Origin of the sequence: Neolewinella aurantiaca (assembly GCF_008014675.1) — a bacterium.
GTDB lineage: Bacteria > Bacteroidota > Bacteroidia > Chitinophagales > Saprospiraceae > Neolewinella > Neolewinella aurantiaca.
This window is the reverse complement of the sequence record NZ_VOXD01000039.1, coordinates 1-54073: the sequence shown is the minus strand read 5'-3', so window position 1 is coordinate 54073 and position 54073 is coordinate 1. Positions and strand designations below refer to the sequence as shown.

The 54073-nt window shown below is 54.1% G+C and carries 34 protein-coding genes; 16 read left to right on the top strand and 18 right to left on the bottom strand.

What is annotated here, in order from left to right; all coding sequences use genetic code 11:
* Window positions 1-318: 318 nt before the first annotated feature.
* The 4 genes from FUA23_RS19435 (at window position 319) to FUA23_RS19420 (ending at window position 8851) form a co-directional block, all read left to right on the top strand.
* The gene (locus FUA23_RS19435) at window positions 319-1533 is read left to right on the top strand and encodes a glycoside hydrolase family protein (protein WP_147932439.1); all 1215 of its coding nucleotides are present in this window, start codon (window positions 319-321) and stop codon (window positions 1531-1533) included.
* Window positions 1534-1626: 93 nt separating this feature from the next.
* A complete protein-coding gene (locus FUA23_RS19430) occupies window positions 1627-3084 on the top strand; it encodes an arylsulfatase (RefSeq protein WP_147932438.1) in 1458 nt (485 codons plus the stop codon).
* Window positions 3085-3218: 134 nt separating this feature from the next.
* On the top strand, window positions 3219-6284 hold the full coding sequence (locus FUA23_RS19425; RefSeq protein WP_147932437.1) for a T9SS type A sorting domain-containing protein: 3066 nt from the start codon (window positions 3219-3221) through the stop codon (window positions 6282-6284).
* A 38-nt stretch (window positions 6285-6322) separates the two neighbouring features.
* Window positions 6323-8851, top strand: a complete 2529-nt coding sequence (locus FUA23_RS19420) for a beta-galactosidase (RefSeq protein ID WP_147932436.1) — start codon at window positions 6323-6325, stop codon at window positions 8849-8851.
* A 294-nt stretch (window positions 8852-9145) separates the two neighbouring features.
* Here FUA23_RS19420 and FUA23_RS19415 read toward each other — a convergent pair whose 3' ends face one another.
* The 8 genes from FUA23_RS19415 to FUA23_RS19380 all read right to left on the bottom strand — a co-directional run bounded on the left by FUA23_RS19415 (window position 9146) and on the right by FUA23_RS19380 (window position 25501).
* Window positions 9146-11047 carry an alpha-1,3-galactosidase-related protein gene (locus FUA23_RS19415; protein WP_147932435.1) on the bottom strand — a complete coding sequence of 634 codons (1902 nt, stop codon included), beginning with the start codon at window positions 11045-11047 and terminating at the stop codon, window positions 9146-9148.
* Window positions 11048-11074: 27 nt separating this feature from the next.
* Window positions 11075-15178, bottom strand: a complete 4104-nt coding sequence (locus tag FUA23_RS19410; RefSeq protein ID WP_147932434.1) for a hybrid sensor histidine kinase/response regulator transcription factor — start codon at window positions 15176-15178, stop codon at window positions 11075-11077.
* A gap of 378 nt (window positions 15179-15556) precedes the next feature.
* Window positions 15557-17176: a SwmB domain-containing protein gene (locus FUA23_RS19405; protein WP_147932433.1), complete on the bottom strand. Its 1620-nt coding sequence runs from the start codon at window positions 17174-17176 to the stop codon at window positions 15557-15559.
* Window positions 17177-17273: 97 nt separating this feature from the next.
* The gene (locus tag FUA23_RS19400; RefSeq protein ID WP_147932432.1) at window positions 17274-19031 is read right to left on the bottom strand and encodes a RagB/SusD family nutrient uptake outer membrane protein; all 1758 of its coding nucleotides are present in this window, start codon (window positions 19029-19031) and stop codon (window positions 17274-17276) included.
* A gap of 20 nt (window positions 19032-19051) precedes the next feature.
* On the bottom strand, window positions 19052-22135 hold the full coding sequence (locus FUA23_RS19395; RefSeq protein ID WP_147932431.1) for a SusC/RagA family TonB-linked outer membrane protein: 3084 nt from the start codon (window positions 22133-22135) through the stop codon (window positions 19052-19054).
* Window positions 22136-22534: 399 nt separating this feature from the next.
* Window positions 22535-24748, bottom strand: coding sequence for a DUF4132 domain-containing protein (locus FUA23_RS19390; protein WP_147932430.1), 2214 nt, complete (start codon window positions 24746-24748; stop codon window positions 22535-22537).
* Between the two features lie 39 nt (window positions 24749-24787).
* Window positions 24788-25066 (bottom strand): hypothetical protein, encoded by a 279-nt coding sequence (locus tag FUA23_RS19385; RefSeq protein ID WP_147932429.1) that lies wholly within the window; start codon window positions 25064-25066, stop codon window positions 24788-24790.
* Window positions 25067-25102: 36 nt separating this feature from the next.
* Window positions 25103-25501, bottom strand: coding sequence for a hypothetical protein (locus FUA23_RS19380; protein WP_147932428.1), 399 nt, complete (start codon window positions 25499-25501; stop codon window positions 25103-25105).
* A 190-nt stretch (window positions 25502-25691) separates the two neighbouring features.
* Here FUA23_RS19380 and FUA23_RS19375 point away from each other — a divergent pair, with 190 nt between their 5' ends.
* Window positions 25692-26858 carry a DUF3095 family protein gene (locus FUA23_RS19375; protein WP_147932427.1) on the top strand — a complete coding sequence of 389 codons (1167 nt, stop codon included), beginning with the start codon at window positions 25692-25694 and terminating at the stop codon, window positions 26856-26858.
* Window positions 26859-26964: 106 nt separating this feature from the next.
* On the opposite strand, the gene FUA23_RS19370 is transcribed toward FUA23_RS19375, so the two are convergent.
* Both FUA23_RS19370 and FUA23_RS19365 read right to left on the bottom strand, forming a co-directional pair.
* The gene (locus tag FUA23_RS19370) at window positions 26965-28242 is read right to left on the bottom strand and encodes an APC family permease (protein ID WP_147932426.1); all 1278 of its coding nucleotides are present in this window, start codon (window positions 28240-28242) and stop codon (window positions 26965-26967) included.
* Between the two features lie 112 nt (window positions 28243-28354).
* The gene (locus tag FUA23_RS19365; protein WP_187271137.1) at window positions 28355-28909 is read right to left on the bottom strand and encodes a SixA phosphatase family protein; all 555 of its coding nucleotides are present in this window, start codon (window positions 28907-28909) and stop codon (window positions 28355-28357) included.
* Between the two features lie 229 nt (window positions 28910-29138).
* Between FUA23_RS19365 and FUA23_RS19360 the strand changes: the two genes are divergently transcribed.
* From FUA23_RS19360 to FUA23_RS19315, 10 genes are all read left to right on the top strand, one after another.
* A complete protein-coding gene (locus tag FUA23_RS19360; protein ID WP_147932424.1) occupies window positions 29139-30140 on the top strand; it encodes a Gfo/Idh/MocA family oxidoreductase in 1002 nt (333 codons plus the stop codon).
* Window positions 30141-30465: 325 nt separating this feature from the next.
* A complete protein-coding gene (locus FUA23_RS19355; RefSeq protein WP_147932423.1) occupies window positions 30466-31503 on the top strand; it encodes a hypothetical protein in 1038 nt (345 codons plus the stop codon).
* Window positions 31454-32926: a phage tail sheath family protein gene (locus tag FUA23_RS19350; protein WP_246144379.1), complete on the top strand. Its 1473-nt coding sequence runs from the start codon at window positions 31454-31456 to the stop codon at window positions 32924-32926. The genes FUA23_RS19355 and FUA23_RS19350 overlap by 50 nt, the downstream gene beginning before the upstream one ends.
* A 124-nt stretch (window positions 32927-33050) precedes the next feature.
* Complete coding sequence (locus FUA23_RS19345; RefSeq protein WP_147932422.1) at window positions 33051-33500, top strand: phage tail protein; 450 nt, start codon at window positions 33051-33053, stop codon at window positions 33498-33500.
* Between the two features lie 80 nt (window positions 33501-33580).
* Window positions 33581-35317, top strand: a complete 1737-nt coding sequence (vgrG, locus tag FUA23_RS19340) for a type VI secretion system tip protein VgrG (protein WP_187271136.1) — start codon at window positions 33581-33583, stop codon at window positions 35315-35317.
* A gap of 69 nt (window positions 35318-35386) precedes the next feature.
* Window positions 35387-35686, top strand: coding sequence for a PAAR domain-containing protein (locus tag FUA23_RS19335; RefSeq protein ID WP_147932420.1), 300 nt, complete (start codon window positions 35387-35389; stop codon window positions 35684-35686).
* 168 nt (window positions 35687-35854) lie between these two features.
* The gene (locus tag FUA23_RS19330; RefSeq protein ID WP_147932419.1) at window positions 35855-36106 is read left to right on the top strand and encodes a hypothetical protein; all 252 of its coding nucleotides are present in this window, start codon (window positions 35855-35857) and stop codon (window positions 36104-36106) included.
* A gap of 39 nt (window positions 36107-36145) precedes the next feature.
* Window positions 36146-37483: a glutamine synthetase family protein gene (locus FUA23_RS19325; protein WP_147932418.1), complete on the top strand. Its 1338-nt coding sequence runs from the start codon at window positions 36146-36148 to the stop codon at window positions 37481-37483.
* A 26-nt stretch (window positions 37484-37509) separates the two neighbouring features.
* A complete protein-coding gene (locus tag FUA23_RS19320; protein WP_147932417.1) occupies window positions 37510-38535 on the top strand; it encodes an aminoglycoside phosphotransferase/kinase family protein in 1026 nt (341 codons plus the stop codon).
* A gap of 159 nt (window positions 38536-38694) precedes the next feature.
* A complete protein-coding gene (locus tag FUA23_RS19315; RefSeq protein ID WP_147932416.1) occupies window positions 38695-39543 on the top strand; it encodes an HAD-IIA family hydrolase in 849 nt (282 codons plus the stop codon).
* 215 nt (window positions 39544-39758) lie between these two features.
* On the opposite strand, the gene FUA23_RS19310 is transcribed toward FUA23_RS19315, so the two are convergent.
* Both FUA23_RS19310 and FUA23_RS19305 read right to left on the bottom strand, forming a co-directional pair.
* A complete protein-coding gene (locus FUA23_RS19310; RefSeq protein ID WP_147932415.1) occupies window positions 39759-40103 on the bottom strand; it encodes a hypothetical protein in 345 nt (114 codons plus the stop codon).
* A gap of 134 nt (window positions 40104-40237) precedes the next feature.
* Complete coding sequence (locus FUA23_RS19305) at window positions 40238-40558, bottom strand: rhodanese-like domain-containing protein (RefSeq protein ID WP_147932414.1); 321 nt, start codon at window positions 40556-40558, stop codon at window positions 40238-40240.
* A gap of 130 nt (window positions 40559-40688) precedes the next feature.
* Between FUA23_RS19305 and FUA23_RS19300 the strand changes: the two genes are divergently transcribed.
* Window positions 40689-41783, top strand: a complete 1095-nt coding sequence (locus FUA23_RS19300) for a hypothetical protein (protein ID WP_147932413.1) — start codon at window positions 40689-40691, stop codon at window positions 41781-41783.
* 313 nt (window positions 41784-42096) lie between these two features.
* On the opposite strand, the gene FUA23_RS19295 is transcribed toward FUA23_RS19300, so the two are convergent.
* From FUA23_RS19295 to FUA23_RS19270, 6 genes are all read right to left on the bottom strand, one after another.
* A complete protein-coding gene (locus tag FUA23_RS19295; protein WP_147932412.1) occupies window positions 42097-43512 on the bottom strand; it encodes a purine-cytosine permease family protein in 1416 nt (471 codons plus the stop codon).
* Window positions 43513-43592: 80 nt separating this feature from the next.
* Window positions 43593-44738 carry an alpha-hydroxy acid oxidase gene (locus FUA23_RS19290; protein WP_147932411.1) on the bottom strand — a complete coding sequence of 382 codons (1146 nt, stop codon included), beginning with the start codon at window positions 44736-44738 and terminating at the stop codon, window positions 43593-43595.
* Window positions 44739-44837: 99 nt separating this feature from the next.
* Window positions 44838-46214 carry an FGGY-family carbohydrate kinase gene (locus FUA23_RS19285; RefSeq protein WP_147932410.1) on the bottom strand — a complete coding sequence of 459 codons (1377 nt, stop codon included), beginning with the start codon at window positions 46212-46214 and terminating at the stop codon, window positions 44838-44840.
* Between the two features lie 104 nt (window positions 46215-46318).
* Window positions 46319-47596 carry a sugar isomerase gene (locus FUA23_RS19280; protein ID WP_147932409.1) on the bottom strand — a complete coding sequence of 426 codons (1278 nt, stop codon included), beginning with the start codon at window positions 47594-47596 and terminating at the stop codon, window positions 46319-46321.
* 307 nt (window positions 47597-47903) lie between these two features.
* Window positions 47904-50009 carry a bifunctional aldolase/short-chain dehydrogenase gene (locus tag FUA23_RS19275; protein WP_147932408.1) on the bottom strand — a complete coding sequence of 702 codons (2106 nt, stop codon included), beginning with the start codon at window positions 50007-50009 and terminating at the stop codon, window positions 47904-47906.
* 383 nt (window positions 50010-50392) lie between these two features.
* The gene (locus tag FUA23_RS19270; protein ID WP_187271135.1) at window positions 50393-53131 is read right to left on the bottom strand and encodes a response regulator; all 2739 of its coding nucleotides are present in this window, start codon (window positions 53129-53131) and stop codon (window positions 50393-50395) included.
* Between the last annotated feature and the right edge of the window lie 942 nt (window positions 53132-54073).

Here is a 54073-nt window from a genome sequence, read left to right as displayed (position 1 = left end):
TTTACGAATGTGTAGCTTGATTGATGACCGCCATCCTCCTAACGGCGGCGGCTCATCAATTCAAGTTACACATTTTTGCTTTCTCTATGTATAGGCCGATTGCCTCAGCACAAACTTAAAGGGCCGCGCCCAAAAGTGAGAATGTACCCGCAAACACCACCTAAAAACTGGCAGACACCCTCGTTGCAGCGTATTTGCTCACTTTAGCGGATAGTTACGTTTTCGCGCCGCGAAAACACCTTTAATCGATCATGCCGTTTCCCCTGCCAGATTTTGTTGAGGATTAAGCCAGGGCGAGCGCCAGAAAAAACATTGCAAATGGCCAGGTCTTACTTTACCCTACTACTGATATTCGTCGCGTTAGGCCTATGCGCACAAACGGAAAGCGATTTTTACCAGGACAACAGCACTGAGCTGACCATCCACAAAAACCTGCAGGTCGATTATAGCGTCGACGGAAAAGGCAGCCCCTCGGACAGTAAAATGTTGCAGCGGGCAATTGATCAGGTCGCCGCCAAGGGAGGAGGCATCATCACCCTTACTGCGGGAACTTATCACCTCCATAATATTGAATTGCGCTCCAATGTCCACCTCCGGATCGATAAGGACGTCGTGATTGAGCACCTCACCCAAAACCCAAAAAAGTCGGAAGACGTATTCATTCTGGCCAAGAACGGTGCTCCGATCGAGAACGTCAGCATTACGGGAATTGACGGAGTTTACACCATCAACCTGGAGGCGCACCCCCGTGGGGTGCGGGCCTTCAACGTCGGCGCAGCCACTAACTTCATGATCGCTGACTTCCTGGTGAAAGACCAGCGGAGTATGTTCTCCTGCGTAACCCTGGGCATCTCCACCACGGATGATGTGAACTACGTGCGCCCCAAAAACGGGGTCATCAAAAACGGAAACTGCCTCAATACGCTCTACGGTTACGGTCTGGTTCAGATGCAGGCCGGAGAGAACATTCTCTATCAGAACCTGAAAGGACAGGGCGGCGTAACCCTGAGGGCAGAAACCGGCCTCACCAAAATGAACGACCTGCAGTTTGGCGGGGTCGATAAGATCGTTGCCCGCAATATCTCCTGCACCGACGGCAACGCCGCCGTCATGATCTCGCCCCACGCCATGAAGTGCGGCTCCATCGATGTAGACGGGGTTACGGCCATCAACTGCGGCTTCGGCGTCCGGATTGGCGGCGGCTTCGTTTCCAAAAAATACAAGAATCCCGACCTGGAACCCGGCTCGTTCGAAAAAGTGGACGTAAAAAACGTGACGGCCACCTTCGGAGAAACAGCCCAACTGAAAGGGAAGCACCTGAAGTACCTTCCTGTTTACCGGGAGAAAATGCTGGCGTCAGTTCCTCAAAAAGGTAGTGAAGTGGTGAGCGGTCCTTCCATCGCAGCAGTGCTCTACGAAGCCAGCCATTACCGGAAAAACGTAACGATCAGCAACGTACGGGGAATCGGATTCCTGTGCCAGAAAGACATTATCGAGCCTACGGACAAGCACTCCACAATGGACTGCGAGTAAACTTCCGCACCGTCCCATCTCCCTGACAACCGGAGGAGGAACCAGAGTAAATACGCTGTGTTCCCGGCCCGGAAACCGCCTTAAAAAAATCCAATGAGAACTTATCATCTCTTCTGTACCGCAGTTGTACTAATCTTCACATTACTGGTCAGTTGCAGTGCCCGGCCGGGGAAAGCCGTAGCCACCGTTAAACCAAACATCGTGTACATCCTGGCAGATGACCTCGGCTACGGAGACCTGGGCGTTTACGGACAGCAGAAGTTCCCGACGCCAAACATCGATGCGCTGGCGGCACAGGGGATGCTCTTCACGCAGCACTACAGCGGCTCGGCGGTATGCGCACCGGCGAGATCTTCATTAATGACCGGCCAGCACACCGGTCATACCCCGATAAGGGGCAATAAAGAGCTTCCCGACCGGGAGGGGCAGGTCCCGCTGCCCGGCGAAGCGATCACCATTGCCGAAGTGCTGAAGGGTGCTGGCTACACCACGGCCGCTTTCGGCAAGTGGGGCCTGGGATACATCGGGAGTGAAGGCGACGCGAATGCGCAGGGCTTTGATGAATTCTACGGTTACAACTGCCAGCGGATGGCGCATCGTTATTACCCTCCTCACCTTTGGGACAACCAGAACAAGGTGATTCTGCCCGGCAACGACTGGATCAATACCGGGACTTACGCTCCCGACGTCATTCAGGAAGAGACGCTGGCCTTTCTGGAGGCCAGTAAAGACCAACCCTTCTTTGCTTATGTCCCCCTGGTGTTGCCCCACGCGGAGCTCATTGAGCCGAACGAGGAAGTGATGGCGCGTTTCGCCGGGAAATTTGAAGAAACGGCCTGGACCGAAGACCAACGGTACACATCAGGCTACGGTCCGGATATGGTTCCGCACGAATACACCTCGCAGGCCATGCCACGTGCGGCTTACGCGGCGATGGTTGTACGGATGGATGAATACGTAGGGGAAATAATGGCTAAACTCGAAGAGCTCGGCCTTGCGGAGAACACCATCGTGATGTTCACCAGCGACAACGGTCCGCACGAAGAAGGTGGAGCGGACCCGGCCTTTTTCGATAGTGCCGGCGGGCTTCGGGGTTTGAAGCGCGACCTCTACGAGGGCGGCATCCGCGCTCCGTTCATCGTTCGGTGGCCGGCAAAGGTTGCGGCGGGGTCGCGGAGCGACCATGTATCTGCTTTCTGGGACGTAATGCCTACGGTAGCGGACATCGCGGGGGTTCCCACGCCGAAGGGCAGCGACGGGGTTTCTTTTCTCCCTACCCTGACGGGCGAAGGCCAGCAGCCTGAGCACGACTACCTCTACTGGGAATTTCCGGCCAAAGGAGGCCGAAAAGCTGTACGGACCGGAGACTGGAAAGGAGTTGTGTACGACCTCATCAAACATCCGGACGGAGCCATTGAGCTTTACAATCTCGCCAAAGACCCGACCGAGAGCAACAATGTGGCGGATCACCACCCTGATGTGGTGAAGAAAATCCGGGGGATAATGGCCGGGGCACACCAGCCCTCCGCTCTTTTCCCATTTGCCAAATAGCAAAACAAGCTCTTCAACTTTTTATGCACCTGCGTTCGCGCCGTCTTATTGCCTTTTGGTATGACCATCTGGCGCGGGCGCGGGTGCATTGAGAGTTTTTTTGAATCAGTCGATCATCCAAAAATTCGTATTTCATGCAGCCTTACTTTTTCCTTTCACTGCTTTATTTCCTCTGTATTACGCCTCTGTTCCCGCAGGGGGCAATCCGAAGTTTCGACACCGGATACACCGTAACCAAGGTACGAACCGCGGAAGACCACAACGGAACTTACCTGATCGCCAGCACCCACGAAGGCACCATTCTGGCGATGAGTTACGACGGAACGATCAGGTGGAAAAACGAACTCTCCGGCTTCGTCAACCACGACGTTTTCTGCCGCGACCTGGACGGTGACGGTAAGGACGAGGTGTTGGTCGCCAACGCCAACGGAACGCTCTACTGCCTCAACGAAGCAGGCGAAGAACGTTGGACATTCCGCCAAAACGATGCCCCGATGTACGCCGTCTGCGCCCTGAAGTACGGCGATGAAACAGTTGTTGCCTGCGGGGGCTACGACCAGAACCTCTACTACCTGTCAGCAGAAGGTGAATTGATGAAAACCCTCGCGGCGGCGGACTATTCCGTTACCCGGTCCTTTGGTAGTGCCGCACCAGCGGGAGCCCGGGAAAACCACATTACCAACTTCCTGCGGGTGTATCCCCAGGCAGACGGCACCGAGGACTTGCTCATGCACGGAGCCAACAACTCGCTACAGGTAAAAGGCGACCTCTACTTCTTCGAAGCGCTGGCCACTACGCCTTATAAAACAGTACAACTCGATAACGATAAACCGATCGGAGACCTCAGGGTCACCAAATACTTCGGCGCGGGGAACGAGGAGATACTACTGGGGAATTCCACCCTGGACAACAAACAACAGGCCCACCGCTTTAAACCGGCTACCGACGAACACGCTACCTGCGAACTTCAGAACCGAAGGAGAGACCTGGCTGGTTTCGGGTACCGGGTTACCCAAAACGCGCTCCTTCCTGTTGGAACCGGTTACCGGTACCTCGTGCTTACCGGTCCGAGCATTATGCTGCTCCATCCTGACTTCGACGTCGAACAGGGGGAAATCATTTCCTCCAGCTACTCCTACAACGACCTGCATCACGACCATAAAAACCGACTGATCATTCTGGCCAGCAGCCAGAGTGGAGGCAGCGCCGTTCACTTTATCGATTACTCCAACCCGGACTGGAAAACAGCCTACCGCGACCTTCAGCCTCCCGGAAAAATACAGGAATTGCTGGCCAATGCCAGGGCAATGCGCAGCGACCTTACCAACTTCACCGCTCCCGCCTGGGAGCGGGCTCCGAAACCGGTTTATTTCGTTTCTGATCTGGCGACCAATACCGACGCGGGAATTGCCGGAACCATAGAAGAGCTCGAGGAAAACTACGACTCGCCCAGGTTCACGGGCTATAAATCTATGAACCAGGCCCAGGCGCCGGAGGACTGGAGCCGTGACACCATGAGCAATGAGTTTTATCGTACCCGCCGGGACAGCCGGCGCAACTACAACCTGACGGCTCAGGGAGTAAAAGACATCCTGTTCCCCATTTACGACCGCTTCGGCAGTATGGGAACCTGGGGCGGACACGGCAACGATCCGTACTTCTTCAGTTTGCCGTTATTGAAAGAAATCATCGACTACGCCGACGGCAGGAAGACCATCCTTATTTTCCCGGAGCTGGAGAATAACACCTCCGATTTTTCGTACGTCCTCGACAATCATTTCTACCCGCTGGCCGAATACGGGCAAACCCGCAACCTTCAGATCCATCTTCGAAACAAGCACGTTTTTTGGTTCGGTCCGGCTTATGAACCGCATTGGTCGCGGCTAGCCTCCGGAGAGTTTGCCGACGTCTTTGTACCATCGATGGAAGAGACTTCCGGTAAAACGCAGGACATGAGTTTCAGCGGGCGGATGGGCTACTGGCTCGGCGGCTCCGTCAATCAGTGGGGAACGAGGGCAGTCCCTGACAATGCGTCCTATGATCGGTTACGCCAGTTTTCGGACCAGCGCTTGCCCAATCACTTTCTACGCCAACTCGTGTACACAATCTCGAGCGGAGCCACACACCTCAACAACTTCCCCGTTAACCGGGAATACCTCGGTTTGGTTTGGGAACTGATCGCCAAGGGAGCGCTCTACGTACCTGAAAGAGGGGAATTGCTCAGCCTCTCCCCCGTCCACCTGAGTATGAGCCCGCATCCGGACGAATACTTTGTAGCCAACGGTACGGAAGTGAAGTGGCTTACGAAGTACGATGAGGCGACGGAAGCGGACAATAAGCTGGTCTTCAGTCGGCTCAACGGTAGCTGGCCGGGCGCTCCGGTAACGGAGTGGGACTTCAGCCGTTACGCCGCCAACGAGACGGAACGGAGGCTCAACTTCATTCCGTCCTACAACAACGGCTTGGTGCTTATTACTCCGGTCCAGGAAGGGGCTTTGGCCGTGAATGATGTTCCCCGGGGCAAGCTGATCGATAAGCTTCACCCATTGTACCGGGGTATTATGCAGGAATTCATAACCGATGGCCGCGACTACCTCTCTGCTGACGGGACCGTTCGGTATCCCGCTGAAACCTACTTTTCTACAGTCGAGAAGGCCATCGAAGATGCAGCGCAGGAGCTCCCCCTGACCGTCGACGGCGATGTGGGCTGGGTGGTTGCTCAGACGGCCCCCAACCACCTTCGCCTCACCATCGTCGATGGCGGATACCTTAATCCAACAGCAAAAAAAGCAACCGTCCGGTTTCATACCGCCATTCCTGTTTCAATGACCGATCTGCTGGACGGAACGACCTACGACTTGAGCAATCCCGGCGCAGTAGAAGTGAATATTCCTACCGGAATGTTCCGCTTTATTGACATTGAAATCTCATCCCTCACGTCCACTTCAGCTGCCGTGAGCACACCATCTGGATCTAAACTCTACCCCAATCCCGGAGGTGAGTTCATAAGGCTTGCAAGCACTTTCCCTCAGGGCACTTACGAGGTAACGGACTTGAGCGGCCGGTCCCTCTCCAGCGGAGAGATCACACATGGAACTGCCAGTATCTCTTTGGCCGGTCTTCCGGCTGCTGTTTACATCATCCGCCTGCGCAACCAAAGTGGCAGCTTGGAGGAGACACTCAAATTCATCAAAAAATAGGACAGTGTCTCTGTTGATCATTCGCTAAAAACAATATTATGAGGTATTTAAGTATTCTTTTTATCATCCTTCCTTTCGTTTGCCAGGGGCAATCCCTTGAAGAGACCGCACGGAATAAGATTACCGTTGTTCAAAGCTTAATCGAAACCGCAGAATCAGCGGGATTGTCTGCGTACAAGGAGAAAATGACGGTTCGGACCGCAGAGATATTTCTGCGCTATGCCAACTGGGACGAAGCAAACACGGCAGAAAACACCGGCTATTTTGAGGATGTCGCCATTTACCGGGACAGTGCTGAGCAAATGGCCCTGTTGTTACCAGATTTTGAGCGACGGGAAGTTATCATCATCCTTGATGAAGCCATTGCTTATCTCGAAAGACTTATTGCGGGAGAAGTGCACCGCAAGCCTACCCCGATTATTGACTGGGCTGAGGTAGAACATACCGGTGATCAGCTGACCTTCGGCGGCAAGCCGGTCTTTCTCTCAGATTACACATGGAAACCCACCAGCACTGAGTTTACAGCGTACCACGGTAATCAGGATGGTTTTTTTCTGACTCCCGGCTTCGTTACCGACGAAACAGGCTCCATCAGGCAGAACGTCACGAACGAACTTGCCGCAAAGCCCGAAGGGACAATAGGTTTTATTTTCCTGAATAACAAGAACGTTCCCGCATGGTCTAAAGATAAATACGGGAACGAGTTTGAGTTGCGCCTGAACACCTACACCAATTACGACATCGACAGCCCGGGAGCACGGGAAATGATGGGGATGCTTTTGGCGGGAACAGTGCCCCGGATGGCGGGTAAAAAGTACTCCGAACTGGGCTACATGTTATGCAACGAGCCTCACTTTTTCGTAAAAGAGGGCGAATGGGCTTCCGGACCGGTAACGCATTACACCATCGATAAATTCAAAGCCTGGCTGCAGGAGAAACACGGAAATATAGACAGCCTCAACACCCTATGGAACACCAGCTTCAGCGACTTTGAAAGTATCGAGATTGCCGTTCCGATTGCTGGAGCGCTGCAAGGTTCGCCACAATGGTATGACTTCATCCTCTTCAACCAGGAGCGAGTAACAGAATGGTACCGCTGGCTAAAATCTGAAATCCGAACGCACGACCCCGCCGCTAAAATTCACCTGAAAATAATGCCCAACCTATGGTCCGAGGAGCGCCAGGACCACGGCATCGATTTTGAGGCACTGACCAGACTGAGTGAAATAAGCGGAAACGATGCCGGCGCACGCAACAACCACATGTGGGGGCCCCGGGAATGGTGGGAAGACGACTATGCTTACGATTGGCGGGAACTGGCGATGAGTCACGACTTTATGAGGTCCGTTGCTCCCAACCAAATCATCTACAATACTGAACTTCACTACCTATCCACCGTAAAATCCCGGGACCTGTACCAGGACCCCGCTTACGCACGTGCAACCTTCTGGTTAGCACATACCATGGGGATGACCGCCTCACAGACCTGGTTCTGGCCCCGCTACGAAGATGGCTCTTTGCGCCCGAATCCCGGAAACGGATATGCAGGTTCCAACAGCCAGCAACCACGTATCACAAATGAGGTGGGAGCTACGATGATCGACCTGAACGCCCACGGTGACATCATTATGGCCATGCAGCGGCAGCGTAAGCCAATCCGTCTCTTCTACTCTAAAACTTCCGCTATAAACGCGGAAGAATACATTGATCACGTCTTCGATCAGTACCAGTCACTCTTTTTCGAGGGTGTACCGTTAGGTTTTGCGACCAAAGACATTATTTCACTTCAGGACCACGAACAATGGGACGCCGTCATCATCCACGCCACCCCTCAGGTCACATCTGAAGAGTTGGCATCCCTGCAAGACTACCTGGATGGCGGAGGAACAATTCTTCTGGACGGAGAAAGTTTGCTGACTGATGAATACGGTCGCCCCCATGTACCACTTACCCCTACAAATGGTACAATTGTGAGAACGACATCGGTTAATGACACAAAACAAAAAGCGTTGAGCCTTCTCTCCAGCCTCAACCGGCTCTCCGTTGTAAACCTGACAGAAACAAACGGAACCGAAACCCGGGGTGTGAGCTGGAAAACGGTAATTGACGACGAAGGAAAGGTTTACCTCTCAGCTGTAAACCTGGGAAACAAACCAGCTTCTTTGGAAATTGAACTGAAAGGGGCAAACAATCCTACTCTTCTCAATGACTTACTCAACGGGATTCCTCTTTCTCCCAATCCCACATTGGGCCCTAACGAAGTTCTCTTTGTAGAAGTCTCTGAAGACCGTACAACACAAAGCATTGGCCATACAGCCAATAAGTCGGATAAACTGGTAAAGATGTACCCAAACCCATCCTCTGGTTCATTCATTCTGGACTTCTTCGAATTCCAGCAGGAGGCCACGCTGACCGTTTACGATTCATCTGGCAAAGTCGTGTTTAATAAGAAGTTCACGAATATCCGGAAGATCGAGCATACCCTTGCTGATGCAACGCCAGGAAGTTACCTGCTGGAAGTTAACGCAGGGGGAAAACGCCAGCAGCTCGTTCTCTTGAAGCAGTAGAGCCGCTGGCATATCTTTACATCCCCCGCTTGTTTCCTGCTGGCTGGTCTTGAATGTTTCTACTCATATATAGTTGCCTCGGCCACCCCAGGTGACCGAGGCAACTATAGACACCAGTCAGGCAAATCAGACAAGTAAAACGGAAGAACGATCCCTGACCATAAACCAAAAGCATTCAGTATTCAGGTTCTGCCCGGGAACGGCCTGAAAACTTAATGCTCTTTTTGTTAGTCAGAAAGTCACGCTCTCAATTAACTCCGCTGCTCCTGCGGAACCGGGATGACCCATTATGTTTTACCTGAACTTCAGCCCTGATTCCTTCGCTCCCTCGTCCAGCATTTCAGTAGCGGAGCCTCCATAGCTATTGTCTTCAAAGATGATGTTACTTGATGCCCTGACTTTCACTGCAGGATTTTCGGGAAACAAACGGGAATAGGTTCTGGAATCGGTAATCGTATTACCCGTAAACCGAAGGTCATCTACATTATTGATCTCCAGCAGTAAGTTGTCAAACTGGTTGAACTGGTTCTTCGAGATGTCAATACCTGAGAAAGCAATATTCTCGTTTTCATCATCCGGTATAAACCTGATTACCCCCCGGTCGTAGCCGCTGATATTACAATCCTGAAAGGTATTATTGGTGATTGTTAGGTCAGTAACACTACCGGCTTCATACCAGTGGCCACTCTCTACAGGAACAAGGATAGCCTCCATCTCAGTGCCGAAGAAGTTATTGTCTACTACAATTTTCCTGGGCGTGGACAGAAGGAGGCCTCTGGCCCGGTTGCGGCTGATGTTACAGTTCTGTACCAGAAGCTCAGGATACGCATCGGTATTCTCTATCAGTTGCCCTGCATTTACCCCCTCAGGAATTGCCTCGTTGAAGGTGATTACGTGGTACCGGCTGTTGATTTTTTCAACGCTTTTAATGGTTAGCTCCGCAAAACTGAAGAAAGATTCTTCAAGGTCAACGACACCAATCCTTTCACCAGGGTAGCCAATCTGAAAGCCTTGTTGCTGGTGGTGTCCCATTCTGACGCCCAGTTTATTTGCCCCCAGGACATCCTGCACGATCTGGTATGTGCCGTGAATATTCGCCGCGTCGTCAAGCTGGTTATTGAAAGTACAGTCCGTGATGGAAATCTTGCCGCGGCACCCTACGAAGTGAGTTGCATCCGCAGTGGTACTGACCATACGGCCCTGGGAAGGGGTAATATTGAAGTTCCTGAGCGTAAGGTCTGTTGTATTTTCCGCAATGAGCCCCATGCCTCCGGCATGGTGTATATCTACATTCTCTCCAACAAAGTTCTCGCTGTGCACGATGCGTACCGCAGGAGCAATTCGGTTTTCCCACTGGTGGCCTTTGGCCGTAAGGATCATACCTGCTTCGGGTAACTTCTTGGTGTGGTTGTAAATCCTGACCAGCCCTGGCTCCAGTTGCTCCGCACGAAGGCGCCGTTCCTTACCCACAATGGTGTTTACTGCATCTCGTGGATCAACAGGGTACTTGTATTTGATTTTATCAAAATTCTTATAGGTCGTTCTCGCTACGCTTGTGAGCGGAGTATACTCCTCCGTTCGGTAGGCAATACCATTCGTTTTGGGATCATAGAGAATCGTCTGCCCGAGCGGATGCTCGTAGTAAGGCTTAACGAAGATGAGCTGACCGTTTCGAATCTCGTAAGGATACTCTTCCGAGATTTTAAGATCAAAAGTTCCTTCTTCCGGATTGTTAGCGACGATTAGGCCCTCGCTGTGGAATGAATCCGCCCAGTCGATTGCCAGGTTCTTGAGCGTAATATTTTTGCTTTCCTCGATCACAAAAGGGATCATTCTCCCGTGAAAAATAAAGGTGGATCCCTGCCCGTCGATGACCAGGTCGTGCATACCCGTCAGGGGGAAAGCAGTTCGGATGCGGACATCCTTATGGTTCGAGATGTAGCAGAACATTTCCCTTCCTTTTTCGGGGTAGAAATGATACGTACCCTTTTCAAATTTCACCTCCCGGATATCTTCTTTCCGCTCTGTGTTGAATGCCGAGAGCACCTCCCAGGTAGCATCATCGCTTATGTCTGTGCCGAATGAAACGGTAACAGGAAGGGCACTACCCGACTGAGCGATGGCCTGGCTGCAGCCATAGAATAACCCGCATGCTGCCAGGACGGCAGCACAAAAAAATAGTAATCTGAAATGCATTGTTTAAATTTTTATTCGATTAAATAATCAACTGTTATTGACCAACCGTTCCTCGGATTTGGCAGCATACTGACTGGGCGGAGTCCCGTATTTCCGTTTGAAAGCCTTACTGAAATTAGAACGGCTCTTAAATCCGGTAGCTACGTATACTTCATTGACGGTCAGCCCATCGTGCACAAGCAACTCTGCGGCTCGTTTGAGGCGAAAGGATTTTAATAGTTCGTATGGAGTAAGACCTGTCATCTGCTTTACCTTCTGGTAAAAATGAGTTCGGTTCAGGAGTAATTTCCGGGCAAACGAGTCGAGGTCCGGAGAGGTATTGTCCAGGTTAATCACCATAAGTTCGTACAGACCTTCGAGGAACTCATGATCCTGAGCACTCTCTTTCTCAAGTGTCAACGGGAAATCCACTTTAAAGCGCTCGAGGAGCTGCACCCGGTTTTTCAACAGGTTCTCGATGGTCGACACCAGTAGTTGTAGCCCGAAGGGCTTTCCGATGTAGCTGTCAGCTCCGTACTTCACCCCTTTTATCCGGTCGTCGTCTTCGTTGAATGCTGTAAGCAGAACTACCGGAATGTGGCTGGTTTTAAGGTCTCCTTTGATTGCTGAGCAAAGCTCAAGCCCGTTCATATCAGGCATCTGGACATCACTCACCACCAGGTCGGGCCATTCTTCCTCCATCGCCGTCAGGCACTCCCGGCCAGTCGTGAAAGAAGTTACCTTAAAGTATTTACTGAGAAAATCCCTGACGAACTCCCGCATTTCCAGGTTGTCCTCTGCGAGAAATATTCTTTTACCTCGGTACTCTTCCGCCAGTTCAATGTTGTCTCCTGCCGCAGGGTCCGTACGAACCAGCGCCGAAGCATTGCCACGGCCAGGCTGTCTGATCCGGCCGTCTTCAAACTCCGCACTTGCCGCCGGCCGCACTACGGGCAGCTCTACGACCACCCTGGTTCCCTGGTCTACCTCCGACTGAATGGTCACCTTGCCTCCGTGTAGCTCTACCAGTCTTTTGGTAAAAGCAAGTCCTATGCCAGACCCTGTAGTTGCGTTGTACTTCTGGTTATCGACCTGGTAAAACCGGTCAAAAACGTAAGGCAGGGACGCTGCGGGGATTCCTGTTCCTGTATCTGCTATTGCCAGGTTCAGGTTGAAGCCGTCATGGGTTACCACAACTTCAATTTCGTCACCGGCAACGGTGTGTTTCAACGCGTTCGACAAGAGGTTGTCAATGATCTTTTCCAGTTTGTCCTTATCAGCATCGACGTAGATTTTATGTTCCGGAACCCTGACTTCAATTGTTTTACCCTCGCTTTTAGCCAGAAAGCGTAAATCCTGAATGATTTCGGTAAGAAAGTCCTCCAGTACAAACACCTGAGGGTATAATTCCAAAAGGTTAGCGTCCGCTTTTTGAAAATCCTGCACCTGATCAACCAGCCTGGAAATTTTTCTGGCCTGACGCTCGATCAACTGCAGGCTTTCACTGGTAGGCTTGTCCTGTGCAAACCGGCGCAACAGCAATTGTACCGGTCCGTAGATGAGGCTTACGGGAGTTTTTATCTCGTGGGAGATATTCGAGAAAAAGCGCAGCTTTTCCGCGTTGATTTTTTTCGCTGCATTTCGTTCGAGTTGTTCGATTTCCACAGCATGCCGCAGCTTCTGGAAACGGACGACGGAGTAAAGGATGACAACTCCCAACAGCAAAAACAGAAATGCATACAAAGCATAAGCAAGCACGGATCTCCACCAGGGTGGAGCGACCTGTAAGCGAAGGGAACCCACTGAGCTGCATTCGCCCCCAACTTTACAGGAGCGCACGAGCAGATTGTATTTACCCGGAGAAAGGTTGTTGAAGTTAAGCGCCCGCTGCCCCGGAAGCAGTTTCAACCAGCCGTTGTTGTCCGGCAGTAGTTTATAACTCAGGTAGTAGCTGCCCGGAGCACCAAAGTGCAGCGCGTCGATTTCGATGGAGAATACGTTTTCATCGTAATCGAGCTCAATTTCAGCGCCGGACTTCAGGCGTTGGGGCAGCAACACGCGGTCCTTTACGGTATCGCCCACGCCAATCGTTTTGTTGAGTAGTTTCAGGCTTCCGAACTGAACCCTGCCGGCTTGCTTCGGGGCGGGAATGTTTTCCGGCCTGAAAAAAGTAAATCCGCGAACGCCTGAAAACAGCAACTTACCGTCTCCCATCCGTACAGCACTGTAGTAGAAATCATCGAAAGGCAAACCGTCCTCTACCCGGTAAGTGACGATCTTATCCGACTTCGGTTCCAGCTTATTCAGCCCGGCATTCGTTCCTATCCACAGGTTGGAACTGTCATCGGAGAGCAAAGACTTTACCACGTTATTCGTCAGGCCGTTCTTGGTTGTAAAGGAAGTGAACTGCGGCCTCGCTTCTTTCCCGTTGAATTTACAGACACCACCCTGCTCGGTGCCCACCCACAGTTCTCCGTTGTTGAGCCTGATGATGCTGGAAACAAAATTGCTTGTCAGCGAGCCCGGCTCTCCGACGACGTTGAGGTAGTTATCAATCTGAACCGCTTTCAGCGGTTGGTCCGGTTTAGTGGGGATACTGTACAACCCGTTGGAGTTGGTACCCATCCAGATGATGTCTTCCAACGGATCCACGTAAAGAGTTCTGATTCTGGCGATCGGGCGGGCCTGTATCTCCGGGTTATCGCTAAGTCTCTGGACATCCTGGATTTCTCTGTTCTCGTTCATCACCGCCCGGTAGAGATCCTCCTGAAACGCGATCCATATGTTACCGGCACGGTCTTCCTTCAGTTGAAAAAAATGATAGTCCCCCGGAATACCCAGGTCGGAAAACTTTGTTTCGTACATCGCAGAGTTGCCTTTCCCCACCCGCAGCAACCGGTTTTCGTTCACTATCTTATACCAGTAATTGCCCTGCGAGTCGAGGTAAACGTACTGCAGCACTCCGGAAACACCGGCGATGGGTTCGGGCAGGGGTTCGTATGCTTTGGTTTGCGTATTGAAGAGGCGAACCGGACCTCCCGTGCCATTGATCAGTACCCGCTGGCGATCTATCGGTGTAGTGAAACTAACGTTGTTCAGATAGGTTCCTTTTCCGTCACCGCGATCATCAAGACTACTGTAAAACGGCCCCGCTTCCAGATCGAAGCGGAACGCTCCCTTATCGAAGCTTCCGACCCAGATTTCATCGTCTCCCATCGGCGCGAAGCCGCTCGAACGCAACAGCCCTCCGTTTGTCGCGAACCGGGCTACAAACGTTTCTCCGCCCTCGATCAGGGCGTCTACCGTGGAGACTTTCGTCACGCCATGCAGCAAGGTACCCATCCATAAATTCCGCCGGTTATCGACGGCAAGTTCCGGGTATGCGTCGCCTGAGAAAAGACTTCGTTCCCATTTGAAACCGGTCTCCCCGCTGAGGCTGTACTTCACCAGATGTACGCCGGCCGAAGTCCCGACCAGCAAGTGCTGACCATCAACTTTTACTGCGCACAGGCTGGAAGTGAATACATCAGGGAGAACTTCATCGAAATGACCAGTTTCAACGTCAAAAAGAAGCAGCCCGTTATTGGTTGCAATCAAGGCCAGAGCATCGTTCAGGATGTCTCCGGACAGGTAACGCAGCGGGCTTCCGGATGCAAGTCCGGTAGGGATACACTGCTTGAGAAAGTTGTATTCCTTATCGAAAACCAGTATCCCGCTTTCGTCGGTTACCGCCAGGATGGTTCCCGAAGTTGGCAGTAAGAGTATTTTCCTGATGATCGGGCCGGTGATTCCTTTCTTCTGGCGCTCGTTTGTATAGATGGTCTCAAAACGATCTTCTTCGTAATGGTACACCGAGAGCCCTTCGTCGGTACCCAGTACGAGGTTTCCTTTCTGGTCTTCCACCAGGCTGCGAATCCGGTTACTCACCAGTAATTTTTTGCCGGGCAGGTTCTGGAACACGGTTACCGAATTGCCGTTGTAGCGGTTCAGGCCGTCAAACGTAGCTACCCACAGGTACCCCCGCGAGTCGGTCAGGATGGAACTGACGCCGTTGTGCGACAGGCCTTCCGAGATCGTAAGTTGCTCCCCTGGCTTCAGTAAACACTGCCCTGCACCCGCGGCCGCGCCCAGCACACACCAAAATACCAACAAAATTTGAACAACCTTTTTCACAGAATCGACATCATAAATTTAAGAAAGTGGAAGTTAGGAATTTAGGGAGTAAAGGTGATATCGCTCTTACAACTGCCTGTTTTGGGCGCGGACGCAGGTGCAAAGGCGGTCTTGATGAAGCGGGGGACTAACCAAGAAGCCCCCCGCTGCGGCACGTATCAGGGTCCATACTGCTGGACATTTTTGATTTTCCACCTCACCCTCCGCCTTCTCCAGCAAGCTTTGCTTCCTCTGACCACCAAGCCAGCTTAACTTTGGCGCATTGTAATTATACAAGTACTTCGTGCTCGCCTAAGGCTCAGCGGAGAGGGAACCAAACCTCGAAGAAGCCGCGAAGTGAAACGTCCAATAGTATGATCAGGGTCTTAACTCGCGCGCGCTGATGGATAGGGCATCGATATAATAAGTCGCCGTAGCACTGCTTATGTCTGCCTTGCGGGTACCGAATACGATTTTGGAACCGGCAGCACTGTCCATCGCGTCAATATCTAACGTCTGGCTCACTTCCACCCATTCGCCCCGGGCAACGCCCGTCAGGTCCCACACTACGGCCAGGAACGGAGCGCTGAAATTGGTGTTGATTTTGCTCACTTCGGTATCGGGGGCAATCCAGATTCGGAAACTCATATCGTAGCTTCCTGCGGGGAAGTTGAATTCTGCGTCCGTAACGGTACTCTGGCACTTCATGTTACCGGGAGCGTTGGCGGCATCATCGGTAAAAAAGCGAAGACTTCCGCTTCCCGAAAACGCCATATCCGTAGTAACCTCAAACTGCGGATGCTGGTAGAACCATCCCGTTCCACCGGTTTCGAAATCCCACACGTCCGAAATCAGCGCATTGGCTGCCTGGCCAAAACTAAGCCGTTCCGGCCCAAAAGCTTCAAGTGTTCTGTTGTCCAGAGAGGTGATCGTACCGCCGGCATAGGTAACGGTAACGGTGTCGGTATTGTAAACAGGCTCAGCCAGCACGAGCTCGATCATGGTTGCATCAGCGGTATTTACCCGGGCAGTTTGTACTGCTATGTCCTGGTCAAAGTCGCCATTGGTTACGTGAACCGTAAAGTCTTCCTCCTGTCCACTGAAGGAAGCGGCTTCGCCACTGATGCGGAAGGCAATTACGTCGTCCTCAGTTTCGATCAGGTCTCCCGTAAACACAAATGGCTCGGAAGAGGGAATCACCGTTACTCTGACCGGAATCACCTTGTCTACGGTCTGAGGAGGAGCGAGGTCTCCCCCACGAATAAGGCGGAATGTTCCGCCCGTGTGTTCGCCCAGGCTGGGGTAAGAGATCGTTGCCACCGAATCTGTACTGCCGGCGGGGGTACCACCGTTGAGCTGCCAGCGCCGGCCGGTAGGCCGGCCGGAAGATGAAAGGTCGACAAAGGTCAGTGACTGACCTACTTCCAGCGTAACCTCGGGCCAGCTGCCGGAATCGTCCATATCGGGCTGGTCTTCACTGCTTACGGAAATGACTTCTTCGTCTCCGTTCATGATGCGGAAGGCTGGCTTCAGGTCGTCGAATACATCAACCAGATAAGTTGTATCGATGACCCAGTTGTCTCCTTCCCGGACAGCGGTGGTGCCAGTAGTTTCGAAATTGACCTGGCGGTCAAATACATTGCGTAACCGAACGGTCTGCAGCCCCGGCCGGGCAAACAATACGTTGACAGTGGTTTCCTCCGTTTCCAACAGGTTTGGGATAATGAATTCGGTATACACGGAGTCGTTGGTCGTGATCCCGTCGGTGAGCAGGAAGTTACCTTCCTCGATCGACCATGAATGGCTGATGACGCCCTGAGAAACATCGGCAAAAGGTAAATAGTCGTTTATCGCTACGTAGGGAATATTATTGGCGTCTCTTGCCCTTGTTCCCAGCAGCACCTGTACGTCCGCAAGGTCATTCGGTACAACGAACTCTTTTTCACAACCTGCTAAAAAGGCCGTAAGAACCAGCCCCAGAAATAGTAATTTTTTCATTTTAGATTTTAATTGGCGGTTGGGCGGCAAGAGACGATTGCTCTTGCCGCTCAACCGCGGCCAATGATGGTACAACGGTTTCGTTTAAGGTTGGTCCTTAGTTAGAGATCGAACTGTTGTTTTGGATTTCGGAGAGAGGAATGGGCAGGTAAGCGTGCTCGCTTTCCAGGTAGTTCTGGGCTGCAATTTCGAATTCCTCAATGGCGGGTTCTGCGTTTTGATTGGTCGTTTCGCCAGCGACGAGGTAACTGCGGACACGCTTGGCCGTGTCTCCGTCTTCCGTAGGGTACTGGTAATCGATAACGTGAAAATCCAACTCGGCCAGTTCTTCGAAGCGTTGCTTCGTGATTCCCCAGCGGCGCAGGTCGATGGCACGCGTTGCGTGCCCTTCGGCCGAGAGTTCCAGGGGTTTCTCGACGAACATGAGGTGTTGCATCAACGTCTCGGCGTTGTAGTCTATACCGTCGAACGTATGGTTAGTGCCATCCGGCTGACCAAGGAGCACCAGGCCCCAACGGGCCCGGACGGCATTGAGGTTAGCCAGAGCGCCGGCCAGGTCTCCGGTTTCAATCTGGCATTCCGCCAGGTTGATGTAGACTTCGGCGAGCCGGTTAACGATGACATTACGACCTGACTTCCAACTGGTTCCCCCCAGATCGGCTTCGTTGGCGGCAATATCGTGGTTGCTGTACTTTTTCCAGTTGGAAAACCCCAGGCGGTTGAAGGGGCAGGCAATTGGCACAGAGGGCCGGAGGTAGTACTCCGTGTCAATGTCCTGTACCAGAGCTACCATCGCGGAAGCCCGGAGAGAGGCGGAGCGCATTCGGGTTCCCCCTGTACCGTCGGAGACGATGTTTCGGGCATCCAGTGGATCGAGTTGTTCGTGCATGTATTCGTAAGTGATCCAGGCTGCGGGGAACCAGTCGTCGGTGCCGGCACCACCGAGACCTTTCGGTGCGGTGTAGCGTCCGTAACGGTTATTGAAACTCTCTTCGTCCCACTGTGAGTCTTCCAGTTGAACGTCAAGGGTGTAGTTGATCTCATATATGGATTCCTTATTGAATTCGCCAGCCTCGGTAAAGAGCAAAGACATATCCTCTACCAGTTCGTAGCCGTAGGCTTCGTTTTCGATCACGTCACGGTAGTAAGGGATGGCTTCTTCAAATTGTCCGCTGTAGAGGTAGCTGTTGCCGAGGATCGTAGCGGCCGTTCCTGCGGTAACACGGCCCTGGTTGCCCAGGGCGTAACTGGCCGGAAGGTTGGCGTAGGCGTACTCCAGGTCTTCGCGCACAAAAGCGATGACTTCGGAGGACGGCGCCAGTAGCTTATTGAAGTCTTCAACTGACTGTGGCACTTTATCACGGATGATAATACTGCCTTCGTTGAAGGTGGTGTGAAGGTAGAAATGTGCCAACCCCCGGAAAAAACGGGCCTGTGCCATTTGGGTCAGCCAGCGCTCCTCATCTACGGTTCCTTCCAGTGCCTGCAGCCCTTCGATGGTCTGGTTGGCCCGGAAGATTACCTGGTAGGCGGCATCCCACTTGAAGCCGACAGTTTGGGTGCCGTTGTTGAAGCGTTGGTAGTAATAGTCGAGACCGCGGCCCGATGGATTAAGGCGGTCCCGGGGGAAGGCCATATCTCCGCGCAAGACACCGTCGCCCAGGGCGACGAAGTAGGTATGCAGGGTAGCACCGTAAACCGACGTCAGGCTGCTCTCTGTTTCTTCGAGGTTAGACCAAAAGATATCCGTACTGACCCCGTTCGGGTTTGCTTCTTCCAGATAGTCGTCGTCACAGGAAAAGGTAAAAAATGCAACGAAGAGTAAACCCGGAATAATTCTGTTTAAAAACTGCATGATCATTTAATATTTTGGAGTTAGAAGGAGAACTGGGTGCCGAAAAGGACTTGCCGGCTAATCGGGTATGTACCACGGTCGAGGCCTCTGGTCGCAATGTTGTTGCCTCCAATCTCAGGGTCGTAGCCTTTGTAATCCGTGATGGTAAGCAGGTTCTGGCCGGAGATGTAAACCCGGATGCCTTCGAAACCAGCTTTACTGATGAGCGACTTAGGTAGTTCGTACCCCAGGGTCAATGCGCGCAAGCGCAGGAAGGTGCCGTCTTCGAGCCAGAAATCGGTGGTGCCGGCGTAGTTGGGGTGGGCTTTGGAGTCTCCCCGGTACAGCGGAATGTTTGACTCAGTATTGGAGGCCGACCACTGGTAAACGAGGTCGCGGTGACGCTCAAAACCATAAGCGTAGGCTGAACTACCGTTGATGATCTCGTGGCCAACGGAGGCGTACCACTGCATGTTGAAGTCAAACCCTTTGAAGTACAGGTTAGTGTTGAATCCTACTTCGAATTCCGGCAGAGCGCTGCCACTGTAAACGCGGTCTGTTTCGGTAATCCTGCCGTCACCGTCGGTGTCTTTGTAGATCAGGTCGCCGAGCTGCGCCGTAGGGCGCAGTTCCTGGTACGCAGCGAGTTCTTCCGCATCGTTCACCACCCCGTCGGTTTGGTAAAGGAAGTAAGCACCGGCCTCGTGGCCAACGGCAATGGTCGTCACCTTGGAGTTTGGATCTCCCAAAACGGAAGTACCAGCCGTGTTGTAAATAATCTCGGTGTCGCCGTTGATCTTAGTGATTTCGTTCACGTTGCGGGTGAAGGTGGCACCAAAGTCCATCCGTAAACCCTTAAGGCGGGTGCGGAAGCGCCCCCCCACCTCAACACCGGTGTTCGTCATATCGCCCACGTTGAGGGTCAGTTGGGCGTTGTTGCCCAGCGCGCCGGCCGAGGCGGGCAGCTGTACGGGAAACAACATTCCGTTTTTCTGGGTCGAGTAGTAGTCGGCGGTCAGCGAGAACTTACCCTGCCCTAATCCCAGGTCAAGCCCGATGTTTTGCTGAATGGAAGTTTCCCATTGTACCAGGCGGTTGGCATAGTTTCTTTGGGTAGCGCCAAACAGCAGCGTATTCCCGAAGAGGTAGTCGGCATCCTGGCTGACGACGGTGGAATAACGATACGCCGGGAAGCTTTCGTTACCGGTCTGACCATAGCTCGCTCTGATCTTGAAATTATCAATCTTCTTTAGTATCCCTTTCCAGAAAGGCTCGTCGGCAACATTCCAGGCTGCAGAAACGGAAGGGAATACACCGTAGCGGTTCTCTTCGGCGAACTTGGAGGAACCGTCGCGGCGGACGCTGGCACTGATCAGGTAACGTCCTTTGTAGTCGTACTGAAGGCGGCCGATAGTACCGATGGTTTTGATCTTGTAAGTCTGGTTGCCTCCTTCGCCGGAATTGGCGTAGGGATTGATCGTTCCGATGTTAAGAACGCTGATGTTGTTGTTGGCAACACCCTGACGCCCGGCTTCGAAGTATTCGTAGTTACGCTCATCGACCGAAAACCGGGCAAGTGCTTTGATGCGATGGTCTCCCATCTTTTTGGTGTAATCAAGTCCCGCGTCCCAGAGGAAGGTGTAGGCCCGGCTGCTGGTGTTTTCGATAAAACTCTTTGTAGGGTCTGTTTCCAGCTCGCCGGTGGTGAGGTCGAACGTGCTGTAAGCAGGGGTGAAACGTTTACCTCTCGTATTGGTAACCGAACCACCGAGGTTGGTGGTCAGGCGCAGCCCTTTAGCCAGGTCATACCCGATGTTCAGGCTTCCGTTCACCCGGTCACGGTCGCGGTCGCGTTCGTTACGCAGTACGGTTGCCAGGTTATTCAGTGAAGTTTCCTCCGGGCCCGGCGTTATCTCGATGACCTGGTCGCTGACGTCGAAAAGCGGCTGGTAAGGGCGGTAGCGGATGCCGTAGAGGAGCAGGTTACCATTGGTCTCGTCCGTCGCTTCGGCACTGAAGGCAAGGCTCCCCGTTACGCTCAGTTTATTTTTTTTGTAGCGCGTCGTAGTGCGGGCGTTGTAGCGATCGAATTTGGAATTGATCAGGTTTCCTTCCTGGGTAAAGTAGCCGCCTACGAAGCTGTAGGATACCTCCTTGTTTCCTCCGGAAACATCGAAAGCGTAGTTCTGTGTTACGGCATCTTCTACCTGCACGAAGTCGCGCAGATCATTGTCGTTGCCAAACCACTGGGGGATTCTGGTGATGGGCAGATCGAAAGAGCCCGCCACATTTTCGAAGACTGTTTGCTGGTAGTACAACTGTTCGGCGGTATTCATCAGCGGTGTACCCGAAGTAATACTGTTGATGCCGTAGCTCTGGTTGAAGTTGATCTGCATCTTCCCTGACTTTCCCGTCTTCGTTGTAATCAGGATTACCCCTGCCGCACCACGGGTACCATAGATAGCGGCCGATGCGGCATCTTTGAGGATGTCCACGGTTTCGATCTCATTGGGGCTGAGTCGGGGGTCTCCGTCCTGCGGGATGCCGTCGACAACGAAGAGCGGTGTATTGCTTCCGTCAAGCGAGGTAATACCTCTGATTTGAATGTTGGAAGCTTCGCCCGGAGCACCGGAGGCCGACGTTACGTTTACCCCCGCAACGAGGCCCTGCAGGGCCGATCCGACGTCGGAAGTAACGAATTTGTCGAGTTCCTCGGAGCTCACCTGAGCAACCGATCCGGTTACTTCTTTCTTTTTGACTTCTCCGTAACCGATCACCACTACCTGTTCGAGGTTCTGGGCCTGTTCGTCCAGTTGAATGGCCAGGGTTGGCCCCGAGACGGTTACTTCTCTGGTTTGCATCCCGGTGTAGGAGAACTGTAACACGTCTCCGTTGCGGGCGGAGAGCACAAAACCTCCGTCCAGATCGGTGATGGTGCCGGTATTGGTGGACAGTTTCATTACCGTTACCCCGATGAGCGGGTCGCCGGACTCGGAGGAAACGACGGTTCCCCGAACCTCCATGTCCTGAGCACCGAGGCTACAGGTAAAGAGAATGGCAAGAAATGTATAAAATAGTTGTTTGCATGTACGCGGCGGTATTACCGCAGTCGACCGATGGTTCATCTTCTAAATTTAAACGAGTGTAAAGTCAGAACCGGTTTTTGCATGATCCGGTACCGTTGATTGGTGTAGCCCAAAGTTGAGCTAAGGTTTAATCCGTACCGTGCCTGTCAGTAAAAAAGAGGTGCGTAAGCGTAAAGAGGTCGTCTTTACGACCGTAAAGGTTGGTGAAAACAGGTTCAGTTACGCTCCGTACGCGGTACAGGGTTTACCCCCAGGCGCATTTCTCAGGCCCGGTTCAATGTACGGTCGACCACGATACCAAAGCAAAATGCAGCGATCAAACCGCCGGAGAAGACGGCCTGATCGCTGCAGACAAGACATTCAAGTGTGCATCGGGAACTATGTCGCGACCAACGGTGCAATCTACCCTCCTTTGCACCTGCGGCCCCGCAAAAAATGCTACCATTTCAACTGACGCGTGATCGTTGTATCCGTGATTTTATCGTCTTCGGCGAGCAACAATGCTTTGGAAATGATGATCGAAAGCGTGCGGTCCCCCTCAAAAGGAAGGTAAAGCTTGTCGGCCGATTTTTTGAACGGCGAGAACGCTGCCGGAACGATACACAGGTACTGGTCGTTGGGCTCCATCAGGATATTTCCGCTGCCAATATGGATTTTGTACTTGCGCAGCTTTCCGGTTACCCGGACGAATTTGTCGTCTACGGTTGCTACGTTCCGGATTTTCAGGCGCGGAATCAGTCGCTCCAGCGCAAGCTTGCGGTTTTTGCCCATTCCCGACAGGTCACGCGTCGTGTATTCACGGAAGTAGCTCCGGAACACCTCTCCCCCACTGTCGGCCCACTGATCGTCGTTACCGATGCTGGCCACGCCGGTAAACAAGTCGGTATCTCTCAGTATTTCGGAGAGCAGTACGGGCGGAATCAGACTCAGGTCCAGCACCTCTCCCTGCTGCCGCATGTCCAGAAACCGGACCTGATCGGTACTGACGTAATTCCAGATGCCGACGTCGTTATAGTTGTCACCATCCTGCATTTCCAGAATGATGTATTCCACCCTGATGCCCAGTTCCGGCAGGTTTTGGTAGCAGGCCTGAGACTCCATACCGTGGTCATAGGCTCCGATGAGTGAGTAGGCCCATCCCCGGCCCCGCGCGAGGGTTGCGAACTGATGCTGTTTAAGGATGTGGGCCGCCATCCGGTTGCTGTACGTTGCCGTCCGCTCTTCGGCAGCGGTGAGCAGGTAAACCTCGCGAAACGCCTGTTTGAGCGGCTGGACGACTTCCCGCCGGAGGAGATAATTTCTCCACTCTTCCACCTCTGCGGTTGAGACCAGGGCCGGGTGCCAAAGGCGCATCTGCTGCCTGCCGGCCAGGTCAACCGCCTCGCCGGCGATGTCTTCCCAGCGGTCATTGGCCCGGATCACCGCAACGCTGTTTTTCCCGTCTGCATCAGAAAACAGCCAGATCAGCCGGTTGGCGAAGAAGTTGAGCAGGCTGTTTTTTTGCCAGGTATCGCGGAAGTAATTAACAGTCATTTCCCGGTTGAGGCGCAACGCCCAGTCGATGCGGTCGCGAAGGTTGATACTGTCGCGCTCCAACGATTTTTTGCGGGCTTTCAGGGCCTTCAGTTCCTCGGGGAAGCCGTCCTTCACGGCTTTAGGGATACTCTTCTGGGTTTTGTCTTCTCTGCGCCAGGCCATAACGGATTTCCCGGGCCGGATCAGCCGGACTTCCGCCACGTATGGCCCGATCTCAACTTCCATCAGATCTCCGGAAAGGTTGAATTCCATCACCGACAGGTCTTCGATCTCCTGGCGGCTCACGCCTTTTTTCTCCGCTACTTCGCGGAGGATTTTATCCACCTTATTCCGAATCCCCGTTTGCTTGATCCGGTAGGCGAGTCCGGCCAGCTGGCTGATGCCGTGCACGCCTTTGGTCAGGGAAAGGGCCGTTACGCAGGCGTTGCCGGTTTTGGTGTCGAGCGGTCCTTTATTGGGGACCTTTCTGTAGGCCACGGCAGCCAGTTCTGATAGTTTCCGGGAGAACGCTTCCTCATCGAACAGGCTGGTTATCCACAACAGACCTTTGACGGTTTGGGCATTGTCGTTGTGCAGAAAAAGGTAATGATCGTACCAATTGTTTTCCTGAACCGTTTCCGGGGTAGCACAAAGCAATTGCAGCAGTTCAGCAATAAAGCTCCTGGTCTTGCTCTTGCCGAGCGGCTTAAGTAGTTCACGCGCGGTTGTAAGCCATTTGGCCGAAGGCCGACCCGTTTTTGCGGTATATGCGTGGTGGAGGACCGGTGCAAATTCGTTGCCGGACCAGTGTGATGCCACCAGCGCGTTCATCGGCTTTCCGAAATGGTCGATGCCGGTCACGAAAAAGAAGTCCTGAACCTCTGCTTCATCTCCCAAAACGACCGTGAGGCGGCGAACGAGGTCGCGGTCGTCCTTTAGCCGAACGAGGTATTCATTGATCAGTGCAACGACCTCCGGCTCCGGGGACGCCACGTCTTTGTAGCGGCGTTCCAGCTGCAAAATCAGTTTCTTCACCGGCCAGCTCACGAGTATGTTCCAGTTCCTGATTCTTGTGTCGAGAAAGAGCCGGCCAATCTTCACTACTGCAGCGGGAGAATCGAGCAATTTGGTACTCATCAGCGCGACCAGTAGCTGGTAACGAAACGAATCTTTGTGCTACCAATAGGAGTTCACTTTCCACCCCTTGCGGGCATCTTTCAGCTGATGCGCCAACCAAACAACAAAGTCTTGCTGATCTTCAAGTGGCCACGTTTTGCGCAGGTTCTGGTACACTTTATTCTTCCCCAAACCTGATCCGAATCCAATATCACCCGAATGAACGAATCCGGAAATCTCGGCGTAGGCAGTCGCGAATCTGGCGGCTTCATACGGCGCGGGCGCAGGTGCAGTGTCGGGTTTTACGGAGGTAATGAGCTTTGCAATTTTCTTGAACATCAGGCTGGGTTAAAGGGTGAAACCGGAGAGAAATTCTTATCCGCCAATGAGCGGTGTCAGCTTAACGAAAGAGACTTCCAGCTCCCGCGAAGCCGGGATGACTTCCTCCAGATCGTCCACTTGTTGGTTACCAACAAGTACGAAGAAAGCATTCGCCCGGAAGGCCTCGATCGCTTTCAGGACCGGCTCCTGCGGGTCGATCGATTTTTTGCGCTTCAGTTTATTACCGAGGTTCAGCCGTTTCTCCGCGGGGGAAAGGTCGATCAGGTATTGATACCGTTCAGAAATGGTGGCGTTGTGCTTCCGTACCTCCTCTTCCACCCTCGCCGTGATGATATCACGCAACGTCAGCGTCTCTTTTACGATGGTCAGGCGCTGCTCCTGGGTTACAACGCCAAAAAGTGTCTCGTCTTTGATTACAATAAGTCCCATCATTCATCATTTGATACAAATCTAGGAGCCGCAATCGAAAATAACAACTTTTTAATGTAAAAAAATAAAGATTGCACTAATTTGGTTTCAAATCATGAGCCCGACAGAGTGCCTTCGGTCGAATTGATCGTGCCACAGTCGTTCAATTCGACCCCAGCGCACTCAGGCCCGCTGTTTACCGTTAGATACTCAGATGTCTAACCGTGCCTTTTATCAGGACCTTCCCGTTCGCACCAATAAGATGAGTAAACTACTGGGCAAAGAGAAACTCTTTGCTCCTGTCCCCCCCGACTGGCAGGTGATCGTCATCGACGTGATGGGGTCCACCCAGGCGGTTGCCGCGGGGCGGCACCACGATGTAAACCTGGCAGCCACGGGCGGAATCATCACCGTACTGAACCGGCTGCGGACGAAATACGATGGCTTGGTAATCCCTTACTTCTTTGGCGGAGACGGTGCCACCTTTATTGTACCCGCGGAGCTATCTGAAGACCTGGTGGCAATACTGGATAATTACCGGCATCACGTGAAACAACGAATGGACCTGGTCTTGCGGGTAGGTGCCCTCGGCGTAGACAAAGTCTACGCTGGCGGAACGTCTATCCGTATTTCGCGAGCAGCGCTCAACCGCTTGTACATCATTCCGGTCGTGCTGGGCAACGGCCTGAAGGAAGCAGAAACGAAGATAAAGGCCACCTTTATTGACGAAGAAGCACTCGCCGCCAAGCTCGAAGCGCTCGACCTTACCGGAATGGAGTGTCGCTGGAACGAAATTGCGCCACCACGGGACGCAGAACAGATTCTGGTGCTGCTCGTCAGCTCACAGGAGGATACGCTTCAGGGCAGAATCTACGGTGAGGTAATTTCCCGGATCGACCGGATTTTCGGGCCGTTGAACCAACGCCTCCCGATTGGCTCCAGCCGCCTGGTCCTCAATCTCGGTCTCATGAACCTGGCTAAAGAGATGTACGCCAGCCTCGGGCGCCTCAGTTTCAGGTACCTCCTGCGCAACTGGATCGCGACGCTCTACGGGCCCTGGTATTTCAAGCGAACCGAAGCGGGAAAAAAATACCTGGCCAGGATTACCCAACTAACCGACAGCCTGATGCTGGATGGCAACATCAATACCGTCATTTCGGGCACCGACGCTCAGATCAAAGAACTCATCACGGACCTCGAAAAACTCGAACAGGCCGGTAAAATTGTGTTTGGGTACCACGTTACCCACGCTTCGGTGATGTCTTGCTACGTCAGGGATCACGATGAAGACCACGTCCACTTTCTGGACGGTACTGAGGGAGGTTACACCAGCGCAGCGCGGATGTTTAAACAAAAGCTCCGGGAACGTAAGCAGGAATAGAAACGGTGGGGTGACTGCTTTCCTTCCCGGTTACAACTTTGACGGACACCCGAACCGGGCCAATTAACCCACGCTGCACCCGCGGCCGCGCCCTGAAAAGCGCCCTTTAAGCACGACTCGCTTTATATCCCCATTCCACCAGAAAGCAGGCGCTTACAATTCCGCCGGCAATCAGAACTCCCGTCCGGGCCGTCTGGTACTGTTGCACCAGCAGCGTAACCAGCGCTACGGAACAAATAATGAACCCCACCATGGGGATGATCCGGTTGCTTCCCGTGTCTGCGCTCTTGCGGTAACCAACCAGGTTTACAACGGCAAAAACCAGTAAGAAACCCACGCTGCCAGCGGTAGAGATGCTTTCCAGTTTCAGGGTATTGGCCATTACCAACGTCAGGACGGCCGTGATGGCCAGCCCAACGGGCTGGTTCCACAACGAGTCGGTCAGCGAATGGGGGAGCTCGTCGTCTTCGGCGAGCTCGTAGCTCACCCGGCTACCGCCGTAAAGGGATGCGTTGATGGCCGAAAAAGTGGAAATCAGAGCGGCAACCGTAATGATCGTGAAACCAATCTGCCCTAACATCGGCTTGGCGGCTTCGGCCAGGACATAATCGCGGGCGGTGGCGATTTCGCTGAACTCCAGCGAACCCACCGTAATGACCGCAATGGCGAGGTACAACAGGATGACAAAGCCCACCGAATAGTAATAAGCTTTGGGGATGTTTTCACCCGGATCGCGCAAATCAGGGGCGGAGTTGGCGATGAGTTCGAAGCCTTCGTAGGCAACGAAAATAACCATGCCCGCCGTAAGGATATCTACCGGTGAAACCCAGTTGTCCGGCGCCAGCTGGCCCAGGTTATCGTTACCCACCAGACCGTAAAACCCAAGAGCAACGAAAGCCAGCAGGATGACCAGTTTGATGATCACCGCGTAAGACTCGATCTTGCCCACCACCGCGATGCTGTAGTAATTGATGAAGGTGGCCAGCAGGATAATACCGCTCAGGTAGATGTGGCTATCCGTTGCATCGTCGCCGGTGATACCGAACAGGTTTGGCGCGTAGGAGCCAAAAGCCGCCGCATACAACGAGAGCATGATGATGTAACTGATCCAGAGCAGGTTATTGACGCCGCCGCTGAAAACACCCTTGCCAAACCCTTCGTTGACGAAGCGGACGGTTCCGCCCCGGTCGGGGTAAGCCACCGAGAGTTTCGCGTAGCTGTACGCAGTGACAAGGGCGATGAAACCCGCAACGATGAAAGCGAGGGGCGTGGCGCCCCGGGCCAGGTCGACGGCCAGGCCGAGCACGGCGAATATACCGCCACCGACCATTCCTCCGATCCCGATAGAAACAGCGTCGCGCAGGGAGATTTTACTGTCTTGCATGCTCGCTAAGTTAACGCATTTTCCCGTTCAGACGGCGCGGACGCAGGTGCAGAGTAGGGAGTCGGGAATTGGTATGCAATTTAAATCCCGGATCCAGGCAGCGTACTCTGGCTTACTGCCCCTTCGTGTTCATCTTGCGGACACCAGCTTTGCCGTCGGCCTTTACGCTTACGCGGAAGAGCCCGTCGTAATCGTCATCGTCGATGTCCTGGTATTTTTCGGTGCCGATGAGGGTGTTGACGAGTTTGGGGATGGTGTTGGAGTGGCCAACAACAAAGATCGTCTCGCCACGGTGCTTAGTCAGCCATTCTTTCGTCAGGGTTTCCGGGCTCGCATCGGCGGAGTAGGTTTGGACAGCAACGCCCGCTTCGCGGGCGATTGGCGCGGCAGTCGCCCGGGTACGCACGAAGTCAGTAGCGTAGACGGCCGAGAAATCGAAGACGCTGAGGTGCTGCGCGATGCGTTCGGCCCGCGCTTCGCCAGCCGGAAGCAATTCAGGGTCTTCGCCCTCCGCTTTTTCGGCGTGGCGGCTCAGGAAGATGACCGTTTCGGCATTCGTTTCCGCCTCCGAACCGGAAACATCGGCCATTTCGGGATTGGCGTCGGAGCCGCAGGCGACGAACAGGAAGGCGAGGAAGAATACCGCTAAAAAATAAGGCGTTTTCATGAGTTTAAACTTTAAAGGTGAATTTTGGGACGATGTGATACGGGCGCAAACCAGATTGTCGCGATTGCTCCTCCCCAGCGCAGCGGTGTGGGGAGGCTGGGAGGGGGTTGAGCGACAATCTGGTTTGCGCCCTGTGATACCGACGACTAAAAAGCCGTGCTCACAAAGCATCCTTTCTGAGTGCAAACCTAAAGCTTTAGCATTGGTTTGAAACGATAAATCAGTTCCAATGCTCAAAATAAAAACCGCCGTCATCGGCTACGGTCTTTCCGGACGTTACCTCCAGGCTCCTTTTTACCAATCCCATTCCGGCTTCGAAGTTGTGCGCATCGTAACCAGCCGGGCCGACGAAGTAACGGCCGACTTTCCCGGTCTTACGCCCACTGCTTCGGCCGAAGAAGTCTTCGCCGACCCGGAAGTCGACCTCGTCAGCATAGCTACCCCCAACGCAACACACTATGCTATTGCCCGCGCTGCCCTGGAAGCGGGTAAGCACGTGCTGGTCGACAAGCCCGCCTGCGCCACCGCAGCGGAACTGCGGGAGTTACGGGATTTGGCGGAACGCAAAGGTCTCCATCTCTTCGTATTTCAAAACCGGCGCTGGGACAGCGACTTCCTCACCGTAAAGCAGGTACTCGCTTCGGGCGACCTGGGTCGGCTGGTTGGTTTCGAAGCCCGCTACGACCGTTGGAAACCCCAGGCCAACGCCAAAGCCTGGAAGGAAACACCCGGTCCCGGCGCAGGAATGATCTACGATCTCGGCGCTCACCTGATCGATCAGGCCATCGCCTGCTTCGGCGTGCCCAACCACGTGAGTGGCCGGACGTGGATCCAGCGTCCGTTCTCCAGCATCCCCGATGCTTTTGACCTCCACCTTGAGTACGACGGCTTCGGGGCAGATTTATCGTGCAGCCTCCTCGTGCGGGAACCAACACCCCGCTACCGCCTGCACGGAGACAAAGGCTCCTTCGTGAAATACGGCATCGACGTTCAGGAAGACCAGCTGAAAGCCGGCCTGCGGCCGGCCGACTCCGGTTTCGGACAAGAACCGGAAGCACAAGCCGGAATCCTCCACACCGATGCCGGCCGGGCAACCTACCCCACCCTGACCGGCCGTTGGATGAACCTGTTCGACAATATGTATGAAGTAATTGCAGGCCGGGCTTCGTCCGCAATCCCGCTACGGGATATTATTGCCCAGCTGGAACTCATCGAAACGGTGACCGGTTAGTGCTTCAGCTGTAAATGCAGAGAATCCGGTTATCGTCCGGGAAGAGTACATTGTTTAAAAAAGCAATAAAAGAAAATTATGGATGAGTAAATTTGACATGATTCACCATCTTCCCCGAGAGGTTGGTGTTTCGAAACGTTCCTTGCACCTGCGCCCGCGCCCGCAAATTAACCTCCCTGAAATACCCTCTCACCCCCGTAAAAACCCCCGTTTTCCCCTCTCCGCTTGAAACAAGCCCGGCGAACACCTATCTTTAGAGCAGGTCCGATTTTCAGATCAGGCAATACTGCTTTTTGCGCCACTTGCCCCCCAGCACAAGAACACCATGGACACGCACTTCCAATCCCTGCTCCAGATCCGTCTTCAGCACGACTATTTCTCCGACGGGAATTGTCGCGATCTCGTACTCGTCCCCTCGCCACTGACGGCCCAACTGATGGAAAGCATGACAGTGAGAATGGTAGCGAGGAATTACGGAACCGAACTCTTCTACGGGGAGACGGATGACCACCCCAATCCGCTGAAGAACTTAAAAGCTCCCTTGCGCCTCTCCTTCTGGTTGCGGACCGCTACGCCACTGCTCTACAATTACACCAATCACCTGCCCGAAGCCCCCTCTTCTTCGCTGCTGTATTTTACTAACTACGGTCAGGGATCTGCCAAAATATTTTCGGCTAACCCCGATGCGCTAACCGGTGTCGTTAGTCCGGTTTCTGAGTGGGAAGTCAGCAATAACCCGGCAGAGGCCTGGGTTGCTGACGAAAACGGAGATGCTCTTCCCGATGGTGCAGCAATGCCCGGCCCCGGGTCGTCAACCCGGGTGGACATCATGAGTGCCGGCCTGCAGGCCGGCCGGTATTTCCTCAGGGATGGCGAGGAGGCAACGCCTTTCCTCCCTAAAAGCGACGGCTATCAGGTCGGTGACATCGGCTTGCTGTCCATCACTCTTGGTGACACCGGAGACGGGAACCACGCAATTCTTGCCCCTGACGGCAGCATCGACCCAGCGGTTTACACCATATCCTTTTCTGCCCGCAGCACCTTCTGGCGCTACTACATAATCGGCCGTACCGTAAACCTTGAAAAGCTCAGCATCAGCAGCGAAGGAGACAGTCCTGAATTCAGGGTTCCTACTCCTCCCACTCGCCCGTTGGCCAATGGTTCGGAGGCAGCGGTGTTGGTATCCGCAAGCCCCATTCCGCTCAGGTTCCGCCCGCCCGAGCGCTTCCTCCTTACTTATACCGATGAGGCGGGAAACATCCATCCTGATGCGATTCTCCTGCCCAATGCGGGAGGGGAACAAGTTACCCGGGATGAGCACGACCCTACGGTGTTCTATTCAGATATGTTCGTCTATCTCTAACACCAGCAATTACACCATCATGGCCAAGACCCAAAGCACCCCCGGGGTGTATATCGAAGAAATAAATGATTTCCCCAAAGCCGTAGTCCCCGTACCAACGGCTGTCCCGGCTTTCATTGGTTATACCGAAAAAGCAGAACGGGGTGAAGAGTCTCTGCGCCTCGTACCAACCAAAATTAATTCGATGGCTGAGTTCGAGCGGTTGTTTGGCGGAGCACCCGCAACGACCTTCACTTTATCCAATTCTGATGAAGCCGGGGTGCCGTATAAACTGGCGGTCAAAGACTACTTCTTCACCCTTTACCGGCAGTTGAGGATCTTTTACGAAAACGGAGGATCAAGTTGTTACATCGTTTCCGTCGGCGGCTACTCTACAGAAGATGGTAACCCGGCGGTGATCAGTCTCGAAACCCTGCAGTCGGGCCTCGCGCCGCTCCGCAAAGAAAAGGAGCCGACGATGCTCCTCATCCCCGAAGCAGTACACGCTCCGGTGCGGGCCAATCACTCCAACGAAGACCAAAAGGCCACCTACCAGCTCCAGCAACAGATGCTCAGTCACTGCGGCGGGGATACAAAGAGCCGGTTTGCAATCCTGGACGTACGGATGGACGGCGCCAGTTCAGAAGATCCGTTCTACAATATAGAGCCTGACATCACCCGCTTCCGAAAGGGCATCGGCTCCGAAAATCTCGACTGGGGCGCGGCCTATTTCCCCTGGCTTCACACTACTGCGGTTACCAAAGATGAGGTAGGGCCGGACAACCTCGACGCCGCCAGCGAAATCAGGCCCGGCCCGGCGGATGCGTTGTACGCGACGGCGATGAACGACATCCGCAAGTATCTCAATTTGCTGCCTCCAAGTGCTGCTATGGCAGGGGTGTATTCCATGGTCGACAACTCAGTGGGTGTGTTCAAGTCGCCAGCCAACGTTAGAATTGGTTCCGTTATGGCACCAGCAATTGAGATAAACAACAGCGATCAGAAAGATATGAACGTGCCGTTTGACGGCAAATCCATCAACGCTATTCGCTCCTTTCCCGGCCAGGGCGTACTCGTTTGGGGCGCCCGCACCCTCGATGGCAACAGTCTTGACTGGCGCTACATCAGCGTTCGCCGTACGGTCATTTTCATCGAGCAGTCTATCACCAATACGGTGGAAAGCTGCGCCTTCTCCCCCAATTCGGCTGAAACCTGGACTTCCATCAAGACTTCCATCTCTGTATTTCTCACCAATTTCTGGAAGGCCGGCGGACTTGCCGGGGCAACCCCAGAGCAGTCGTTCAGCGTAGACGTTGGTCTTGGGAGTACGATGACTGCAACCGATATCCTTGAGGGTATAATGCGCATCACCGTCAAGGTGGCCATTACGCATCCGGCGGAATATATCGCTCTCAATTTTCAGCAGAAGATGTCGGAGGCTTAGCCCAGTCCTCCGGTTCAGCTGGCCTTATTCTTTTTTGCATACGGCGCGGCCGCGGGTGCAAAGTCAGTTGACAGGAAACATCGCTCCACCACAAAACCGCTTCTCTAAACCAAAGCAAATCATCATGGCAGGCGAAAGACAGGAAAATCCCTGGCCCGTACCAAAATTTCACTTCAAGGTCACCTTCGGCGATCACGGCGAAGCTTCCTTTCAGGAAGTATCCGGGCTCGATGTTGAGGATAATGTAATCGAACACCCCATGGGTGACAACCTTCAGTTTGCTACCGTCAAGATGCCGGGGCTGACAATGGTCTCCAATGTCACCTTGAAAAAAGGTTTTTTTGACTATGATTCCGGCTTGTACGATTACTTCAGTTCCATAAAAATGAACGTAGTTGAACGGGAAACCGTCACCATCCGGCTTCTCGACCAGGAGCACCACCCCGTCATGACCTGGAAACTAAATAACGCCTTCCCTATAAAAATGAAGGAATCTGACCTCTCCGCAGAAAGCAGAAAGGTAGTGGTGGAGGAAATCACACTCGCCCACGAAGGGATCACCCTTCAGAAATAACAGTAACCAGTTTCAGCCCGAAGCTTACAATCTCCCTCCTCAAAGAAAACCTTATGTCAGAGAGTCCCTTAGTTGCATATATGGAATTACTATCCGTTAAAATCCTGACCGACGGTTCAGAACTTAAGGATGAATACCTGCTTATATCGGCCGAAGTAGAGCGTGGAGTTAGCAGCACCGCCCGGGCAACCTTCTCGATTCTATTACCCAATGAATCAGGCAGCAATGCTTCCTTTGCCATCAGTTCCGGCAAAGACTTTCTGCCCGGTGTTTCCGTTGAAATAAAGGCAGGGTACAACGCGGTCACCGAAACGATTTTCAGGGGCAGGATTGTTGGCCATGGCCTCCAGGTACAGCCAGACCGACAACCCGTGCTTAGCGTTCGCTGCCAGGCAGCGGCAAGCAAGCTGACCGTCGGTAAAAAAACCGCTACTTTCGAGGGCAAAACAGACAGTGCTGTAATCGACGATCTCCTCGCCGGCGCAAGCCTAAAAAGAACGGTAGAGGCTACCACATACACGCACCCCCTGCTCATCCAGCACCGGATGACAGACTGGGACTTCATCGTGAGTCGCGCCGCCGCCAACGGAATGATCGTTTACTCCGAGTTGGGCGAGGTGTTCCTCAAAGCACCCGGGACATCCACTCCTCCGAAGTTGGTCGTTACTTACGGCGAAGACGTTCTTGAGTTCGACGGCGAAGTCAACGCCAGCCACCAGTTTTCCGCGGCTTCGGCCGCAGGCTGGGATTTCTCCACCGGTAAATTGGTCGAAGCTGAAGGGGAAGAGCCCTCTCTCGTCAATCCGGGTAATCTGGAGGGAAGCGAACTGGCCGCAGAGACAGACCTGGGCAAGCAACAGTTCCGCACTACTCTACCCCTGCCCGAATCTTCGTTGCGGGCAACGGCAAATGCTATGCTGCTCCGCTCCCGGATGTCTGCCGTGCGGGGCCGAGTCGTTTTCTACGGCAACGCGACGCCTAAAATCAACACCCTCATCGAGCTGGCCGGGTTTGGAGACCGGTTTAACGGCCGTGCCCTGATCACCGGCGTTCGCCACACTATCATTGAAGGACACTGGACAACGGAAACCAGCTTCGGGCTTCCGCCGGACTGGAACGCAGCCCAGGCAGCCAATCCGCGGTATTCCCCCGAAGAAGCATCCCAAATCAGCGGGCTGCAAAACGGTGTAGTCCTCAACATCCACCAGGATCCGGAGGGGCACGCGCGGATACACGTCAACATCCCGGCGCTGGATACCGCGGTATGGGCCCGCCAGTCGATGCTCTTCGCGACCCAAGGAGCCGGAGCTTTCTTTTTACCCGACATCGGAGACGAAGTGCTGCTCGGCTTTCTGGCCGATGATCCCCGCTTTGCGGTAGTCCTTGGCAGCCTCCCCGGCCCAGGACACAAGAGCGCCTACTCCGCAGAAGAGACCAACAAAATCAAAGCCCTGACGACCAGGTCCGGGCTCCACCTTGAGTTTAACGACGATGAACGAACCTTCTCCATTGCGACTCCGGCCGGGAACAGTCTGGTGCTGTCTGAAGACAAGAGCTCCGTCGTTCTAACCGATGAGAACGGCAATACGGTAAAGCTGGACAATGACGGCATCACCCTGACGAGCACCAAAGACATCGTCTTGAAAGCCAGCGGTAAAATCAGTCTCAAAGCTGACCAAAACATCGAGGCCACCTCATCAGGTGGAGACATAAGCCTGGAGGGAAGCATTGGTATTCAGGTAAAAGGTGGCGCAAGCGCTGAACTTAGTTCCGGTGGCAACACGATCATCGAAGGAGCAATGGTGATGATTAACTGACGCCCCCATGCCCTTCCAACCTCCACCGCACCTGCGCCCGCGCCCACAACGAACCAAAATACCAATAAAATGCCCCCAGCCGCCCGCCTCACCGACATGCATACCTGCCCGATGCAAACGCCCGGAATACCGCCCGTTCCCCACGTCGGCGGCCCCATCACCGGCCCCGGAGTACCCAACGTTTTGGTTGCGGGACTACCGGCTGCAACCCTGGGCGACTCCTGCCTATGCGTGGGTCCGCCCGCCAGCATCGTGAAGGGCTCAGCCACCGTAATGATCGGCGGAAAACCCGCCGCGCGTCTCGGCGATGCGACCGCCCACGGCGGCACCATCGTTCAGGGAGCACCAAACGTTATGATTGGTGGATAAGCGTAAGCCAAAGCGTGTATTTTGTTTTGTCATTGTCCTTGTCAGTCCTTTAAAAAGGCGACATACCGGAAACGAAAGCAGCGGGTAAAGCATCTACAAGTTGCCAATATCCGCAATAGTACCTACTTTGCCTCTACCGCCCGTTTGGCGGCGCTTAAATAAACCGTCATGCCTACCAACTACACCGAAGAAGACCTTGTTTACGTTCGCCTGATTCGCCGCGAAATCGGCAACTTATGGTCTGAAGCACGCCAGCGCGTTATCGACAACCTCCCCGAAGGATCTGACCCCGAATTAATCGGAAAGTACGTCGATGAACGGCCCGAGCCTGGCATCTACATCAACGAATACGGCGTGGAGCCACGCTTCTATCCTCACCGAACCAGTGGCCGCCTGCTCGAGTTTTACCGGTCGGTGTAGAAGCTTTTTTCTTCAACCTGCCTCAAAAACTCCCCAAGCGTGAATGATCTTCTCCAACAACTGGATGCTGCCCCCGGCGCACAGGTAAAAGTCGGCGTAACGGACCTCGACGGTGTCTTGCGGACCAAATACCTCCACCGGGATAAAGTACGCTCGGCCCTCACCGACTGTATGGGTTTTTGTAACGTAATTTTTGGCTGGGACAGCCAGGACGAGCTCTACGGCCATGCTGTACCCGACCCTGGTTATGCTGACAGTCAGGTAAAGTTACAGCCCGATACGCTGCGGCATATTCCCTGGGAGAACAACATCCCTTTTATACTCGCCGATTTCTCCGGGGGCGAAGACCCCGCCGCGGCGGGCTGCCCGCGCTCTTTGCTGAAAAGGGTTATCGCCCGGGCGGAGAAACTCGGCTTCACGGCCCGCTTCGGGCCCGAGTACGAGTGGTTTGTTTACCGCGAAACGCCGGACTCCCTGGCGGAGAAAGACTTCCGCAACCTTCGTCCGCTCAGCCCGGGCATGTACGGTTACTCCGGGCTTCGCACCGGCATGAACGCCGACTATTTTGCGGACCTGTTCGGGCAACTCGGCCGGTTCGGCGTGGAACTGGAAGGGCTGCACACCGAGACCGGCCCCGGCGTGATGGAAGCCGCCATCAGCCACCAGACAGCACTGGAAGCTGCCGACCGGGCCGTGTTGTTCAAGCAGGGCGTCCGCCAGATCAGTTATCGCCACGGGCTGGTGGCAAGCTTTATGGCCAAACCCCGGGCCGATATGCCCGGCTGCGGCGGGCATCTGCACCAATCGCTCTGGCACGACGGCAAAAACGCATTCTACGATGCCACCGCTCCGCACCGAATGAGCGAAACTTTCCGGCACTACCTGGCCGGTCAACTGGCGCTGCTCCCCGTCATCCTGCCGCTCTTCGCCCCTACCGTCAACAGCTACAAACGCTACGTCGCCGGCTCATGGGCCGCAACCCGTTGTAACTGGGGCGTCGACAACCGAACGGTGGCCCTGCGGGTCATCCCGGGCAGCGAAAAGAGCTGCCGCCTCGAAACCCGCGTACCCGGCTCCGACGCCAACCCGTACCTCACCGTTGCGGCGGCGCTGGCCGCCGGGCTGTACGGCATCGAGCACAAACTACCTTTAGAGCTTCCTCCGGTGAAGGGCAGCGCTTACGATCAGGAAGTCGGTGAGTTACTCCCTGCCAATCTGGGCGCGGCCGCAGGTGCAATGGCGGTTGAGGGGCCTCACTATGACCTGTTGGGCAAAGACTTTACGGACCACTTCGTTAAAACCCGCCTCTGGGAGTGGCAGCAGTATCAGGCAGCAGTCACCGACTGGGAGTTGCGCCGCTATCTCGAAATAACGTGAGCAATCACACCATAAGACCATCAAAAATGACCGATTACGAAGCCATCATCCACTACGCCTGGCGTGCCTACGATCATACCCGGACCATCTCCTCGATCGAAAACATCAGCGCCAAAGTGTCTACCAATTCGGTTTTCCAGATGAATATGGCCGATGGCAACGTACTTATCGCAAAAGTGACCGTCTTCGGCTCCTTCGAGGGTTTCGCCGAAGACCATACCATCGTGAACGTTCTGGCCAACAACCTGCCCGTTCGCTACGCTAACTTTCTCAGCCGGGCCCTCATGAAAGGCAACCAGCTGTTCTTCCACCGCTACATCGATAACGACACCGACGCCTGGGTTGTCTTTTACCGTCCCATTCACATTCAGGAGAAGTCGCCCAAACGGCTCAACCTCGATCAGGTCGCTAAACTCGGACGTGAGATGGCCGCTTTTCACCGCGACTGTACCCTCGTCAGCGGAACGTTACCGAGCAGTAACCGCGACATGACCACCGACGTAGACAGCCTGCTTCGCGACCTGCCAGAGCTCTACCCCGATCATCAGGATATGATCCGCCGCCACTGCCACGCTTTTTTGAAGAACACCTTCCGGCTCAACATCCTCGGCTTCGAGAAGATCCCGGTTTTTGTAGATTGGAACATCGGTAACTTCAGCATCAACAAAGACGGATCGCTCGCCAGCCGGTGGGACTACGACTGGTTCCGGATTTCCACCCGCGTTTCAGATTTTTACTTCCTCAGTCGGGTTGTAAGTGATGTTGGCGACCAGGATGAATTCACCTACGAAGTAGAACGAATGACGGAAGACCGGTTCCTCCACTTCCTGCGGGCGTACCACGAAGTCTTTCCGCTGTCCCGCGCCGAAATCCGGTTTACTAAAGAAGCCTACCGCTTCTTTCTGCTCAATTACGTACTTCGCCTCGGCCGGTATTTCTTCCGGCCGGAAATCGCCAAAAAGCTGACCGCCGACGTGCTGCAGGTCCACCTCCCTACCCTGGATGAGAAGTTCGACGCTGAGGTTCTCGTGAAAGGTCTCGGCCTCGATTAACCCAACTGGTTTCCGCCCTCAGTACGTCTTTACGGCCGGAAGATGGCTTACGCTCTTCCTACCGTCTGGCGGGTCCGGAGCCGGAGATAAAGGATTTATTGAAACCCCAAAGCCCGCAGACCTTGCTAACTTGCCCGGCACAAACCCAAGTCCGTAAAAATGCAAATCTCCCGTTTTTCCGAAATCGCTCAGGATTTCCCCGTTGTTTTCTTTGATAGCTATGGCGTTCTGCGCAACCACAACGGGCTCATTCCCGGCGCGATCGAGTGCGTGGAGCAGATGCGCGCCCGGGGCATTCACGTCCGGGTACTCACCAACAATGCCGCCCGCAGCCCTGTTGCGGCAGCAGCAAGGCTTGCCTACTACGGCCTTCCTGGCATCCCGGCCGAGGAGGTCATCACGAGTGGTGCCACTACGCGGCACTTCCTGGAACAGAAAATCCGGTCCGGCAAAGTTGCCTACCTCGGCACGCCCGCTGCCGCCGAATACATCATCAGCGCCGGACTGGAAGCCGTGCCCGTTGCGGAGGTCGATTTCGACAAGCTCGACGAGATCAAAGGCTTTGCCTTTCTGGACGATGAGGGCTACGACTTAAACAAAGACATTAACCGGACGATCAATCTTTTGCGCCAGCGACTCGTCCCCGTCGTGGTGGCCAATACCGACCTCCTCTACCCCGTGGATAAAGAGAACGTCGCTCTTGCCACCGGGAGCATCGCCCGCTTGGTGGAATACGTCCTGGGGCGTCAGTTTGCCAAGTTCGGCAAACCCGCCAGCCAGATGTTCCAGATGGGCCTCGACAGCGTAGCTCAGTTTTTCCCGGAGGTTTCTCCGAAGGATATTCTGATGGTGGGCGATACCCTCCATACCGATATTTTAGGTGGTAACTCCTTCGGCGTCACTACTGCGCTCGTACTCAGCGGAAATACCCGGGCAGACAGTGTTGATCTGGAGGTAAGAACCTCCGGAATTATCCCTGACTTTGTCTGTAACAGTATAGGCGAGTAAGGTTTCGGGCTTGGCGGTAGGGGGTGTAATCTGAAGTCAGTTCTCCCCCCGGCAGGGCTAACGCATAGGATAGTTAAGCCGTGTTACCCCCCCCCCCCAACCCGTAAGCTTCGCTGCTGCCTTCGGCGGTCCCACGGGGGATGGGCTAGTGAAAACGCTCCGCGTTTTAGGGTAAAATGCCGAAGACGCTGATGGGCGGGTTACGCACCTTGGGATCAGTGGCTGATTTGGGGAGTGGTCTCAAAAGCACTGGCGCCCCAATCCTGCAGGACTTCTTCGCAGACGCGGATGCAGGCCCGGCACCTCGCGGTGCCCCCCTCGAACCAGGATTTGGCGATGCTGGTAAACACCTCGGCGCAGTGCTGCAACCGGTCGGTTGTGTGCTGGCACTGAGTTTCAATCATCGCTACGGCAATCTCCAGGGCCAGAACCAGGTCCATCAGACCAGCGCGGTGTTTGGCCGAACTCTTGGTGGTTTCGAGGCAAGAACGGCAAATGCCTAAACAAGCCCTGAACTGCTGAAGGTGTATTTGTGATACGGAAGAATCTGGTGCCGCCATTTGATCAAAGGTTATGCTGTATAGACACTTCTGAGCCCCGTGAGTTGGTGGCCCGACGGACTTTAACACCCAAAATTTTTACCCCGGCAGAACCGGAGCCCCTAACCAACACTTTGCACCTGCGTCCGCGCCTTCTACACTAACTGTTTCACCTGCCGGTCCACGTTGTGCCAGCTCCCGCCGTTGATGGTTTCGATGCCGAGCTCGTTGAGTTGGCGCGCGGCCATTCCACTACGGCTGCCCGAAGCACAACAGGCAATAATCGGAGCATCGAGCTGGCGCAGCTTCAGCAATTTCCGATCAAGTAATTGCAGCGGGATATTGAGGCTTCCGGCAACGTGGCCGTTCTGGTATTCGCCTGCGGTCCGCACGTCAACGATGGTGCCGTTTCGGAGGTCTTCAGCGTTGAGTTCCACTCCGGGAGCACCAAAAATAGATTTGAATAAATCCAGCATTGTATTCTTTTTTGTTCACGACAAAGGTCGTCCTCTCATAACGCCGCCGACGGTGACCTGGATCACAAACCAACCCTACCGACAACCGGCAAGGTCTCTTTCTTGTACTCTGTCGATAGATCCGTCCCCTATGCGTTTTATACTGCTGATACTTTTGGTTCCTTTCATTGCGGCGGCTCAGCCCACCGATTATTCGAATTCTGTTCTGTATGGAGAGCGGAACGGGCTTGCCGAGCTCCCCGATACTTACCGCATTTTCGTGGACCGCAACGGAGACCTTTATCCCGGCCAAACGCTGCCTGACAGCCTGGTTTCGGCGGCCGATGCCTCATTGGCTAAGTTGTACGAGCGGCGGCCCGACCTCTTCCCTACCGCCCAGCCTTCCTTTGCTGCTTACCAGGATTCGCTGCTGCAAGCCAACCTGCACGTCATCAACAGGCTTGCGGCCAACAATACCGATGTTTTCGCCTTTGTTCATGGCTTCCGTAAGCCTTTTCGTCCCGTCGCCGGAGGCCGAACGGCACAGTCGGAATACCTTCTGCTGCAGCAACGGATCAGAAACGCGGCGCCGGATACCACGCGGCCTTTCTTCATCGAAATCTACTGGGACGCGACCTACGATTGCTGCTTCGGCTTCAAGGCGAAGCAAAACCGGGCGCTCTTCCAGTTATTCGAACTGCAGGCGCAACGGCACGCTTCGGTGGCAGGTTACCGCCTGCGGCCGCTGTTGGCCGGTATCACGACCGACAAGCTTCACCTCATCGGCCACAGCCTGGGCACCCGCCTCGTCGTTACCGCTGCGTTCAACGCTTATGCCGATGATGTGGCTCAGGAACTCCGTGCGGAAGCAACGCCCGGGCAGCCACTCGTGGACATTTGCCTCATCGGGCCCGCCATTGCGGGCAGCGCGTTCGAGCATTATTACCTCAGAGGCAACAAGGAGCTGTCAAACCAGGACAATTACCACCTCTCGATCTTTTACAACCGCAAGGACTTTGTCCTCAAAAAACGGGTTTTCATCTTCGGACCCGGGCCGCGGCGGTACGGGGATACCAGCCTCGGCGCCGATCGGCGCCGGTCAGTCGCGAAGCTCTCGGAGCTTTTCTCAGAGGTCTACCCCGGTTCAGGTCTCTCTCCTTACCGGGTCAGCATCGGGAAGTCTCACGCGCTGCGGCATTATTCCGGAACGGAGGAATTCCGGACCTATTTAGGAGGACTTTGGTAGCACAGCGCCGGTTTCATTCGCAGTATATTCAGGTCTATACTATTCTAACCCGGCAACGCTATGCCTTAATAAGAAAACCAAGGATGAGTAAAAACAAGGCGCGGCCGCAGGTGCATAGATTGCTCTCAGGAAGACCGTAGCCGGAATTCGCCTTATCAGGCGAACGTCTGAGATGCGGCGTTTCCAGGGCATTCATTTGCCTCTAACCTTCTTCTGCACCTGCGTCCGCGCCGGATTAGTTGCGATCAGCGTATAATTTTGCCTTCGGTAAAACGCCATTCGGGTCACCCGGGCGAAAATCATCGTATTCAGATCAGGCTTTCTCCCGCTGCCAGCGTTTGCTCAGCACAAGGAACAGCACACCACACAGCAGCCAGGCCGGGAGGGTTACGAAACTCAGGAAGATATCGAACTGCCACGAAAGGAAGTAGAACAACCCGAAGCTGACCGCCCACGCCCACAGCACCGCCGGATTGAAGGAAATGCCCGCAAATTCGGCGTAGTTCTTCCGGATGCCGAAACGATCATGAAAGAAGTGTTCGAATACGATCACCGCTCCGAAAGGTGCCAGCACGAAGCCGTAGAACGCCACAAAGCCAAGCAACTTCATGGCAAAGGCAGGAAACAGGCCTGCGATGGTTGCGATGGTTCCCGCCAGGATGGTTACCCAGAAAGTAGACACCTTGGGCATCAGTGTCTGGAAAGCTAACCCGGCCCGGTAGATTGTCGGGTTCGCAGTTGTCCACCCCGCCAGTAACACGGCGATTATACCGAACCAACCGATGGCATTGTAAGCCAACGGACCTGGAGCGACTTCGGGCGCCTGGCCTCCGGCCAGGGTGGCCTGAGCTTCGGGGCTTTGCAGGAATACGGCGTACAGCAGTGCCGCCGCAATCCAGGCCATATAGTGCCCCACGTACATTCCTGCGGCCGTCATCCAACCCGCACTCGCCTTTTTAGCGAAGCGAAAAACGGAGAGGTCAGACATCCCGACGTGCATGGCTGCATTGGCGAACCAGCTCCAAATCATCACGTGCCAAAAGGTGTACTTGATCTGACCGGGAAAGGGCTCGCTGCCTTCTCCCCAGATGTTCCAGAAATCCTGAAAGCTGCCAACCCCAAGCTGGTTGAGGGCAACGATGCCCGCGGCCAGGAACGCCAGAACAATAACCGGGCTCATCCAGTTGGCTGCTTTAGAGACCGTCTCGTAGCCCCGCGAGGCGATGAGGGCAATTACCGCCCCGACGACCAGTACGATGATGATGTACGTTGGTCCGTTTGGCAGGGTATCCGTCAGCTGCGGCATTTCCATCCCAAAGGGAATACCCACCGCCGTGGCGGAAACGGTAATCATAGATCCGGCCAGGAAGCAGAACAGTACTCCATTGGCGACATTGTAAAATTTAACCAGGGTTGCTCCGCTGATTTTTTCCAGCTGAAAGTACAGCGTCAAACGGTTTTTAACGGCGATCTCAGCGGTAAGAAAACGCCAGCTCAAAACTGCCAGCAAATTACCGAGCAGCAGCCCGACGATCAGGTCGAACGCACTCACACCAGTGGTAAGAAAAAGAGGCCCGATTACGAACTCTGTACCGGCAGCGTGCTCCCCGGCGTACATCCCCAGAAAACTTCCCCAGCCTTTCCATTTGGATGCGGGTACTGGTTCGCGTTCGTATTCGCCGCCGGCGAGTTCTTCGATGTATTCTTCCTCAGAAACGTTTTGTAGCATGATCGTTTTAAAATTGAAAAAATGAAAAACTAAAAGGCAAAGAACAGGCACCCATTGCACTCCGCCGGTTGCCGGTACTCTTATATCAGGTGTGAAGGCAGGTCTTCGACCCGCTCGCAGCACAACTGCTCCATAACTTGCTGGAGTTGCATCTTGAGCATAGCAATAGTGTGGTTGCCTCCATCAGCCCCGAGGGCGGCCGTGCCGTACATGAAGGATCGTCCCATCCAGGTAAATTTGGCGCCGGAGGCGACGGAGCGGGCGATATCGGGGCCCGACCGCAAGCCGCTGTCTTGCATCACGGTGATCTGGTCACCGTATTGCCTGGCAATCCGGGTGAGTGGCTTGATGCTCGACTCTCCGGCATCGAGCTGGCGCCCGCCGTGATTACTAACTATGATTCCGTCGAGGCCAAGCCGGATGGCTTCAGCAGCATCAGCTTCGTTGGCTACGCCTTTGAGGACGAGTTTCCCTTTCCACATATCGCGGATCGGCTTAATCTTATCTGCACTAAGGCGCCCGCTGAAGGTCTGGTCCATAAACTTACCCAGCTGGGCCATGTCCAGCCCTTTGGGGATGTACGGCTTGAGGGTTTCGAACTCCGGCTGACCGTTAAAGAGGGTCCGCAGGGCCCAGTTCGGACGACCGAAGATCTGGATGAAGTTAGCAACCGACATTTTGGGCGGCATCGCCAACCCGTTGCGGATATCGCGGGGCCTGTAACCAAAGGTAGGAACATCGCAAAGGATGACCAGCGTACCGTACCCTGCGTTCTGGCAGCGCTTGATGATGTCGTCGCGCAGGCTGTTTTCTGTAGGATGATAAAGTTGAAACCACGCCTTTCCGTCGGTGATTTTCCCGATGGTTTCGATGCTGCTGGTACTTACAGTACTTAAGCAGAAAGGAATGTTGTGTTTCATCGCTGCTTTGGCGAGAATCTCGGGAGACTTTGGCCACATCAACCCCTGCAGGCCTACGGGAGCCACGCCGACCGGCGCGTCGTATTCGATCCCGAAAAGCTCTGTTTTCAGGGAGGCTCCGTTGAACTCCCTCAGGTAATGGGGCAGCAGTTCCACCTCCCGCAGTTCAGCGGTATTCTTGTGCAGGTTCATATCCTCGTTGCAGCCTCCGTCGAGATACTCAAAGGCAAAACGGGGAATTCGTTTTTTAGCTCTGGTACGCAAATCCTCTACTGAAGGATAGTTGCCGTTGAAGTCATTGGTCATAATACTGAATGAGTTATAATTTGTGGCTACGCATCTGGTCAGCGGTTTATCCGCTACGCCCGGACGGAATAATCGCATTGATCTGGCGGCAGGTAACCATCAGGCCGGTGCCAGGATGAAGGGCTGGTGCTTTCTCAATCCATAGTTGTCCTTCAAAAATTTAGAGTTCAGTTCCTTATCAGAAATGCAGATAGCTGCGCCAAGGGCCGACCCCAGGGAGGCATCGGTGGTCCTCACTTTGAGGTCCCGAAAATGATGGGTCAGCAAATTAAGGTAAACTTCATTATCGCTGAAGCCTCCGTCGACAAAAAGCTTATTCACCTCCAACCCGCCCAAAGCAGCACGGATGTTCTCCGCCTGGAGACGGGTGAGTTCCATCATCAGGTGGTGGTAAGCGTAGCTGTAAGATGTCCCTGCGGGGATCGATGTCTCGCTCGCCCCCTCTCCCGGGAGCATCTCCAGGCGAAACCAGGGCTTAAAGTCCTTCAGCAACTCACCGTAGGCTTCCGTACTGAATTTCATGGTCTTATGTCGTCCTTCGTCGACATTGAAGTGATCGGCCAGCTTTTGCACCTGCCGTTTGTACTCTTCGCCCAAAAACAAGCGTGCAGCCTTCACCGGCTGACCATCGATGCGCATATAGTTGATACACTGTGCCTTCTGGTCCTCCGGGCTAAGCGCCCCTTCGGCGAAAGGATTGAGCGAAACGCTCCAGGTCCCCGTAGACACCAGAACGAAGGGTTTTTCCTGGCTGCGGATATAGGGCAGCAACGCGGACGAGCTATCATGAATCCCAACGCCAACGCTGATGCGTTTACCGTTGTAGTTCATATTTATGCTCGTCTCGGTTGAGACGATCGGGGGTAAGATCCGATGCAACTCTTCCTGGTATACCCAGTCGTGGTAATCTTTCTTGCGGTAATCCCACAATGCAGTATGGCAGCCGATACTCGTGTACTCGCTCAGCGGAATGCCCGTAAAGACGTAACTGAGAAACTGAGGCAGGTGCAGCGAATACCTGATTTTAGCGAATACTTCCGGTTTGGTGCGCTTTAGCCAGTAGAGTTGCATCCCTGAGTTCAGCATTCCGGCGCTGTTAGATCCGGTGTGGGTCGTAAAATCTTCTTCCGGACCATAGCGCTGGTAAAACTCCGTCACCAACTCCTCCGGTAAAGGCTTGTTGTAGTTGTACAATGGCGTGAGTACTTCCCCATCGGCACCGAGGTGTACAAAGCTGGCGCCGTAACTGGAAAAATTGATGGCCTGAACGTCGTACTGTTCTGCTTCCAGGATGCGGTGGAAGACTTCTTTCAGCCAGGCCCCAAGGGCCTGTATGTCTTCAGTCGGGAACCCGTCTTCATCCTTAATCATTGGGAAGCAGACATACTCCCGGTGTACTTCGCGGAAATTTTCGTCGAAGAGGAAGAACTTCTTGTTGGTACGGCCGATGTCGAAAATGGCGGTTACGGGGGTCATTTTATTGGGTTGAGGGCCTCAGGCCCGATATGTATTGCGCCTTCAGGCGCTCAATTTCACGCCTGAAGGCGAAGGAGGAATCGGGCCAGAAGCCCTGCCCCCAATTACAGGCCGGTAGCCACTGTGTGCTTTCCTCGCTCTCCGATCAGTCCTTCGCGGACCCGGAGGGTGCGGTAGGCGCCCAGCGGGTCGAGTGCTCCGCCGCGGCTCAGGCGCGCTCGCTCCAGCAGCGGCCGAACGTCCGTACGGTAGGCACCCTGAAGGATTTCCTGACACTGCACGACATCGTGGTTCAATTGAGCAGCGGCCAGTGCTTTCTGGTCAACGAGCAATGCTTTGGCGTAGGCTTCCTGAATGGCTTCGAGGCTCTGGATCAAATCTTCGAGGGGGTCTTTCACGTTGTGGCTCGCGTCGATCATCCAGGCGAGGTCCGGGTTCTGGGGGTTATGCTCCATCCCGTACACGAGCTCATTGAAGATGAGGAACAGCGCGTAGGGTTTGATGCTGCCTACGGTCAGGTCGTCGTCGCCGTATTTACTGTCGTTGAAGTGGAAGCCACCGAGTTTGCCCTTTGCCATGAGGGTGGCAACCACCTGCTCGATGTTGGAGTTGGGGAGGTGATGGCCGAGGTCGACGAGAGTATACGCCCGTTCGCCGCAGGCGTTGGCGAGCATGAAGCTCGTGCCCCAGTCCATAATTACGGTACTGTAAAAATTGGGCTCGTATGGTTTATATTCAATCAGCAGGCTCCAGTCGTCGGGCATGCCCGCGTAGATTTCCTTGCAGCTTTTTTCGGTTTGAGCGAGTGCTTTCTGGAACGAGCGTTGGCCGGGAAAGCTGGTACCGTCGGCCAGCCAAACGGTCAGGCTTTTGGAGCCGAGTTTTTCACCGATCCGGACAACCTCATGATTATGCTCTACTGCCTGTGCCCGAATGGCCTCGTCGGTATTCGCCAGGGAGCCATGTTTATAACTGAGTTTTGCACCCGGTTGGTCCTGAAAGGTGTTCGAGTTGATGGCATCGAAGACGATCCCGTTTTGATCGGCGATTTGCTTTACGGCCGCGTAATCGGTCGGTACATCCCAGGGGATGTGAAGCGAAACGGCGCCCGCCGTTTGGGTGAGTGCGTGCAGAATCCCGACGTCGGCTATTTTCTGTTCCAGCGTAGCTGGCTCTCCGTGGAAACTGAACCGACCGAACCGGGTTCCGCCCGCACCAAGGGCCCAACTGGGTACAGCTACCTGGAAATCGGCAATTTTCTTAACGAGCGCCTCCACGTCGGTATGGCTGCGGCTCAGCTTTTCGGCCAGGTGGTTGAAATCTGCTTCGTGGTTATGAAGGCTGCCGTTGGCAGCCAGGATGCTGTCTTTATCTAGTTGCATGATTTGTTGATAGGTAGACCTTTTGTAAGTCGACGTGTAATAATTGCCCTTTCCGGGCTGATACAAATAAAGAGGCGGGGCCGCAGGATACAGGCTTGCGTTCTTCGGAACAATGTACTGCATCCGCAGACATTGCTCTTCGGGGACCCACTGCGTGTGTATCACGAGATGCACGGATCCCCCCTCTCCCCCGGCCCCTCTCCTCGGGAGAGGGGAGACGTGACAAGCGGCAAGTTCGTGATAGTAGTGCATCTCGTGATACACACACCCACTGCTTTGCACCTGCGGCCGCGCCCTGCAGAACCTCTTACCGTACGAAAGCGGTGGCCATGCCGCCGTCAACGTTGATGATGTTTCCGGTGGTTTTGGTGAGCACACCCACGCAGGCGAATACGCCGTCTGCAATATCCTCCGGGCGGATGATTTCGTTGAGCAAGTTACGCTTAGCGTAGTGAGCAGGCAGTTCCTCGACCGTGATGCCGTAGGCTTTTGCCCGGCCTTCGGCCCAGGCTCCTTCCCAGATTTTAGACCCGATGATGACGCCGTCGGGGTTGACGGTATTCACCCGGATGTGGTCTTTGCCCAGTTCGGCGGCGAGCAGGCGCGCCATATGCTGCTGGGCAGCCTTTGCCGTTCCGTACCCAACGTTGTTCGGTCCTGATACAAGTCCGTTTTTACTGGCAATACTGATGAAATCGCCTCCTGTGCCCTGGTCGCGCATAATCCGGGTGGACTCTTGCGCGAGCAGGAACTGCCCCTTGACGAGAACGTCCTGCAGCAGGTCCCAGTCCTTCTCGGTGTGGGCTTCGAGCGGTTTCGAAATTGCCAGCCCTGCAGAATGGACAACGATGTCGACACCTCCGAATTCCAGAGCAGCAGCATCGAAAGCTTTTTCGATGGATGCAGCGTCGGTTACGTCCGCTACGGCGTAAGTCGACTGGTCGCGCTTGTAGGTTGCCTGGGCGGTTTTGAGGAATTCCTCGTTGATGTCGGACAGGACCACCACCGCGCCTTCGGCGACGAGTTTGTCGGCGATCGCCTTGCCGATGCCACCTCCGGCTCCCGTCACGAGAGCGACTTTCCGGCTGAGGGGTTTCTCGGCTGGCATCCGTTGGAGCTTGGCTTCTTCGAGCAGCCAGTATTCGATATCGAAGGCTTCCTGGCGTGGCAGGGCGGTGTATTCAGTGATCGCCTCGGCTCCCCGCATCACATTGATTGCGTTGATGTAAAACTCGGAAGCGACGCGGCTCGTCTGCTTGTTCTTCGCGAAGCTGAACAGTCCTACGCCGGGGTAAAGGATGATAACGGGGTTGGGGTCACGTACGGCGGGGCTGTTGTCCCGCTTGTGGTCGTCGTAGTATTTCTGGTAACCGGCGCGGTAGTCGGCGAAAGCTCCCTCAAGCTTGGTCAGGATGGCCTTGCGGTCGCTCAGGTCTTCGTTGGGGTCGAGGTCGAGTACCAGTGGTTGAATTTTGGTACGCAGGAAGTGGTCCGGGCAGGAAGTTCCCATCGGCGCAAGGCGGTCGATGTCGTTGGAGTTGATGAACTGGAGGACGACGTCGGTATCCTGAAAAGTTCCTACCTGAAGTGCTTCGCTGCTGGTAAGGCCGCGGAGCAGCGGCATCAGTTTACTGGCCTGTGCCTTCCGGGCAGCGGGGTCGAGGCTTTCTACCCGCTGGCCACCAAACACCTGGTCGCCCTGTGCTTTCACCCGCTTTTCGATGTACTCGCTGGCCATCTCGATGACTTCCAGGCTGTTCATGTAACTTTCGTAGCTGGTATCTCCCCAGGTGAACAGGCCATGACTGCCCAGAACGATGCCCCGGATACCGGGGTTCTCGGCAAGGCATTTTTCCAGCTGCAGGCCGAGGTCGAAGCCGGGGCGTTGCCACGGAACCCAGCCCATGGTATCTCCCCAGATTTCTTTGGTTACTTTCTCGCTGTCTTTGGCTGCGGCAACGGCGATGAGGGCATCGGGGTGCAGGTGATCGATGTGCTTAAAGGGCAGCAGGCCGTGCAGCGGTGTATCGATGGAAGGTGCTTTGGAGTCGAGGTCGTAGATGCAGTGGTTGAACAACCCCACCATCCGGTCTTCGTCGTGCATTCCTCCGTATACTTTCTTGAGGTCGCGCAGACGCTCGGTGTAGAGCCCGGCAATCCCTTTGCGGGTGAGTGTGCCGATGTCTCCTCCGGAACCTTTCACCCACATAACTTCAACTTCCTTCCCCGTGAGCGGGTCTTTTTCTATGGTCTTGCAACTGGTGTTGCCTCCCCCGTAGTTGGTGATGCGCAGGTCTGCGCCCAGAATGTTGGAACGGTAGAGGAACAAAGCGACCTGATCGTCGCCCAGGGAAGCCGCGTGGGCTTCGTCCCAGAGGTAGTCAACGTGCTTGAAGGTGGTGGTATTGGTCATGATCTTCAGTATGATATTTTTTGGATTTGTCCTTTTCTTATTCGCTAAAGTATAGCGGGTCTTTGCGGGAGGTATCCTGTACCATCCCGGTAACTAATGATTACAGGAGCTGATTTCCGAAAGGGCGCAGACGCAGGTGCAGGGTAAACATGAAGGCAGGTTACTACCGGATTCTCCGGGTTGGCTTCATGACCGCCATACCGTTGCGAAGGGGCGCATACCAGGCTTTAGCCGGTACCCGAAGGCTGTTCTACCCGTGACGTACCGGAATACCTCCGCCACTACCAGTTTGCAGAGCGAAGCCGGATGACTGCGAAAAAAATCGCAAGAAAGCAGCCGAAAAAGAGGACCCCCCCCTTTACGTTGAGGGTCCGGAATTTGCTTCAGGAGCTCTGGTCTTTCCGGTACGCACCCGGCGTCATCCCAAATTTCTCCCGAAAACTTTTGATAAAGTAAGTCGCGCTCCCAAAGCCGGTCTCACAAGCAACTATGGCTACGGTCTTGTCTGTTTTGAGCAGTAAGTCTGCCGCTCGCTCTAACCGAATGCTCCGGATGAAATGATTGCTGGATTGATCAATGAGTGCACGGAATTTTCGGTTAAGACTGGTCCGGCTCATCGCCAGGTGCTGCGCCAACTGATCGATGTCGAAAGATTCATCGTCGATGTGGTCTTCCACGGCCTGAATGGCTGAACTGAGGAATTTCTGATCAACGGGCGTTGCCGTTATTTCAGAAGGTCTGAGGGTGATGGAACTGGCAAAAAGCTCGCGTAGCATCTGTCGGGATCGAATCAGGTTGCGGATGCGGGCCAAGAGTTCCTTTACCTCGAAGGGTTTCACCAGGTAATCATCCGCTCCGGTATCCAGACCATGCAGCCGGTCGCGGCTGGCGGAACGTGCGGTGAGGAGGATGATGGGGATATGGCTGGTGGTGATTTCCGTTTTCAGATCGAGGCAGAGTTCAAAGCCGTTCATTTCGGGCATCATTACGTCGCTTACTACGAGGTCGGGCATAAGCCTGCGGGCAAGTTCTACGCCCTCCCGGCCGTTGGAGGCTGTACAGACGCGGTACGTCCCTTCCAGACCTCTGCTAAGGTAAGTCCGCATATCTGCGTTGTCTTCCACTATCAAGACCAGTGGCGTCTTTTTAGCTTGTAGCGGTCCTTTTGGCGTGTGAACTTTTGGTACGTGTAACTCTTCGGAAGTGTCCAGCACCAGTGGGTCAAACCCACTAACAATATCTTCAGGAGCTATTGCCTCTAAGCCCGGAGTGAAGGGCAGGCCGATCCGAAAATCGGTACGAACGTTTGCCTCGCTGCTCACATCGATAGTGCCCCCGTGCAGAAGGACCAGCTCACGGCTGAGTGCCAAGCCGATACCGCTGGAATCCACGGGTTCTTCCGCGTTGGTCGTATCGGTATAGAAACGGTTAAAAATAAACGGCAAAGCAGTGGCTGAAATACCCTTGCCAGTATCCCGGACGGTGATGAAGGCTAAGTCCTTCGTCGCTTCGAGCACCACGGTAATGGAACCGCCGGCGGGGGTGAACTTGAAGGCATTGGTAAGCAGGTTATAGATAATGGTTTCCAGTTTTGCTGCTTCGGCGGAAACGACGAGGGAAGACAATTTGGTGGAGAAAGTCAGCGTAATCTTCCGTTGTACTGCCAGGGAATCGTACGTGGAGGTAAGCCGGCGTAATAGTGGTACTAAGTCAACGGGCATCGCCTCCAGGATACTGCGGGAAGCCTCCGTCCGGGAAAGGTCGAGAATCTGATTAACGAGGTGGAGCTGCCGGCGGGCGTTCCGATCTGCAATGGCAAGGAGCTCCTGCTCGGCGGGTTCCTTACTACTCTGCAGAAGTTGCTTGATCGGCCCCAGAATCAGCGTTAAAGGCGTCCGGAATTCATGCGTAACGTTGGCAAAGAAGCGGGTCCGGAACTGATGCTGGTCGGTAAGCCGCTGGTTTTCCCGGATCCCGGCGGTCAACTTATCGTAGATCCCGTATAGGATCATCCCGGACAACGCCAGAGTACTCCACATAAAAAGGCCTCTAAGCGTATCACTCCTGAATTTCAGAAGCATGCCAAGAACAAAGATAGAACTGAACAAAAAAAGGACACCGAAGGAAAGGAGCAAAATAAACTCCGACCGTCCCCCTTTCCTGGCAGCAATCACCACTATTCCGATGGTAAAGACGGCCCAGAGTATTGATACTGAATTGGCAATAGTTACTGATGTGGAATCCGGAACGATAGCCAGAAGGGGAAGGATATTGACACCCACAATGCACGCTGCCGTACCCAAATACCAGGGATAAAGCTTTGGAAATACTTTTCGAAGATCAAGATAGCTGATGATGAACCCACTCAACCCCAAATTGATCAGTACGATGAAAGGGCCTCCCTCTATTCGGGTAATCCATAAATAGTCCTCCGGCAGAATTCCGGAAACATGCATCTTCCCGTAGAAATACCCTCCAAATCCAAGTAGGAGAATACCACAAAAAAGAATAGAATATTTCCGAAAAAAAGAGAACAGGAGGCTGCTGAAAATCAATAATGACAGTATGAACCCCAGGTAAAGATAATAATGGCTAAAATCCCTTGTCCGCAATTTGAATACGCGGTCGCTGCCGGCCAGGGTAGTTCTGTACATCCTGGCCGCATTTTTCCATTCGCTAAAAGTTCCGCGAAAGTAGACAGTAGCGGTTTCTCCGGGAGATAGATACAGGGCGATTACCGGATCAAGGCCAGGAACAGCATCGGTTCCAGGTTCGACTACTGTGGTCTCCTCTCCTTTGTTGCGAACTACAAAAGCCCGGGCTGCTTTAGTGCCACCAGCGAAAACCAGATAATCACTGCGCGGCAAAGTACCATCGTTCCGGAAGGTGGTCTTACTCCAGCCAACATACTCCTTCCCTTCATAACTCGCCGGAGCGAAAGGAGCCCAGGGTACCTCGTCGTCCGTCAGCAATCGTGAAATATCGTAAGAGCCGGAACGATCAAAAAGTACCTGCTGCTCATCCTTAATTAAATCGTACCCAATACGTTCAACGCCTTCGGGTATGGAAACTATCAGGGAATCCGACGCTTGAAGACCTAAGAACGCAAAAAGCCCGAACACCAATAAAAGGTGCCGAACAAACGAAAAACAGACGCAAGGATTAAAAAAGGAAATCTGAATCAACATCGTGAAAGGTAGTCATAAACAAGAGACAAAACACTCAGGCATTGTCCACAAAGTTGAAAGCGGTTTTTTTCACTTTAGGCTTTCGGCTCCCGATCGGCGTTAAGCCAGCTCCACAGCCAAGCTGTTTATCACCTTTTGCAGCGGCAAAAAGCAGGCCACCGGCAGGCAGGTAAAATGTGATGAATCTATTAGGCTCAAACCAGATTGTCGCGATTGTTCCTCCCCAGCGTAGTTATACTCAGACTAAGCAAACCTAGAATGAGATATTTTTGATGAATTTGCTTCGGCTACGATGACTCCGATTTTGCGTCTCCCGCAGTCGCTTGGAGCTCGTAGCTTTTTTGACGCTTTTTCTTTTGAAGGCGGCTCAAAGGGGCATTTAAACTAACACTTTGAAAGCGTCGAGCCGGATCCTCTTTCATTGGTTCAAGATCAGTCTCTGTAGATTTGGTTTTTTGCTGGTTAAGTTGATCTACGCCAGGGCCGTAAGGGGTATCGTTTTTCAGCATCCCGTAAATCATTCGGATAAGCTTGTGCATTAGCACTCCCAAAGCAGAGTCGTGGGATCTCCCCTTCTGACGATGCTTCGCGTAAATGGAGCGTAGATAAGGATTGTTATCCAGACATCGAAAGGCCAATAGGTACAGTTCCCGTCTCACCAAACTATTTCCTTGTTTGGACATCTTAGGCTTATAAGTAGGGTGTTCCCTCTGTTAGGCTGCGGCCGTGGCCGATTCCGTCCTCTCTCGGAGCACTCTTAGCTGAGTGTATCGCGTCGGGCAGGTGTTGGCGGTTTCCCAGTCGTAGACCTGCTGGTAAGTTACGGTAGTCAGGGCGCGATCGACAAAATCTAGCGAGATGTCGATATGGTATAAC

Bases quoted from the DNA above. Each gene is read 5' to 3' on its own strand.
- FUA23_RS19275 (WP_147932408.1), bottom strand. From the start codon at position 50,009: ATGACCAATACCACCACCTTCAAGCACGTTGACTACCTCTGGGACGAA.
- FUA23_RS19430 (WP_147932438.1), top strand. From the start codon at position 1,627: ATGAGAACTTATCATCTCTTCTGTACCGCAGTTGTACTAATCTTCACA.
- FUA23_RS19295 (WP_147932412.1), bottom strand. From the start codon at position 43,512: ATGCTACAAAACGTTTCTGAGGAAGAATACATCGAAGAACTCGCCGGC.
- FUA23_RS19355 (WP_147932423.1), top strand. From the start codon at position 30,466: ATGGACACGCACTTCCAATCCCTGCTCCAGATCCGTCTTCAGCACGAC.
- FUA23_RS19435 (WP_147932439.1), top strand. From the start codon at position 319: ATGGCCAGGTCTTACTTTACCCTACTACTGATATTCGTCGCGTTAGGC.
- FUA23_RS19330 (WP_147932419.1), top strand. From the start codon at position 35,855: ATGCCTACCAACTACACCGAAGAAGACCTTGTTTACGTTCGCCTGATT.
- FUA23_RS19305 (WP_147932414.1), bottom strand. From the start codon at position 40,558: ATGCTGGATTTATTCAAATCTATTTTTGGTGCTCCCGGAGTGGAACTC.
- FUA23_RS19300 (WP_147932413.1), top strand. From the start codon at position 40,689: ATGCGTTTTATACTGCTGATACTTTTGGTTCCTTTCATTGCGGCGGCT.
- FUA23_RS19400 (WP_147932432.1), bottom strand. From the start codon at position 19,031: ATGCAGTTTTTAAACAGAATTATTCCGGGTTTACTCTTCGTTGCATTT.
- FUA23_RS19290 (WP_147932411.1), bottom strand. From the start codon at position 44,738: ATGACCAATGACTTCAACGGCAACTATCCTTCAGTAGAGGATTTGCGT.
- FUA23_RS19405 (WP_147932433.1), bottom strand. From the start codon at position 17,176: ATGAAAAAATTACTATTTCTGGGGCTGGTTCTTACGGCCTTTTTAGCA.
- FUA23_RS19310 (WP_147932415.1), bottom strand. From the start codon at position 40,103: ATGGCGGCACCAGATTCTTCCGTATCACAAATACACCTTCAGCAGTTC.
- vgrG (WP_187271136.1), top strand. From the start codon at position 33,581: ATGGAATTACTATCCGTTAAAATCCTGACCGACGGTTCAGAACTTAAG.
- FUA23_RS19350 (WP_246144379.1), top strand. From the start codon at position 31,454: ATGAGCACGACCCTACGGTGTTCTATTCAGATATGTTCGTCTATCTCT.
- FUA23_RS19345 (WP_147932422.1), top strand. From the start codon at position 33,051: ATGGCAGGCGAAAGACAGGAAAATCCCTGGCCCGTACCAAAATTTCAC.
- FUA23_RS19365 (WP_187271137.1), bottom strand. From the start codon at position 28,909: ATGAAAACGCCTTATTTTTTAGCGGTATTCTTCCTCGCCTTCCTGTTC.
- FUA23_RS19395 (WP_147932431.1), bottom strand. From the start codon at position 22,135: ATGAACCATCGGTCGACTGCGGTAATACCGCCGCGTACATGCAAACAA.
- FUA23_RS19415 (WP_147932435.1), bottom strand. From the start codon at position 11,047: ATGCATTTCAGATTACTATTTTTTTGTGCTGCCGTCCTGGCAGCATGC.
- FUA23_RS19420 (WP_147932436.1), top strand. From the start codon at position 6,323: ATGAGGTATTTAAGTATTCTTTTTATCATCCTTCCTTTCGTTTGCCAG.
- FUA23_RS19425 (WP_147932437.1), top strand. From the start codon at position 3,219: ATGCAGCCTTACTTTTTCCTTTCACTGCTTTATTTCCTCTGTATTACG.
- FUA23_RS19370 (WP_147932426.1), bottom strand. From the start codon at position 28,242: ATGCAAGACAGTAAAATCTCCCTGCGCGACGCTGTTTCTATCGGGATC.
- FUA23_RS19375 (WP_147932427.1), top strand. From the start codon at position 25,692: ATGTCTAACCGTGCCTTTTATCAGGACCTTCCCGTTCGCACCAATAAG.
- FUA23_RS19390 (WP_147932430.1), bottom strand. From the start codon at position 24,748: ATGAGTACCAAATTGCTCGATTCTCCCGCTGCAGTAGTGAAGATTGGC.
- FUA23_RS19385 (WP_147932429.1), bottom strand. From the start codon at position 25,066: ATGTTCAAGAAAATTGCAAAGCTCATTACCTCCGTAAAACCCGACACT.
- FUA23_RS19380 (WP_147932428.1), bottom strand. From the start codon at position 25,501: ATGATGGGACTTATTGTAATCAAAGACGAGACACTTTTTGGCGTTGTA.
- FUA23_RS19335 (WP_147932420.1), top strand. From the start codon at position 35,387: ATGCCCCCAGCCGCCCGCCTCACCGACATGCATACCTGCCCGATGCAA.
- FUA23_RS19285 (WP_147932410.1), bottom strand. From the start codon at position 46,214: ATGACCCCCGTAACCGCCATTTTCGACATCGGCCGTACCAACAAGAAG.
- FUA23_RS19360 (WP_147932424.1), top strand. From the start codon at position 29,139: ATGCTCAAAATAAAAACCGCCGTCATCGGCTACGGTCTTTCCGGACGT.
- FUA23_RS19280 (WP_147932409.1), bottom strand. From the start codon at position 47,596: ATGCAACTAGATAAAGACAGCATCCTGGCTGCCAACGGCAGCCTTCAT.
- FUA23_RS19315 (WP_147932416.1), top strand. From the start codon at position 38,695: ATGCAAATCTCCCGTTTTTCCGAAATCGCTCAGGATTTCCCCGTTGTT.
- FUA23_RS19320 (WP_147932417.1), top strand. From the start codon at position 37,510: ATGACCGATTACGAAGCCATCATCCACTACGCCTGGCGTGCCTACGAT.